We start from the raw sequence: 55,402 nt of genomic DNA on the forward strand, positions 1-55,402 counted from the left end.
GCATGTCGGAGTAGCGGGCGTCGATGCGCGCATCCGGCACGAGCACGGCGCCGCGCTCCCCCAGCGTGCGCCCGCAGAAGGTGTCCTGCAGCGGGATGACCGGTCCGAAGTAGCTGTCGCTCTGCTGGGACTTGATGGTCAGCGAGGTCTCGCCCGCCAGGTTCAGGAAGGAGCCGGAGACGCCGAGGGCTTCACGCGCGATGCGGGTGATCCGGTCGAAGCGTTCTTCGGCGCCACCCTCGACCACGTCGAGTGCGGCGAGCAGCGCTGCTCGGCGCACGGCGTCGGGCGCGCCGGTGACTGGGACGGTCGTCGCTGTCTCCGAGTGCATGCACCCACGCTAACGCGCCAACCGGACAGGTCCTGTCCCCACTACGGAGGACGCACCACCCCAGTCCGCGGGGCAGGCTCGCCGAGCGCTCGGCGGTCGACCCTGGATCGGCGCGACCCGGCGCGGCCCGGTGCCGGACTACCCTGGACGCGTGTCCCGCCGTGTCCTGCCCGCTGTCGCCCTCGCTGCGGCGGCTCTGGTGACGCTCGCGGGGTGCGGCGCCCATGACTCGACCGGCCAGGTCTCGGTCACCGTGTCGGACAACGCCGCCGACCACCCGTACGAGGTCAAGGTCTTCGCGTCGACGGGCAAGCTCTCCGAGCACCAGCGGGTGTTCCCCGGAGGCACCGCGGACTTCGCGGGCGTCCCGCTCGGCAAGGTGACGGTCCGCGCGGGCTCGCTGTGCCCGCAGACGACGACGGTGACGAACGACGCCGTCGCGACGGTCACGCTGACGACGACGGGCTGCTGAGCGCGGCTCGGTTCAGACCGCGCCGGGACCCCGCGCGATCGTCTCGTGCGGCTGCTCGCCGAAGCGTGCACGGTAGTGGGCGGCGAAGCGACCGAGGTGCGTGAACTGCCAGCGCCGGGCGACGTCGCTCACCAGCAGCCCGCCCGAACGCGATCGGCCGAGTTCGAGGTGGACCCGGTCGAGTCGGACCTCGCGCAGGTACTGCATCGGCGTCACCGCGAGCCGCCGGCGGAAGAGGTCCTGCACGCCGCGCTCGCTCAGGCCGCACGAGTCCGCGATGTCGGCCACCGAGAGCGGCTGGTCGGCCTGGTCGTGCACGAAGCGGATCGCACGACGCATCCGGTGCTCGACGTCGGACCGTGACGGCGAGAAGGTCGACAGCACGACCGTCGCGATGCGTCGGTTCAGGGCGGCTCGCTCGTCGACCGGCAGCGCGGGGTCGAGGACGCGACCGGAGACGTCGCGGAGCAGTGCTCGGAGGGGTTCGATCCGAGGGTCGGCGGCGTCCGGTTGCCGGAACTCGGCCGCTGGACCGCCGCCGCCCAGCAACGCCGGCGACAGGTGCAGCAGGGTCATCGCCGTGGCGTCGGTGTCGAAGCCGTACGCCACCGAGGCGGAGAGCATCATCGGGCGTTCGGCGCCGACGTCCCAGCTCGAGCCATCGTCCGCGGTCAGGCGGGCACGGCCGTCGGCGAGCCAGAAGACCACGTGGTCCGGTCGGGGGCCGATCGTGCCGGAGCGGTGTCCGTGCGTCCCGATGCGCCGGATCGACAGCTCCGCGTCACCCCCGGTCACGTAGTCCATGGGCGCAGCGTTGATGGGCACAGCATCGAAGGGCACAGCGTCCATCGGAACAGTGCCTCCGCTCACCCCGCTGCGGACGGTCCGGCACGGGAATCGGAACGCTACCGCACCGGACGACCGGGGCGGGCAACGACCGCCCCGGTCCGCCCCGGACCGCTCAGGACGGGTCCGGCACCTGGTCCCACTCGTCGGCGTACCGCGAGAGCACCGTCCACCGTGACACCGGCCACGTGGTGATGAACGCACGACCGACCACGTCGTCGACCGGCACCGTGCCGTGCACGCGGGAGTCCGCCGAGTTGTACCGGTTGTCGCCCATCACCCAGATGCGCCCCTTCGGCACGGTGATGTCGAAGTCGGTGCCGGAGACCCGGTCCGACCCGATCTCGGGCACCACGTAGGGTTCGTCGACCGGGTGGCCGTTCACCGACAGGTGTCCGCCGGTGCCGCAGCACGAGACGGTGTCGCCGGGCAGGCCGATCACGCGCTTGATCAGGTCGTCGCCCTGCCCGGTGCCGAGCCAGCCGCCCGGGTCCTGGAACACGACGACGTCACCACGCTGCAGCGGCACGGCGCCGGGGACGAGCTCGTTGACGAGCACGCGGTCGCCGATGAGCAGCGTGTTCTCCATCGACGCGGACGGGATGTAGAAGGACCGGACCAGGTAGGTCTTCACCAGGAACGACGCCAGCAGCGCCACGACGACGATGACGACGAGGTCGCGGAGGAACTTCCAGCCGGCCCGCTTCGGCTTCGGCTCGGACTCGGTGGCGCTCAATGCGTCAACACCACCTTCACGAGACCGATCACGAACGCCACGGCGGCCAGCACGATGCCGCCCCAGAGCCCGAGGAACGTGGGCCGCTTGCCGCTGAACCGCTGCATGAAGACGCCGACCATGCCGATGCGCACGACCAGGATGACCAGGGCGGCCGTCTGCGCCCACCCCGTCGGGATCCACCCGACCCACGCCACCGCGTACAGCACTGCAGGGATGAGCCCGGACGTCGCGATCGGGTTCGCGTTCCGCATGATCGTCAGGACCGATTCGCGCCGGGCGTCGTCCGTCTGGGAGTCGTCGCCGCCGAGGCCGTGCGCCACCAGGTGCGCGAGCACGTGCGCCAGGTAGGTCAGGACCGCGGTCGCCAGGACGGCCCAGATCGCCGACCCGTGGTGGATGGCGGCCGGGTCGACGGCGATCGCGGCAGCGAGCACCGTGATGTTGCCGTAGATGTAGGACGACATCCGGTCGCGGACGTGCTCGATCGGCAGGTCGCGCGGGTCCGGACGACCGCCGCGGGGTCCGCGTCCGCGTCCGAGCGGTGGTCGTGTGCGTGGCATCCGTCCATCTTGGCCCTCGCGTGCCGGTCCTCGCCGACAGGACACCGAGTGCGATGGCCACGCGCGTGGCCGGTTCCGGCAGACTGGGTGGCGATCGGTGCGACGGCGCACCGGACAGGAGGCCCGTATGACGTCCGCACGACCACTCGCCCTGGTGACCGGCGTGGGCCGCAGAGCCGGCATCGGCGCGGCGCTCGCCACCCGTCTGGCGACCGACGGCTGGGACCTGGCCATCTCGTGGTGGGGCCCGTACGACGACCGCGTGAGCGGTGGGGCGGATCCCGACGGGGTCGAGTCCGTCGTGCAGGAGTGCGAGTCGGTGGGTGCACGCGTGACGCGCCTCCCGGTCGACCTGGAGGACCCGGACCAGGCGGCCGCCCTGGTCGGCCGCGCCGAGACCGAGGCGGGCGCCCCCGTCACCGCGCTGGTGATGTCGCACTGCGAATCGGTCGACTCGGACGTCCGGACCACGACGGTCGAGTCGTGGGACCGGCACTTCGCGGTCAACGCCCGCGCGCCGTTCCTGCTCGTGCAGGCGTACGCGGCCGCACTCGAACGTGCTGGCGACGCCGCACCGCGGGACCGCCGGCGGATCATCGCGCTGACGAGCGACCACATCGCGTACAACCTGCCCTACGGGGCGTCGAAGGGGGCGCTCGACCGACTCGTGTTCGGTGCCGCGAAGGAGCTCGGCAACCTCGGCGTCAGCGCGAACGTCGTGAACCCCGGCCCGAACGACACCGGGTGGATGTCCGACGACGTCAAGCGCTGGGCGGTCGAGGGCACGCCGCTCGGCCGACTCGGACGACCGTCGGACACCGCTGCGCTCGTCGGGTTCCTCTGCTCGGAGCAGGGGCGCTGGGTGAACGGGCAGCTGCTGACGTCGGACGGCGGGATCTCGAACCGCGCGTGACCCGGGCGGCGGCAGCCGGACGGCCGGGCGGCCGGGCGGCCGGCAGTCGGCGGCCGACGGCCGGCGCCGAGTCTCGGGGTCAGCGACACATCTCGTGCTTGCGGGCGCGAGAAGTGTCGCGCAGCCCGAGTCTCGGCTGCCCTGCGGCGAACCGCGTCAGCCGCGACCGGGCGCGGTCACCTCGATGCGGTTCGCCCACGGGTCCTCGAACGCGACCGTCCGGCCGTCGTCGGCGGTCTGCACCCCGGTGTCGTGCATGCGTGCGACGAGGGCACCGAGGTCGTCCGACCCAGGCACTTCGATCCGCACGAGGCCCAGCCCGAGCGCGAGCTGGCGGCGCCCGGCCCCGCGGGAGTTCCAGGTGTTCATCGCCATGTGGTGGTGGTAGCCGCCAGCGCTGACGAACAGGGCCTCGCCCCACCCGGCCGTCGTCGCGAAGCCGAGCTTGTCGACGTAGAAGTCCTTCGCGCTGGCGACGTCGCCGACCGACAGGTGCACGTGGCCGACCCGACCCGGCGCGTTCGGCGCGGACTCCACCGCGTCGGCCGTCAGGTGCTCCTGCAGGAACGCGTTCGGGTCGACGTACTTCGTGTCCATGTCGACCATGCCGTGCGTCCACGACCACTCCGTGCGGTCGCGGTCCCAGTACAGCTCGACGCCGTTGCCCTCGGGATCGGTGAAGTAGAACGCGTTGCTCACCAGGTGATCGGCGCTGCCGGTGAAGGTCTGCGGGAACTTCGTCGCGACCGAGTAGAGCGCGGCAGCCAGGTCGGCCCTCGTGTCGAACAGGATCGCGGTGTGGAACAGGCCGGCGTCGTGCGGGCCGGCGTGCTGCATCGACGGCGCGTGCTCGAGGATCACGATCGGGACCGCCAGGCCACCGGCGCCCGGTCGCCCCAGCACGGCGACGCCGCCCTCGTTCGAGAGCAGCGCGAGCTGGACGCCATCGCGGTAGTAACCGATCATCCGGTCGAGGTTCGCGACGCGGAGGGTGACGGCACCCATCCCGGTGTCGGCGGCGAGGAGGTCCTGCGTGTGCATGGCACCAGTGTGCGCCCATTTGGTTGACGCGTCAACCAAATGGGTTCATCGGTGGTCGCGGCGAGTTTCGTGGTGGGCGACACTTCTCGCGTCCCGGCGCCCGAGATGTGTCGCTCAGCGCGAACTGAAGTGGCGCAGCACCCGGCTGCGGTCAGCGGGAGCGGAAGTAGCGGTGCAGCGCGCGCTCGCGGATCGCGGCCGCGGCGAGCGCCCCACCGAGCAGCGCACCCACGAGCCCGAGGGACGCGATCGCGATCGCCTCGCGCACGATCGGCAGTGCGTCGTCGACGTCGAGGCCACGCACCGACGCCACCGCGACGCTCGTCGCGACCAGGGCCCCGACCGATCCCCAGACCAGGTGCTGCAGGACGATCCCGAGGACCTGCGCGCTCCGCGGCACCCCGACGTGCCGGTCGGAGGCCAGGGCGAGCCGGCGCCGTGCGACCGCTGCCGCGCCGATCGTCAGCCCCACGAGGGCCGCTGCACCGAACGGGACGAGCACTGGCTGCCGCGCCCCGGGGGTGAAGACCGCGCCCAGCGTCGGGTTGAGCTGCCCGGCGGTGGGTCGGACTTCGCCCTCGGCCCCGCTCGCTGTCAGGACGGTGCGCCGGAGCATCGAGACCGTGTCGTCGCCCTGCGGCCACACCGTCGCCCAGCAGGCGTCGAACGGCGACCCGTCGTCCACCGTCGGCGCGAGGACCGCGTACTCCAGGTCGGGGTCTCGGCCGTCGTCGGGGTGGTCGTACACACCGGCGACTCCGGTGCCCGCGCCGCCCACCCTCACGAGGCGATCGCCGGCAGCAAGCCCCAGGGTCTCGTGCACCGTGGGCGAGATGATCACTCCCGCGGCCCCGTCGGCAGCGGAGCCGCCGAGCAGGCCACGCACCCCGGCGGTCACCTCGTAGGTCGGGATCGCCGAGCCCGGCAGCGCGGCGGGGACGACCCCGGCATCGAGGCGACGGAACGCGCCAGACGCGATGACCCCTTCGGTATCCGCGAGGGCATCGCACACGCGGCCGTCGATCCGGCCCTCGGCCCGCTGGACGGTCGTCGCCGCACCGCTCGCGACGAACACCGCAGCCGCCCGGACGTCATCGGCGACCGCACCTGCGCGCAGGCCCACGACACCGCTGAGCAGCACCGCGAGGACGACAGCGGTCACGGCTGCCCACGAGGCTCCGGAGGCGATGTCGCGCCACGCCTCCCGCCAGACCTCGGTCACCTGCATCCGGCGGGGGCTCATCGGTACCGCCCGAGGTCGAGCACTCCGTCGCAGGCGTCACGGGTCGCGTCGTCGTGCGTGGCGACGACGACGACCGTCCCCGACGCGGCGAGCGCACCGATCCCACGGTTCACCTCGATCGCGGTCGCCCGGTCGAGTTGCGCCGTCGGCTCGTCGACCAGCATCAGACCCGGCGCACTCGCGATGGCGCGCGCGAGCATCAGGCGTTGCGCCTCGCCACCGGACAGTTCGGCGAACCGCGCGTGCGCCCGCGAACCGAGCCCGAAGCGCTCGAGGACCTCGAGCGCCCGGACGTCCGCGGTCCGACGATCCGCACCCTGGGCGACGAACGGCAGCGCGACGTGGTCGAGCACGCGGCGGCGGGCCACCCCGTACGGGTTCTGGAAGACCCAGAGCGGCCGACAGCCCGGCGGACGGACGGCGGCACCGCGCGTCGGACGGAGCATCCCGGCGAGGATCGCGAGCAGCGTGGACTTACCGGAGCCACTCGGCCCGACGACCGCGGTCACGCTCCCCTCGGCGAAGGTGCGGTCGACGCGGTCGAACAGCACGGTGCCGTTCGGCCAGACGTGCCCGACGCCCTCGAGCGTCACCGACACGAGCTGGACCGGTCCGGCGCGGCACGGATCCGGTCGAGCGTTCGTCCGCCGGGCACCCGGACGAACGACTGCCCGAGTTCCGACCCGAGGACCTCGACCCGGAGCGGCCGCCCCGTCGTCGGTTGCACGCACGCCCGGTCGCCCTCGAGGTCCCAAAGAGCCGTCGGTGGCACCACCTGGACGGTCCGCGGGCGACTGAGCGTCCACGTCACGGCCACCGTCGGTACGCCGTCCGCCGAAGCGACCGTCGCCGCGTACTCCGGCAGGGCGGTGATCGCGGCGAGGGACGTCGGCGACGAGACCACCCCGGCGGCGTCGATCGGGACGTCGGCGTTCCCGATCCGCAGCACGCGCTCCCCCGGCGCCGGATCAACCGGGAGCGCCTCGATGCGCGCACCGCGGAGTTCGGCCGGGAGTTCGACGAGGACACCGTCGGCGTCGACCGCCGCCCCGACGACGGCCACGCACGCCAGGACGGCGTTCTCGGCGGCTGGCACCCATGCGAACGGGTCACGCGGCACGACGTCGTCGGGCAGGTCGTCGCGGTCGACACCTCGGTCGACCAGGAACTGGTGCGCAGCTCGGAGCGTGCCCGGGCCGAGGACGCCGTCGATGCTCAGTCCGGCACCGAGGCGCGTGAGCTCCCGCTGCAGCCCCGTGACGTCGGCCCCGCGGTCGCCGAGCTCGAGGTCGCGCCACAGCGGCTCGTCACTGGCGAGCGCGATCACCGGCCGCCCGTCGACCCGCGCGAGGACGTCCCCGCTCCGCACGGGTGCCCCGGTCGAGCACGTCGACGTCGTCACCGTGCCGGTCCGCGACGTCACGACCGCCCGTGGGGCACCGGTGTCGAGTGCGAGCTGCACCTGTCGTTCATCGGCATCGGTGCGCTCGGTCACCCGGACGGTGCTCGTGGGGGCCGCCGTCCGGAGTGCAGCCGGGACCTCGGCCGGCACAGCGACCACGATGGCGGCGGCCGTCGCCGCCGCGACCACCATCGCCCCGAGCGCCAGGAGCGCGGCAGACGGGAAGCGCATCACTGCCGCCAGAGCCCGAGCGGGTCCAGTCGACACTGTACGGCTGCGGGGTCCCACGGCGAGAAGGAGAAGTTCCCGTCGTCGTTCTGGGTGCGCCATTCACGTTCGGTGTACGTGTCGTCGACGAGTCTCACGGCACGGAGGCACGCGACGGTGATCTCTGCCTCGTCCTGCTTCTCCGGGTTCCGCCGGACTTCGTTGAAGAGGTACGTCACGTCGCTGTCGAAGTCCTTCGCGCACTTCGACTTCGAATCGTTGATGGCCGTTGCGTCTTCAGCCTTCCGCCCCGGGAGCGGTGACGCTTCGGACGTGCCGTCCTCTGCTGTCGTGTAGTCGTAGCCGAGATCCCGCATGCATGCGCTCATGCGGGACTGGGCATCTGCGACCTCCCGCGCCGAGATCGTTCCGTCCGAGAGGATCTGCCGCTGGTACGGGCTGGTGTCGGCGGCTGATTCCGCGAACTCATCCGCCCACGGCCCGGCCGCGGAGAAGCCTGACGGATCGACGACCCGGGGCGCAGCATCTGCGGAGGCGCAGCCAGCGAGTGCCGTGGCGCCGATCACCACGACGACCGTAGCTCCCCGAGCACGGTTCCGAACCACCGCGTCAGGCCCGGACCATGCCGTACTGGGCGATGTTGGTCCAGCAGGCAGCCTCGTAGGACCACTTGTTGCCACCGACCACGTTCCCCCACTTCATCGTCCCGCTCTTCAGCCGGTTGAAGTGCTGAGCGCGACCACACCCCGACTCGTTGAAGCCCATGCTCTGCGTCACCTTCCGCCAGCACTCGCCTCCGGCGCCGTCACGGTGTCGACTGCGATCCCGCCGCCCACGACGCTCCCCAGCACGACCGCACCCAGTACGACGTTCTTGATCGACATCGATCTCCCCTTTCATCGCGACATCGCCCTGATGTCACCGTTAACGTATTACCGGTCAGTACGAGAACGCAACGGCCACCAGCACATCCGTGCAGGATGGACGCGTGACTGATGACATCCGGTGGGAGGTGGTCGAGGAGAGCTCCCTCTCGCTCCCGGACCACGAAGCGATCGCAGCACTGCTCGCGCAGGCGTTCCCGGACTGGTCCCACTGGTACGTGGGCGGCCGCAGCTGGTCCGGCATGCAGCCCGAACGCCGGGTCCTCGCCCGCGACCAGGACGGCGTCGTCCTGGCGCACGTCGGGATCCGCCGCATGTTCATCACGGTCGGCGGGCGCGACGTCCTGGTCGGAGACACCGGCCTCGTCGCCGTGTCGCCACGGCTGCAGGGATCGGGCAAGGGCCGGGAACTCATGGAGCGCACGCACGCCGTGCTCGACGGGCTCGCGGTGCCGTACGGCTTCCTCGGCGCGGGCGAGAACCGCATCCCCTTCTACGCGAAGCTCGGCTGGCACGAGTTCCCCGAGGTCGTCGGCACCTTCTCGGCGTTCACCGCCGAGGGCGCTGGCATCACGAACACCGAGCAGGGCGGCTGGATGGTGCGGCCGGTGGCCGCAGCCCTGGAGGACTGGCCGGCCGGCCCGATCTGGCTGAACGGGCAAGAGGTCTAGAACGCAACGACAGACGGACGGGAGGCACGGTGCCAGCTGGCACCGTGCCTCCCGTCAGTCAGGTGGTGGACCGGGGCTCACGCCCCCGCGTCCACCGGACTACGCCTCGACCGCCACCGTCTCCGGGTCCTCGTTCGAACCCGGCGCGCTCGGCACGACCGCGGCGCGCACGCGCGCACCCAGGTCGGCGTCGACGTTCGTCCAGTACGCGAACACGCGCTCGCGCAGGTCGTCGCGCGTCACCTTCGAGACGTGCCCGGCGATGTTGCCGACCAGGCGCTCACGGGCGGCGTCGTCGAGGACCTCTCGGACCATCGTGCCGGCCTGGCCGAAGTCGTCGTCCTCCGGGTGCAGGGTCGCGGCGGAACGCTGCAGCGCGCCGTCCGACTCCCAGCCGGGCACGTCGTCGGTCGCGGTCGGGTCGGCGTGTGCACCACCGAGCGAGTTCGGCGCGTACACGGGCACCTCGGACTTCTGGAAGTCGAAACGCATCGCGCCGTCCTTCGAGTACGAGTGCACCTCGTTCTTCGGGGCGTTCACCGGCAGCTGCGCGTGGTTGGTGCCGACGCGGTAGCGGTGTGCGTCCGCGTAGCTGAAGATGCGCGCCAGGAGCATCTTGTCGGGGCTCGCCGCGATGCCGGGCACGAAGTTCGACGGGGCGAAGGTCGCCTGCTCGATCTCGGCGAAGTAGTTCGCCGGGTTGCGGTTGAGCTCCATCGTGCCGACCTCGATGAGCGGGTAGTCCGCGTGCGGCCACACCTTCGTCAGGTCGAACGGGTTGAAGCGGTAGGTCGCGGCGTCCTCGTAGGGCATGACCTGCACCTTGAGGGTCCAGCGTGGGAAGTCGCCACGCTCGATCGCGGCGCGCAGATCACGGATGTGGAAGTCCGCGTCTTCACCGGCGATGCGGTCGGCGTCCTCCTGCGTCAGGGTCTTGTGGCCCTGCTCGGTGATGAAGTGGTACTTCACCCAGAAGCGCTCGCCCTCGGCGTTGATCCACTGGTACGTGTGCGAGCCGAAGCCGTCCATCTCACGCCACGACGCGGGCAAGCCGCGGTCGCCCATCAGCCAGGTGACCTGGTGCGCGGACTCGGGCGACAGGGTCCAGAAGTCCCACTGCATGTCGTGGTCGCGCAGGTGCGAGCCGGGCAGGCGCTTCTGCGAGCGGATGAAGTCGGGGAACTTGATGCCGTCGCGGATGAAGAAGACGGGGGTGTTGTTGCCGACGAGGTCGTAGTTGCCCTCGGACGTGTAGAACTTCAGCGCGAAGCCGCGGGGGTCGCGCCACGTGTCGGGCGAACCCTGCTCACCGGCGACGGACGAGAAGCGCGTGAGCATCTCGGTCTGCTGGCCCGGCTGCAGGAATGCGGCGCGGGTGTACTTGCTGACGTCCTGCGTGACGGTGAAGGTACCGAAGGCGCCGCCGCCCTTCGCGTGGACGACGCGCTCCGGCACGCGCTCGCGGTTGAACTGGGCGAGCTTCTCGACCAGGTAGTGGTCGTGCAGCGCGAGGGGGCCGTCGGCCCCGACGCCCATCGAGTGCTCGTCGCTCGAGACGGGAGCGCCGGAGTTGGTGGTCGTCGTGGGGGTGCCGGCCGGCTGGCCGGGCGTCGTGTTCTGGTCGGACACGGTTCCTCCTTGGGTGGAACGGTTGGTTCGGTCAGGGGTGCTCGGGTGGTTCAGGGGACGCGCGGGGCGTCGGGCGCGGCTGCGTCGGGCACGTCTGCGCTTGCGCTTGCGCCTGCGCCTGCGTCGATTGCGCCTGCGCCTGCGTCGATTGCGCTTGCGCCTGCGTCGCTGGCTGCGTCATCGCCCGCGTCGTCGCGCTCGGCCGCGGCGCACCGCTCGCAGATGCCCCAGTAGGTGACCTCGGCGGTGGTGACGGCGAAGCCGTGCGCGTCCGACGGGGTCAGGCAGGGCGAGTGCCCGACAGCGCAGTCGACGTCTTCGATCGCGCCGCACAGCGTGCAGACGATGTGGTGGTGGTTGTCCCCGGTCCGTCGCTCGTACCGCGCGGGGCTGCCGGCCGGCTCGATGCGTCGAACGAGTCCGACGCCGGTCAGCGCCGCGAGCACGCCGTACACGGCCTGGTGACTGGTCGTCGGGAGCTCTGCCGTGAGCGCCGTGACGATGTCGTCGGCGGTGGCGTGCGGCATCGATTCGGTGGCCCGCAGCACCGCGAGGCGCGGCGTCGTGACCCGGAGGCCCGAGGTGCGGAGCAGATCGGCGTCGGCGTCCATGCTGAGCCTTTCTTTTGCAGGAATCAAGACAACACGTTCACTGTACACGAGCCGTCGTGGCGCGTACCCGTCGGAACACATTCCGCGACCGGTATGCGACGTGTCACGATCTGGCGGCGATCACCTGGAGGGACGCTGGAACGATCGGTCTGCACGCTAACGTCCCGACATGTCCACGAGCCACGGCCTGTCTGAACAGGCGAACAGCGCACCGGACGTCCGGGGGATCATCGCGAAGCGGGACCTGGTCGTCGACCTCATCCGGACGGCCTGCGTCGTCCTCGTCGTCATCGTGCACGTCACGATGGTCGGCGTCGCGTCCGACGACCAGGGAGTGCGGGTGACGAGCCCCCTGCAGGAACTCCCGTGGTACGTCGCCGCCACCTGGGTCGGGCAGGTGATGCCCCTCTTCTTCGTGGTCGGCGGCTTCGCGAGCGCAGTCGGCTGGCGCAGCACCGTCGCGCGCGGTGCGCCGAGCCCTGCTCGCGACTACCTGGCCACCCGCCTCGTGCGCCTGTTCCGGCCCGCGGTCCCGCTGTTCGTGTTCCTCGCGCTCGGGCTCGGTGTGGCCACGGCCGTCGGCACCCCGCCGGACCTCCTCGCCGAGGTCGCGTTCGGCATCGGCTCACCGCTCTGGTTCCTCGCCGCGTACGGCATCACGCAGTGCTGCGTGCCGCTGATGATGCACCTGCACGAGCGGGCACCATGGGCCGCCCTCGGCGTCCTGCTGCTGCTCGCCGGAGCGGTCGACGCGATCCGCCTGGCCACCGGGGTCGCCGAGGTCGGACTGCTCAACCTCGGGCCGGTGTGGCTCTTCGCGCAGCAGCTCGGGTTCCTCTGGGCCGACGGGTGGTTCGCACGGCGGTCGAAGGCGCTCCTGCTCGCGGTGGCGGTCGTCGCCTACGCCCTGCTCGTCCCGATGACCTCGATCGGCTTGTGGGCACCGGACATGCTGCAGGACCTCAACCCGCCGATGCTCCCGCTGGCGTTCCTCGCGATCGCGCAGGCCTGCCTGGTCCAGCTCGTGCACGCCCCGCTCAGTCGCCTGATGCGCACCAGGGCCGCGCTCGGAGCCGTGTTCGTGCTCGGTCGGGACGGCATGACCATCTACCTGTGGCACCTGCCGCTGTTCATCGCGCTGAACGGGGTCGCCCTGTTGGTCGGGGTGCCGTTCCCGTCGCCGGGCTCGGGTGGGTGGTGGGCGTCCCGGCTGATCGCGCTGGTCGCGGTGCTCGTCGTCGCGCTCGGGGTTGCTCGCGCGCTCCGTTGGTTCGACCGCCCGCTCCCCCGGCTGCTGCCCTCGGCGGACCGCCCGTCCTGGCCGGTCGTCGCTGTCGCTGCGCTCTGCACGATCGGTCCGGCGTTCCTGGTGATGCAGCTGCACCTGTCGTTCGGGATCGCGGTCATCGGCGCCGTGGCCGTGCCGATCGGGGTGTGGTTGCTCTCGCGGACCACGCCGGCCCGGGGCGTCACCCGGATCTGAAACGGTTCTCACCGTTCGGGGCCACTCCGACCTGCACCGCCACACGCGCCGGGCAGAGGATGGCGGCAGGCCGATCCCCTGGAGGCACCCGACGCCGTCGACACCCGAGTTCTGGAGCACCTGGCGGTTCGATCCCCTGTCCGCGGTGATGATCGCCATCGCCGCGGTCGCCTACGGCTGGTGGGTCGTCGCCGCCGCACGTCGCGGCGCACGCTGGCCCTGGTGGCGCACCCTCGCGTTCGTCGCCGCACTGGTGCTGTTCGGGATCCTGCAGTTCGGCATCGTCGGCGTGTACGACCAGCAGCTGCGGTGGGCGTTCGTGCTGCGGTCCGCCCTGCTCTTCTTCGCGGTCCCCACCTTCGCCGCGCTCGGTGCGCCCGTCTCGTTGCTCCGGACAGGAGGCCCGGATCACCTCGCGCACGCCGCCGACGCCGCCATGCGGTCGCGTCCAGTGCGCCTGCTCGGCAACGCGATCGTCGCGCCGCTCGTCGCCCTCGTCCTGTTCGGCCTGTTGCTGACACCGTTCGCGGCGACCCTGCGCGAATCGTCCGTCTGGGCCGTCGTGATCACGGTGACGGTCCCGATGCTCGGGTTCGGGTTGCTCGCTCCGCTGTCGGAACCCGGGGTGCTGCGGTCGTCGACGTTCGTCACCGCGGAGTTCCTGCTCGCCTTCGTGGAGCTGATGATCGACGCGGTACCGGGCATCGTGCTCCGGATCACGAACCACGTGCTCGACGGGTCGGTGGTGCAGGCCGTGGGGCAGCCGTGGTTCCCGTCCCCGCTGCGCGATCAGCACCTGGCGGGCGACCTGCTGTGGTTCATCGCCGAGGTGGCGGACATCCCCGTGCTCATCTCGCTGTTCATCCGGTGGCAGCGGACCGATCGCCGCGAGGCCCGCGCCGTCGACGCCCTGACCGACGAGCAGATCGACGAGTTGACGCGGGAGCACCTGCAGCGCCGGGGTTGAGCGCGCGGGCGGGGCGGGCGGGCGGCACATGGTGAGCAGAAATGGTCGGGTGCCCGCAGGCGACCCGACCATTTCTGCTCACGAACTGTGCGCGTTCCTACTTCGACGGGGCTCCGGCGGCCTCGGGCTGGGCGGTCACGCCGCCGGTCTGCTGCCAGGCGACGGTCTGCTTCGGCTTCGCCAGGAACAGCGCCGCCACGATCGCCGCGATGAGCACGATCGCCGGAAGGAACAGCGACTCACCCATGGCCCGCGAGAACGGCTCGAGCAGGAACCCGGGCAGCCCGCCGACCTGCTGCTCGGCACCACCGGCGGAGGTCCCACCGGTCGAGGCCGGGAAGTTCGCGGTGATCCGGGCCTCCATCAGCGCCGCGATGCCGGCCGAACCGAGCACGGCACCGATCTGGCGCGTGGTGTTGTAGACGCCCGAGCCGGCACCGGCCAGCTTCGGCGGCAGGTTGCGCGTCGCCGAGACGGACAGCGGACCCCACATGCAGGCGTTGGCGATGCCGAGGAGCGCGCTCGGCAGGAGCACCCATCCCCAGTCGGCACTCGACGACAGCAGGGCTCCGAACCAGAACAGCCCGGCCGAGAAGCACGCGAGACCGAACGCGGCGACCCAGCGCGGGTTCCACCGGTTGAGGTTCTTGCCGACGAGTGGGGCGAGGCCGGCGGACAGCACGGCCTGCGGCACGAGGAGCAGTGCAGCCTGGGTCGGCGAGAACCGCAGGACGTCCTGCGCCCAGAGCATGATCGGCAGCGCGAACGAGGCGATCGCGACACCGACGGCCGTGATGGCGACGTTGGCCAGGGTGAAGTTGCGGTCCTTGAACAGGCCGAGGGGCAGCAGCGGCTCACCCTTCTGTACGCCCTGCCAGACGACGAACCCGGCGAGCACCACGAGCCCGACGATGATGAGCGACCACACCGAGATCGGTCCGGCGATGACGCCCCAGTCGTAGGTCTCGCCTTCCTGGATGCCGAAGACGAGCAGGAACAGGCCGGCCGCCGACAGGAAGATGCCGAGGTAGTCGAAGCGGTGCCCGTGGCGGTCGAACGACGGCACGAAGCGCTGCGCGAGGACGAACGCCACGACACCGACGGGGACGTTCACGAAGAAGATCCACTCCCAGCCGAAGCCGTCGACGAGCAGACCGCCGACGATCGGGCCGACGAGCGAGGCGACACCGGCGACGGCGCCCCAGAGACCCATCGCGGCACCGCGGTTCTGCGGCGGGAAGATGCGCGTGATGACGGACATCGTCTGCGGGCTCATCATCGCGGCACCGAGGCCCTGCACGACGCGGGCCACGATGAGCATCTCGATCGAGCCGGCCAGACCGCACCAGAGGCTGGCGAGCGTGAAGACCACGAGGCCGATCTGGTACATGACCTTCGGGCCGAAGCGGTCACCGAGGCGGCCGGTGATGAGCAGCGGTACCGCGTAGGCGAGCAGGTACGCGCTCGTCACCCAGATCACGGAGTTGATGTCCGCGTCGAGCTTCTGGGCGATGGTGGGGGTGGCGACCGACACGATGGTCGAGTCGACGAGGATCATGAAGAAGCCGACGACGAGCGCCCAGAGGGCGGGCCACGGCTTCTTCTCGGTCGTCCGCGGAGGCGTGACGGTGGTCATCGAGTGGTGTCCTTGCTGTTCGTGGGGAAGTCAGTGTCTGTGGGGACGGCCGGGCCGTCCCAGGGGAGGTCGCCGCTGGCGATGCGGTCGACGGTGGTGCTGAGCCACTCGATCTGCGCGGCGAGCATCGCACGGACGTACGACACGTCGAGCCAGTACCGCTCGGTCAGCTGCTTGGCCTGCACGCGCTGGAGCGCCTGGTCGTAGTCGTCGCGCTCCTGTTCGAGTGCGACGATCCGGGCCCGGACGGCATCGACCGCCTCGGTGTGCGGCAGGTTCTCGAGCACGGAGAGGGCCAGGTGGAACTCCGGGTACTCGTCCGCGGGCTCCGCCACCATGCGGCGGAGGCCGTCCGCGAGTGCTGCGCGGCCGGCGTCGGTGATCGTGTAGGTGGTGCGTTCCGGCCGGTTGCCGTCGCGGTCGGTGCCCACGACCTCGGCGAACCCGAGCTCGGCGAGGCGGCCGACCTGGTGGTACAGGGTGCCCGGGCGGACCTTGACGTTCCGCTCCTCCTGCCGGTGGACCATCGTCTGGAACATCTCGTACGGGTGCATCGGTGCCTCGTTCAGCAGGTCGAGCGCGGCGAACGCGAGGGGCGTGAGCGACGCCATGCGGGCCTCCTGGCGGATCGACGCGGCAGTCTTCCGACTGGACTATTCGACTTCGAATATACGGAGTCGAACACAGGTGAGCAAACGCACAGCACGTTCTCCACAGGAGGCCCGGATCCGTCCCGGCGTGTCGCGCGCGCCCCGTAGACTGGTCGCGTCCCCCACCCCTGAAGCGCTGGAGAGAACACGTGCCAACGATCGTCGTCGAGGTCATGCCCAAGGCTGAGATCCTCGACCCCCAGGGCAAGGCGGTGGGCAACGCCCTCGCCCGTCTGGGCAAGGCCGACCTGACCAACGTCCGCATCGGCAAGCGCTTCGAGGTGACCGTCGACGGCCCCGTCGACGACGCCAAGCTGGCCGAGGTCCGCGACATCGCCGCCGACGTCTTCTCGAACGCGGTCATCGAGGACGTCGTCTCCGTGACCGTCGAAGGTCAGTGACCCGGATGCGCATCGGCGTCATCACCTTCCCCGGCTCCCTCGACGACCGTGACGCCCAGCGCGCGGTCCGTCTCGCCGGTGCCGACCCCGTCGCCCTCTGGCACGGCGACCACGACCTGCAGGGCGTCGACGCCATCGTGCTGCCCGGCGGGTTCTCGTACGGCGACTACCTGCGCGCCGGAGCGATCGCCGCGAAGGCGCCGATCATGGCCGAGGTCATCGACGCCGCCGGCAAGGGCATGCCCGTGCTCGGCATCTGCAACGGTTTCCAGATGCTGGCCGAGGCCCGCCTGGTCCCCGGGGCCCACACCCGCAACGCGCACCAGCAGTTCATCCGCCGCGACCAGAAGCTCCGCGTCGAGACCACCTCGACCGCCTGGACCTCCGGGTTCACCGCGCAGCAGGAGATCACGATCCCGCTCAAGAACGCCGACGGCCGGTTCGTCGCCGACGCCGACGAGATCAAGCGCATCGAGGACAACGGCCAGGTCGTGTTCCGCTACGTCGGCGTGAACCCGAACGGGTCGATCGACGACATCGCGGGCGTCTCGAACGAGCGCGGCAACGTCGTGGGCCTGATGCCGCACCCCGAGCACGCGACCGAGCCCGGCTTCGGCCCGGACACCGCCGCTGCCATGGCCTCCGGCACGGACGGCCTCACCTTCTTCACCTCCGTGATCGAGTCGACGCTCGTCAAGTGACGGCCGCGACTCCAGTGACAGGGAACGACAACACCGTGACGACTTACGTGCGCCCGAAGCCCGACACCGTGCAGGATGCCGCGGCGACTCCCGACAAGGACCAGCCGTACGACGCGCTCGGCCTGAAGCCGGACGAGTACGCCCGCATCAAGGAGATCCTCGGCCGCCGCCCCACCTCGGGCGAGCTGGCGATGTACTCCGTCATGTGGTCCGAGCACTGCTCCTACAAGTCCTCGAAGAACTACCTCCGTCAGTTCGGCAAGAAGGTCACGCCGGAGATGACGAAGAACCTGATGGTCGGCATGGGCGAGAACGCCGGTGTCGTCGACGTCGGCAACGGCTGGGCGGTGACCTTCAAGGTCGAGTCGCACAACCACCCGTCCTACGTCGAGCCGTACCAGGGCGCCGCGACCGGCGTCGGCGGCATCGTCCGCGACATCATCTCGATGGGTGCCCGCCCGGTCGCCGTGATGGACCAGCTCCGCTTCGGCGCGATCGACCACGAGGACACCGCACGCGTCGTGCACGGCGTCGTCGGTGGCATCTCGTTCTACGGCAACTGCCTCGGCCTGCCGAACATCGGCGGCGAGACCTACTTCGACCCGGTGTACCAGGGCAACCCGCTGGTCAACGCCCTGGCGGTCGGCGTCCTGCGGCACGAGGACCTGCACCTGGCGAACGCGTCCGGAGCCGGCAACAAGGTCGTGCTGTTCGGTGCCCGCACCGGTGGCGACGGCATCGGCGGCGCGTCGATCCTGGCATCCGACACCTTCACCGAGGGCGGCCCGACCAAGCGTCCCGCCGTCCAGGTCGGTGACCCCTTCGCCGAGAAGGTCCTGATCGAGTGCTGCCTCGAGCTGTTCCAGAAGGAACTGGTCGAGGGCATCCAGGACCTCGGCGCCGCGGGCATCTCCTGCGCCACGTCCGAGCTCGCGAGCAACGGCGACGGCGGCATGCACATCTCGCTCGACGACGTCCTGCTGCGCGACCCCACGCTCACGGCCGAAGAGATCCTGATGTCGGAGAGCCAGGAGCGCATGATGGCGGTCGTCCGCCCCGACAAGCTCGACGAGTTCCTCGCCGTGGTCGGCAAGTGGGAGGTCGAGACCAGCGTCCTGGGCGAGGTCACCGGCACCGGCCGTCTCGTCATCGACTGGCAGGGCCAGGAGATCGTCAACGTCGACCCGCGCACCGTCGCCGTCGATGGCCCGGTCTACGACCGCCCGGTCGCCTACCCGACCTGGATCGACGCGCTGCAGGCCGACACCGCCGCCTCGCTCGACCGTCCGGCCGACGGCCCCGCGCTCAAGGCGCAGTTCCTCAGCCTGCTCGGTTCGCCGAACCTGGCGTCGAAGAACTGGGTCACGAACCAGTACGACACCTACGTGCTCGGCAACACGGCCCTGTCCTTCCCCGACGACGGTGGCATGATCCGCGTCGACGAGGAAACGGGGCTCGGTGTCGCCATCGCCACCGACGCCAACGGCCGCTACTGCCAGCTCGACCCGAAGCAGGGCGCGCGTCTGGCCCTGGCCGAGGCGTACCGGAACGTCGCCGTCACCGGCGCCGTCCCAGCCGCGGTCACCGACTGCCTGAACTTCGGCTCCCCCGAGAACCCCGAGGTCATGTGGCAGTTCTCCGAGGCGGTCGAGGGACTGGCCGACGGCTGCATGGAGCTCGGTATCCCGGTCACCGGCGGCAACGTGTCGTTCTACAACCAGACCGGCTCGACCCCGATCCACCCGACCCCGGTCGTCGGTGTGCTCGGTGTCATCGACGACGTCGCCAAGCGCGTCCCGTCGGGCTGGCAGGACGACGGCCACAACATCTACCTGCTCGGCACCACGAGCCTCGAGCTCGACGGTTCGGCCTGGGCCGGCACGGTGCACGGACACCTCGGCGGTCGTCCGCCGGCGGTGGACCTCGGTCGCGAGAAGGAGCTCGCCGAGCTGCTCTTCGCAGCGAGTGGCGAGCAGCTGCTGACGAGTGCGCACGACCTGGCGGACGGTGGCCTCGGCCAGTCGCTCGCCGAGTCGGTGCTCCGCTTCGGCCTCGGCGCCCGCGTGGTCCTCGACGAGCTCGAGTCCCGCGACGGCGTCGACACGGCGACCGCGCTGTTCTCCGAGTCGACCGGTCGCGTCATCGTGACCGTCCGGCGCGAGGACGACGTCCGCTTCCAGGGCCTGTGCGACGGTCGGGGCTTCCCGGTCCTGCGCATCGGCGTGACCGACGCCACGTCGAACGCGCTCGAGGTCCAGGGTGCGTTCACTGCGACGCTCGACGAGCTCCGCGGCACGCACAACGCGACGCTGCCGGCCCGCTTCGGCGACGTGATCGTCGAGGACGTCACCGAGGGGTACGTCGGCCGTGGGCCGCTCGACTCCGACGGTGCGTTCTCGCCGCGCACGGACTCCTAGGCCCGGCGGACACCGCGTGCCCATCGTCACCCTGCCCTTCGCGGAGCTCGTCGACCGGTTCGGCCCCGTGCCGGACGGCATCGAGCTGGACGTGTGGGACGTCGAGGCGCCGTACGGCCGCCCGGACGACGTCGCCATCACGTTCCTGCCGTTCTACTTCGGTGGACGGCACCGCTGGCAGTTCGTGCACGACCTGCCGGCGCTCGAGCTCCTGCAGCTGCCGAGCGCCGGCTACGAGCACGCGGTGCCGCACGTGCCCGGTCATGCCCAGCTGGCGAACGGTCGGGGGATCCACGACGACGAGACCGCCGAGCTCGCCGTCGGCCTGGCGCTGACCTCGCTGCGCGAGCTCGGGGCGTTCCAGGCCGATCGCGCCAACGGTGTCTGGGACGCCCGGAAGACCCGTTCCCTGGCCGACCGCCGGGTCACGGTCGTCGGCTACGGCGCGATCGGGTCGGCGATCGCCACCCGGTTCGAGGCGTTCCGCACCGACGTCACCGTGGTGGCCCGTACGGCTCGCGACCAGGACGGTCGCCACGTGCACGCGTTCGGCGAGCTGCCGGAGCTGGCACCGACGACGGACGTCCTCGTGCTCATCGCGCCGCTGACGGACGAGACCGAGCGGCTGGTCGACGCCGAGCTGCTGGCCGCGCTGCCCGACGGCGCCCTGGTGGTGAACGTCGCCCGCGGCAAGGTCGTCGACACCGATGCACTGGTGGCGGAGCTACAGTCCGAGCGGCTGTTCGCGGCGCTCGACGTCACCGACCCCGAGCCTCTGCCCGACGGCCACCCGATGTGGACGACGCCGAACACGGTCCTCACGCCGCACGTCGGGGGCAACACCGACCTGAGCGTCCCGCGGTCGATCGAACTGATGCGTCGGCAGGTCGCCGCGCTGGCCGAGGGTCGCCCGTTCGAGAACCTGATCGAGCGCTAGCGACCAGTCGGAACACGCCGTCGTCTGCGCGCGACGGCGTCAGGCGCGCACCAGCAAAACGGTGGTCAGAGCGGGACGATGCATGTCGGGGTCCCGACGGCGATCTGCTCGACGGCCTCGCCCGGCACACCGTCGGCACCGATCGGCAGCACGGCGATGGCGTCCGACCGCTCGTTGGCGACGAGCACGTACCCCGGCACCCGGGCGAAGTGCCGCGGCCAGGCACCCCCGCACGACGCGGACCCGACGAGCGCGAGCCCACCGTCCGCAGCGTCGAGCACCACGATCAGGTCGCGGCCACGAACGGCGACGATCACACGTCCGGCGTCGTCGACCTCGATGTGGCTGAGGAGCGACTCCCCCACCGCACCCTCGAACGTCGGGGTCGAGGCGATCGTCACGAGCGAGCCGGACTCGTCGCGGCGGAGTCGGTGGACCGCGCCGTCGAGCTCACCGGCGACGAACAGGTCGCCTGCGTACCAGGCCAGGTGCCGCGGGCCGACGCCGGGCGCCACGTGGTGCACGCGCAGCGGCTCGAACGTGGGGACGCCGTCGGCCGACACGGTCACGCGGAACTCGTGCAGCGCGTCGCCACCGAGGTCGGCGACGAGCACCGTGCCGTCCGGCGTCGCGACGGACTGGTGCGCGTGCGGCGCATCCTGCCGGTCCTGCACCGGGCCGGTGGCGGCGGGCAGGGTCGCGACGGCGATGGCCGAGGCGGGGACGGCGAGCCGGTCGGTTCGGCCGTGCACGCCGTCTGCGGGCAGGACGACGCCGTCGCTCGCGAGCACCGAGGCAGAGAACGACTCGGCAGCCGCCAGGGAGACGGCGGTGACGGTGCCGGAGACGTAGTTGGTGACGATGAGCGCCCCGGACGGGTCGACCCGCAGGTGGCACGGGGCGTCACCGCCGGCGGAGGCGTCCCACAGGTGTTCGAGCGCGCCGTTCTGCATCCGGAAGGCGGAGACCCCGCCGTCGTTCGTCTCGGACACGGCGTAGACACGGTCGCCCGACACAGCGAGGAACGAGGGATCGTCGAGCACCGCGACGGTACGAGCGACCGCGACCGTACGAGCGCCCGCGCCCGCGCGGGCAGCCCCGCCGTCGACCAGGGAGATGCCGGTCGCGTTCCCGCCGCCGGTGGCGGTGTAGGAACCGACGAGCAGGGTCGGCAGGTCGACGCTCATTCGTCGCGTCCGGCGATGCGCTCGTGGTGGTGGATGACCTCGGCGACGATGAAGTTGAGGAACTTCTCGGCGAAGGCGGGGTCGAGGTGCGCCTCGGCGGCGAGGCTCCGGAGCCGTGCGACCTGGATCTGTTCGCGGTCCGGGTCGGCGGCGGGCATGCCCGATTCGGCCTTCAGGTGCCCCACTCGCTGGGTGTACTTGAAGCGCTCGGCGAGCATGTGGATGACGGCGGCGTCGATGTTGTCGATGCTCTGCCGGATGCTCCGGAGTTCGGCGACAGCCGTCGCTTCGGGCTCGGGCGGGGTGACGTCGTCGCTCATGCCCCGAGCCTACTGGCGGACGCGCAGCCGAACCCCGCCGACGCCTGCGAGAATGAGCACATGTCGGTCTTGCTCGTGATCTCGGGCGTGTGTGCGGTCCTCGCTGGCCTCGTCCACGTGTACATCTGGTTCCTCGAATCCATCATCTGGACGAGTCCACGCGCCCGCAAGGTGTTCGGCATCGCGACCGAGACCGAGGCCGACGCGACCCGCTCCCTCGCGTTCAACCAGGGGTTCTACAACCTGTTCCTGGCGATCGGCGCGATCCTCGGTGTCGTGCTGGTGCTGGCGGGCAACACCGCGACCGGCTGGACCCTCGTCGTGTTCTCGACCGCGAGCATGCTCGGCGCCGCGGTGATCCTGGTCGGCTCCGGCCGCAAGTACGTCAACTCCGCGTTCAAGCAGGGCACGCTCCCGCTGATCGCCCTGCTCTTCGCGCTGCTCGGCTCGAGCTTCCCCGTCTGAGCCGTCCCGACCACACCGTCAGCCCCGAACACCCCGCAAAAGCGACAGGGTGCCGCCGAACATCGGCGGCACCCTGTCGCTTTCGCGGGTGAAGACCGGCCAGGTCAGCCGAGCTTGTCCTCGAACTGGGCCGGCAGCTTGTCGAGCGCCCACTCGATCGCAGCGGTGGTGCCCATCGAGAACGCCGACGACACGTCCTTGTCGTCGAAGACGATGTAGTGGCCAGCCTCGACCGACGGCACCTTCTGGAACAGCGGGTCAGCCTCGGCCTTCGACGCGTCGACGTAGATCGGCAGGATCAGCGTCAGGTCGGCGTCGAGCAGGTCGAGGTTCTCGTCGGACAGCGTGACGGAGAACGCCTTGCCGGCTTCCTTGTCGATGGCCGACGGGATCGTGAACCCGAGGTTCTTCATGAACGACGAGCGACTGTCGGTGGAGGCGTACGCCCCGAAGCCCTCGGAGCTGTACGCACCGACGACGGCGGTCTTGCCCTCGAAGTCCGGGTGGGCCTTGCGCGCTTCGGCGTAGGCGTCGTCGAGGCCGGAGAGCAGCTTCTTGCCCTCGGACTCCTTGCCGAGCGCCTTCGCGATCATCGTGGTCTGCTGCTCGGTCGAGGCGAGGTAGTTCTCGCCGCCCTTCGGGATCGCGACGGTCGGCGCGATCGCGGACAGCTTGTCGTACCGGTCCTTGTCACCAGACGACTTCACGTCGAGGATCAGGTCGGGGTTGAGCTTGAGGATGTCCTCGTAGCTCGGCTCGAGCGTCTGGATGATCTTCGGCGACTTCGTGTAAGCGTCCTTGAGCCACGGTCCGACGCCGTCGCCACCGAAGGCGAGCCAGTCGCTCGCGCCGACCGGCTGCACGCCGAGCTCGAGCGCGGTCTCGGCGTCACCCCAGCCGAGTGCGACGACGCGCTTGGGCTGCGAGTCGATCGTCGTGGTGCCGAGGCCGGTCGTGATGGACACCGGGAAGGCGCCGTCGGACGAGCCGGACGAAGCCGTGTCGGTGGACGAGCCGGAGCCCGAGGCACAGCCGGCGAGGACGAGGGAGGCTGCGGCGACGGCACCCGCAGCGGCGAGGACACGTCGGAGACGAAGGGATGAGCGGATCACGAAGGGTAGCCTAACCTAACGGGGCGTACAGGAAATCAGCTGGATAGGCTGGGTGATCGTGGCCGTCCCAGATCCAGACCGCACGCGCCTCGCGGTGCTCGGCTCCCCCATCGCGCATTCGCTCTCCCCCACGCTCCACGAAGCGGCCTACGACGCGCTCGGGTTGGGGTGGTCGTACGGGAGGCACGAGGTCGCGTCCGGCGGGCTCGACGCGTTCGTCGCGGGGCTGGGTCCCGGATGGCGCGGGCTGAGTCTCACGATGCCGCTCAAGCGCGAGGTGCTGCCGCTCCTGGACCGCACGACCCCGTTGGTCGATGAGCTCGGGGTCGCCAACACGGTCGCGTTCCGCCACGAGGGCGACAGCATCGTCCGCGCGGGCGCCAACACCGACGTCCAGGGGCTCGTCCGACCGGTCGAGGCCCTCGGGCACCTGCCTGGGGAGGCCACGATCCTGGGCGGTGGCGCGACCGCGGCGAGCGCCCTGACCGCGGCCGTGCGGCTCGGGGCGTCGCTCGTGCGGGTGTTCCTGCGCGACACCGCGAAGGCCGGGCCGCTCGTGGAGCTGGCCGTGCGGCTCGGCGTCTCGCTCGAGGTCCTGCCACTCACCGACCTGCCCGGCACCCACCACGGGTTCGTCCTGTCGACGCTGCCCGGCGGCGCGGCCGACCCGCTCGAGCTGGTGCCGTCGGGGTCGGACGCCGTGCTGTTCGACGTCGCCTACGAACCGTGGCCGACCGCCGTCGCGTCACGTTGGGCCGGTGCGGGCGGCCGGGTGCTGAACGGCCTCGACATGCTCACCGAGCAGGCCATCGGCCAGATCCGCTTCTTCCTGACCGGCGACGAGGACGAGCTGCTGCCCGACGAGGCCGCCGTCCGTCGTGCGATGCGCGCGGCTGTCGGCCTGCCCGCCGTCATCAGCAGCTAGGCGACGACGACGACACCGGCGACCCGCGGTCAGCCGCGGGACCGCGCCTCGGCGTCGAGCAGGGCGACGGACACGTCCCACAACCGGTCGGCCTGGTCCGGATCGAGCGCCCAGGGCAGCACGCCGTGCAGGCCGTCCTCGATCCGCTCCACCACCGCGGCTTCGTGGCAGTCCTCGAAGTAGCGGCCCGTGACGCCGTCGAGTTCCGGTGCGGTGGCGAGCAGGACCGAGGTCGCGGCTCCCTGCTCCGGTGTCTTCACGGCGTCGGCGGCGGCGATCTTCGTGGCGGCGAGGACCTCCGGGTCCCAGTGCTTCTGCAGCCCGGTCCAGATCCCGCCGGGCATCAGGGCGTTCGCGGTGATGCCGTCGGCGGCCCACCGCCGGCCGGCAGCGACGGCGAACAGCACGTTGGCGGTCTTCGACTGGCCGTAGGCGAGGCCGGGCTCGTAGGGACGCCGGCGGAAGAACAGGTCGTCGAACACGACGGGCGAACCGCCGTGACCGCTCGACGACACCGAGACGATGCGGGCCGAACCCGAAGCGGCCAGGGCGTCGTGCAGCCCGAGCGCGAGGGCGAAGTGCCCGAGGTGGTTCGTCGCGAACTGCGACTCCCACCCGGCGGGCGTGTACGACTCGGGCGCGTCCATGATGCCGGCGTTGGCGACGAGCACGTCGAGCGGCCCAGACCACACTGCGGTGAACGCCTCGACGGAGCCCGGGCGGTCCAGGTGCAGTTCGACGACGGTCGGTGCGTCCGTCCCCGTCGACCGGGCGATGTCGTCCGCGACCCGGCGCCCGGCGTCGACGTCCCGCACGGCGAGCGTCACGCGTGCCCCGGCTCCGGCGAGTGCTCGGGCGGTCTCCACCCCGATGCCGGAGGCGGCACCGGTGACGATCGCCGTGCGTCCCGTCAGGTCGAGGCCGTCGACGACCTCAACGGCCGTGGTCCGGCCGCCGAAGCGGGTGAGGTCGCGTGCGGGCATGTCGACTCCTGTCAGCTGGCGCGGTGCGGACCCGTCAGGTGACGACCCCGTCCACGTAGAACCATCGTCCCTGCTCGCGGACGAACTCGCTCGTCTCCTCGAGCGTGCCGCGGTCGTCGTCGGAACGCCACCACGCGCAGAACGCGACCGTGCCCTGGGAGTCGAACGGGCCTCCCGAGGTCGTCGTCAGGACGTCCAACCGGGTCCAGCGCTGGGACGCGTCCAACTCGAGGGCTGCCGGACGGGTGCGCGGGTGCCAGGTGAGCAACAGGTACTCCGGCAGTCCCAGCGCGAACGCGCTGAAGCGTGAGCGCATCAGGCGCTCCGCGGTCGGCGCGGCCGCACCGCGGTGCAGGGGGCCGCAGCACTCGCCGTAGGGGTTGCCGCTCAGACAGGGGCAGCGCGTCTCGTCGATGACCACGCCGGAACGCTAGTCGACGATCGACAGCGCGACGGTGATGTTGCCGCGGGTGGCGTTCGAGTACGGGCAGATCTCGTGCGCGCGCTCGGCCAGGCGCTGGCGCTGCTCCTGCGGGGCGGCCGGTGCGTAGACGTCGAGCTCGACCGCCAGGCCGAAGGTGCCGTTGCCGGCGCCGCCGATGCCGACCTCGGCGGAGACCTCGGCGCCGGTGGTGTCGAGGTCGAGTTCCTTGCCCGCGGCGTGCAGTGCGCCGAGGAAGCACGCGGCGTACCCGGCGGCGAACAGCTGCTCGGGGTTGGTGCCCTCGCCGCTGCCGCCCATCTCCTTCGGCGGGCGGGTGTCCAGGTCGAGCCGGTCGTCCTCGCTGCGGACGTGCCCGTCGCGGCCGCCTCCGGTGGCGTGGGCGGCTGCGGTGTAGACGATGTCGAGACTCATGGAGCTGAGGTCATCGCGCCCACCTGGACGTGTGCTGCGCGTGCCCGGGGTGCCGGGGCCGGGCGCCCGCGCGTGCCCGGCCCGCCGGGCGTGTCCGCGGCGCGCGTGCCGCGGGGGCCCCCGCGGCGCACTTCGTGAACTTCGTGAGCAGAAATGGTCGGGCCTCACGAGCGCACTCGACCATTTCTGCTCACGAAGTACCGAGCGCCCGAGCGCCCGCGCCACAATGCCCCGCGCCCGGGTAGACATGACACGTGTTCAAGATCGGGTGGCAGGTGTACCGGGAGCGACTGCCCGCTCTCGTCAGCGTGCAGCGCCGCCGCCGCATCGTGGTCGTCGGCGTGATCGTGGCCGTCGTCGCGCTGGCGGGACTCGTCGTACTCGGACTGTTCTTCGACGACGGCTCCGTCCCCGTCGCCGCTGCGATCGTCGTGGCGGTGCTGTTCGCCTCCGGCATCGGACTCATCGGCACGTGCTTCGTACCGGTCGGGCCGAAGGGCTGGAACGTCCCGCCGATCCCTGGCATCGGCTGGCGTACCCAAGAGGCGATCGCCCGTTACTACCGCCGCAACCCTCCCGCGGTCGACCCGAAGCACCGTGACGCCGTCCTGCACGGCATGCCCGAGACCCGCGACCTGCTGGTCCGGGCAGCGTTCCGCGGGTACCTGCTGCTGGGAGGGTGGGGACTCGCGTTCCTCGCGACCGTGCTGCTCAACGTCTTCACGATCTCGACGAACGACGACATCGTCGGTCTCTCCGCGGTCTGGATCCTCATCCCGGCGACCGGTGCCGTCACCGCCATCGGGGGCATCCGCACCCTCGGCCGCCAGGAGCAGCTGCGCGTCGAGGCCGAGGCCCTCCCGCCCGTCCCGCCGGCGCCGCCCGCCCGCGGCCGGCCCGGCACCCCGAAGGGCAGCAAGCTCTCGCTGCCGGGCGACTGATCCGTGTTCGCACTCGGTTGGCGGATCTTCTTCCAGCACGTCGACGAGGTGTTGGACCCGCGTCGTGTCCGCCGCGCGGCAGCGTGGTCCGGCGGCGCGGCTGTGGTCGCGTTGGTCGGCATGCTCGTCCTGGAGGCCCTGCTCGGCTGGACGGCGCAGCCTCCGCTCCGCAGCGTGGCGGCCATCGTGCTGCTGGCGGCCGGCGTGGGTCTGCTCACGTTCGCGTGCTTCCCGACGCGGCGCCCGCCGGACCCTTCGGCGACGATCAACGGGCGGCAGGTGCGGGCCTCGTGGCAGAACTCGGTGCGGTGGTCGGTGCAGCCCTACCTGCTGCGACGGCCACGCCCCGTCCGTCCAGACGACCGCGAGGCGGTCCGCACCGACACGGTCCTGCTCCGCCGCGGCCTGATCGGCACGCTCGCCCGCGTCACCCCGCTGCTGGGGGCAGGGGTAGCCGCCGTCGGTGCTGGCCCGTTGCTCGACGTCGCGCCCTGGTGGCCCGTGGTGTCCGTCGCGCTCTACGTCCTCGTGCTGCCCGAGTACGTCGTCCGCCTCGGCCGCTCCGAACGCGCGCGGGTCGCCGCCGAGGCCGCCGAGCCGTTCGAGGTCCCGGCCGGCCCGACTTCGTGAGCAGAAATGGTCGGGTGGCGTGACGGGACCCGACCATTTCTGCTCACGAAGCGGGATACGGGGCACGGGAACGACCCCAGCCGCGCGACTGTCGGCGGCACGGGGCACACTGGGCGCATGTGTGGAAGGTTCGTCGTCTCCGACACCACGGCTGATCTGTTGCCCGAGCTCCTCGGTGAGCTCGCCGACCGGACCGAGCACGTCGACCAGGACACCGGCGTCGTGGGGACCGGCCTGGTGCCGAGCTGGAACGTCGCCCCGACCGATCCCGTGTCCGCGGTGCGCCAGCGGCACGGGGAGCGCGAGCTGCCGCAGATCAGCTGGGGCTTCGTGCCGAGTTGGGCGAAGGACTTCCTGAAGCAGCGCCCGAAGCCGATCAACGCCCGCATCGAGACGGTCGCGACGAGCGGCATGTTCAAGCGGGCCTTCGCGACGAACCGGTGCATCGTGCCGGCGCAGGGCTACTACGAGTGGGTGGTGCGCGAGGACGGCAAGGAGCCGCACTTCGTGCACGAGCCCGGCGGTGCCCTGGCGATGGCCGGGGTCGTGAGTGCCTGGCCGGACCCGACCAAGCCCGAGGGCGACCCGGACAAGTGGCGGCTGTCGCTGGCGATCATCACCCGCGACGCCCACGTTGCCCCGGGCGAGGTGCACGACCGGATGCCGGCGTTCTTGACGCCCGACGGCTACGACGACTGGCTGGGGGGCGAGTTGCCGACCGACGACCTGCTGGCCCTGCTCGACCACGAGTCGCTGACGGTCGCGGCCGGCCTGGAGCAGTACGAGGTCGCCCGCACCGTGAACAGCGTGAAGAACGACGGCCCGCAGCTCATCGAACCGGTGGCGTAGCCAGCGAGACGCCGCCCTACTCGACGCTCGGGCGCACCCACAGTTCGGCGATCTGGGAGTCCCGCGGGGCGTCGATCACGAACCGCACGGCCGAGGCGACGGTCGACGGGTCGCTCCGCACCACGTCGGGGTCGGCCGGACCGTACCGATCGCCGGTGTGCGCGAGCGGGGTGTCGGTCGGTCCCGGCGCGACGGTGCTCACCCGGATCCCGTCGGCGCTGACCTGCTGGCGGAGTCCGTCGGTGACGGCCTGCAGCGCGTGCTTCGACGCGGAGTACACGGTGCTGTTCGGCACGGCCCGTCGCGCGGCACCCGAGCTGATCACGACGACCGACCCGGCGGCCCGGCGCAGGTGTGGCAGGAACACCCGGCTGAGCTCGGCCGGCGCGATGACGTTGGTGGCGAAGGCGCGCTGCCAGTCCTCGGCGCGGGCGTCCTCGACACGCAGGCGTTCGACGATCGCTGCGTTGTGCACCAGGACGTCGAGCTCCGGTACCGAGTCGGCGAAGGCCGGGAACCCGGCGGCGTCGGTCAGGTCGAGCTGCACGGCGGTGACGTGGTCGAGCGCCCCGACCTCGTCGAGCCGCACGCGGTCACGCCCGACGGCGATCACTTCGTGGGTCCGGCGGAGCTCCTCGACGACGGCGCGTCCGATGCCGCTGGTCCCACCGGTCACGATCGCGGTGGGTCGGCCGGGTGCGGTGGGTCGGTCGCTCATCCTCCGAGGCTAGCGAGCGGCGGAGCCGCACCGCCCCGCGTGACGGCGTGCGTCGGACGCGACCACGGCAGGAAGACGGGAGGCCCGGGTCACGTGCGCCTGTCGGCTGACGTGATCCGGGCCTCCCGGTCGACCGCGGTGGTTACGGACGCGCGCTGCGTCGGATCCCCGGGGCGGCTGCGATGCCCGCCGCGATGCGGCGACGCGTCACGAGCAGCACGCCGGCCAGGAGCAGTGCGATCGCAGCGAGGCCGAGGCCGACGAGGCCGGTCGCACCGGTGAAGGCGAGCTCCGCGGTGTGGACCGCTGCCGCGATGCCGGTCGGGTAGGTGACCGTGATGGTCGCCGTCACCGTCTGGCCGTTGCTGTCCGTCACCGTGTACCCGATGAAGGTGGTGCCGGTGTGGCCCTTCGCCGGGGTGAAGACGACCTTGCCGTCGCGGACGGTCCAGGCGCCCTCGTGGCTGACGACGACGCGGTCGGACTGCTTGCCCGTCTCCGGGTCGATCAGGTGCAGGGTGCCCGTCTCGAAGGTGGCACCGCCCGAGGCGGAGTCGTTGTCGAGCGGGTCGATCGTGACCTGGTGCCCGACGGTCCCGGTGGCGGAGTCGTCCTTCGCGACCGCGGCGGCGACGACCGTCATCGTGGCGGTGGCGGTGGTGGTCTGCCCCGAGGCGTCCGTCACCGTGTAGGTGAAGGTGTCCGTGCCGGTGAAGCCGGCGGCCGGGGTGTAGACGTACGCGCCGGTGGGCTGGACCGTCACCGTGCCGTGGGCCGGCTTGCGGTCCAGCGCTGCGGTGAGGCGGGTGCCCTGGTCGTTGGTGAGCAGACCGTGGGCGGCGTCGCGGGAGATCGGGGTGCCGGCGATGGTGTGGCCGGCGTCCTTCGTCGCGTCGATGCCGACGGTGACGGTGACGGTGGCGTCGACCTGCTGACCCGAGCCGTCCTGTGCCCGGTAGGTCACGGTGTCGGTGCCGGAGAAGCCCTTCGCCGGGGTGTAGACGAACGTGCCGTCCGCGGCGATCGAGACCGTGCCGTGCCCCGCCTTGCCGGAGGTCACGACCGTCAGGTCACTGCCGTGGTCGTTGCCGAGCACGCCGGGGCCGGCGACGGTGATCGACTTGCCGGCCTTCGTGGCTGCCTTGTCGTTCGTCGCCGTCGGGGTGACGGTGATCGTCACGAGGCCGGTCGCGGTGTTGCCGTCGTGGTCGACCGCCGTGTAGGTGAAGGTGTCGATGCCGGACCAGTCGTGCTCCGGCGTGTAGACGTACGAGCCGTCCTTCGCCAGCGCCACGGAGCCGTGTGCCGGCTTGCGGTCGAGCTTCGCCCACAGGTCGGTGCCCTCGTCGTCGGCGAGGACGCCCGTGCCGACGGTCGCGGTCACGGTGCCGTTGGTGGCGGTGCGGCCGGTGTCGGGGGTCGCCATGGTGCCGACCAGGACGGTGACGGTCGCCGTCGTGGTCTGGCCGGAGCCGTCCGTGACGGTGTACGTGAACGTGTCCGTGCCGGAGAAGCCCTTCTTCGGCAGGTAGACGAGCGAGCCGGGCTCGGTGCCCTTGGTCACGGTGCCGTGCGCGGCGTCGCCGTGGCCGGTGACCGTGAGCGTCGTGCCGTGGTCGTTGGCGGTCAGCGTCGTGCCGGCGATGGCCAGCGCGGTGCCGGCGCTGGTGCGCACGGTGTCCGCGACGGCGACGGGCTTGACCGTCACCGTGACGGTCGCCTTCGCCATGCCGCCGGTCGGGTCGGTCACCGTGTAGGTGAACGTGTCCGTGCCGGAGAAGCCGTCGGCCGGCGTGTACGTGACGGTGCCGGTGCCGGTGTTGCCGGTTCCGGCTCCGCCTCCGGTGATCGCGGCCTCGCCGTGACCGGGCTTGGTGACCGCGGTGACGGTGAGCTTCGTGCCGGAGTCGTTGCCCGTGACCACGACGTCGACCGGGGTCGAGGCGGTGGTGGTCGCGGTGTCGGCGACGGCCTTCGGGGCGACGACGATCGTCACGGTGCCGGTGGTCGTGCCGCCGGAGCCGTCGGTGACGGTGTAGTCGAACGAGTCCGGGCCGGAGTAGCCGGGCTTCGGCGTGTAGGTGTACCCGCCGTCCTCGTCGACGACGACGTCACCGTGCGACGGGTCGGTGTTGTCCGTGACGTGCAGGTCGGTGCCGGTGGCGCCGTCGAGCACGCCCTTGTCGGCCGGCACGGTGATGGATCCGTCGGCGTCGGTGGACGTGGAGCCACCCGCCGTGACGGGGGTGACCCGGACGGAGACCGTGCCGGTGTTCGTGAGGCCGTTGCGGTCGGTGACCGTGTACGTGAACTCGTCGGTGCCGGAGAAGCCGGGCTTCGGCGTGTAGGTGACGGTGCCGTCGTCGTTCCGGACTGCGGTGCCGTTCGTGCCGCTCTTGCCGACGGGGATGTCGAGGACGGACAGGCCGGTGCCGTGGTCGTTGCCGGTCAGTTCGGCCGAGGTGACCGTCTTGCTGCCGCCTGCCTTGACCGTGATCTCGTCCGGCTCGGTGCCGGGCTCGACCGTGATGGTCACGACACCCGTGGCCGTCCCGCCGGAGGGGTCCTTCGCCGTGTAGGTGAAGGTGTCCGTGCCCGAGAAGCCGTCCTTCGGGGTGTACGTGTACGACCCGTCCTCCGCCAGCTCGAGGTCGCCGTTCGCGGGCTCGAGGTCGACCGTGGCGGTGAGCTTCGTGCCCTCGTCGTTCGCGAGCACGCCCGTGCGGTCGTCGCCGTCTCCGCCCACGCTCAGCGTGGTGCCGGCGGTGGCGGTCGCGGTGTCCGGGGTGGCCATCGGGCCGACGACGACGGTGATCGTGCCGGTCGTGGTCTGGCCGGAGTCGTCCCGCACCGTGTAGGTGACGGTGTCGGTGCCCGAGAAGCCGGGCTTCGGCGTGTACGTGATCACGCCGGTGGTCGGGTCGATCGTGACGTCGCCGTGCGTCGTGCCGTCGGCGTCCGGCACGGCGGCCGCGTCGGTGACGGTCAGCTTCGTTCCCTTGTCGTTGCCGGTGAGCGTCTCCGGCGCGATGGTCAGCGTCTCGCCGGACTTCGTCGACACGGTGTCGCCGTTCGCGACCGGCTGGACGGTGACGGTGACCGTCGCCGGGCTGGTGGTGACCTTCGAGCCGTCGGTCACGGTGTAGGTGAACGAGTCGGTGCCGGAGAAGTCACCCGTCGGCGTGTACTCGATGGTGCCGTCCTCGGCCACCACGGCGGTGCCGTTCGCCGGACCGGTGACGATCGTGGTGACCAGGTCCGAGCCGCGGTCGTTGTGCTGCACGTCGACGTTCACCGGGGTGCCGGCGCTCGTCGTCGTGGTGTCGTTCGCGATCGTCGGGTTGACCGTGATGGTCACCGTGGCGGTCGTCGGCGCACCGGCGGTGTCCGTCGCGGTGTACCGGAACGAGTCCGTGCCCGAGAAGCCGTCGGCCGGCGTGTAGGTGATCGCACCGGTCGCCTTGTCGAGGGTGAGCTCGCCGTGCGCGGGCTTCGTGTTCGACGAGATCGTCAGGCCGGTGCCGAGGTCGTTGCCCAGGACGCCGGTGGCGCGGGTGTCGGCGGTGTAGGTGGTGCCGGCGGCGACGCGGACGGTGTCGTCCTTCGCCAGCGGGGCGACGTTCACGGTCACGGTCACGGTGTCGGTCCCCCCGGTGCCGTCGGTGACGGTGTACGTGAAGGAGTCGGGGCCGGAGTAGCCGGTCGTGGGCGTGTAGGTGTAGCTGCCGTCCTTCGCGACGACGACGTCACCGTGAGCGGGCTTGGTGTTGCCGGTGACCGTCAGGTCCGAGCCGAGGTCGTTGGCGAGCAGGCCGGGGGCGGTGCCGGGGGTGCCGGTGCCGGGGGTGCCGGTGCCGGGGGTGCCGCTTCCGGGGGTGCCGCTTCCGCTGATCGGCGAGCCGGCCGTCGCCGTGACGGTGTCGGCGACCGCGGTCGGCAGCACCGTGATGGTGACCGTGCCGCTGATCGGCGCGCCGTCGCCGTCCTTCGCCGTGTAGGTGAAGGAGTCCGGGCCGGAGTAACCGGCGGTCGGGGTGTACGAGTACGAGCCGTCCTTCTCGACGGTCAGGTCACCGTGGGCGGGCTTCGTGTTGCCCGTGACCGTCAGGCCGGTGCCGTGGTCGTTCGCGAGCAGACCCGTCTTGGCGTCCGCAGTCGCGGTCTGGCCGGCGTGCACACTGAACGCGTCGTCGGTGCCCGCCGGGGCGACGGTGATCGTCACCGTGCTGGTCGACGTCTGGCCGGAGGAGTCCTTCGCCGTGTACTGGAAGGTGTCCGTGCCCGAGAAGCCGTCGGCCGGCGTGTACGTGTACGAGCCGTCGGAGGCCACGGTCGCGGTGCCGTGGGCGGGCGTGGTGTTCGACACGACGGACAGGCCGGTGCCGCTGTCGTTCGCCAAGACGCCCTTCGCGGGCACGGTGAGCTTCGTGCCGTTCGGCGTGTTGCCGGTGTCCGAGGTCGTGGTGACGTGCACGGCCTTGAGCGTGTTGGTGAACGTCACCATGACGTCGGTGCCGTCGGCGGTCGTGGCTGCGGGGAACGTGAAGGTGCCGGTGTTCCCGGCGCCCTTCGCGATGAACGCGCTGGTGGTCTGGTTGAGCGCCACCCACGACGTGTCGTAGTTCGCCAGGTCGGTGGTACCCGAGGCGGTCTGCGTGACCGTGTAGTCCTTGTTCGGCGTGCTCAGGACGGCGCCGGCGCGCTGCGACTGGGTGCCGGTGCTCTGGCCGGTCGTCGTGGCCGAGGTGCCGCTCTTGGTGGGGTCGATGCCGCCGCCGGTGATGGCGAGGCCGAACTGGTCGCCCGTGTTCCAGCGCTTGTCGACGCTCGACTCACCGGTGACGGTGTCGGCGTAGTTGCAGCTGGCCAGGTCGCTGGCGGCGTAGTTGCCGACGATCGGGAAGCTGCGGACCTGCGCACCCGAGGTGGGGTCGAGCTGGTAGATCGTGGTCGTCGAGACGCTGTTCGCGGTCACGGTGTTCGAGACGTACAGGTAGCCGTCGGACGAGAACGCGATGCCCGGGCTGCTGGTGCCTGCCGGCAGGGTCGCGATCGCGGACGTGGTCATGACCGTGCTGCCCGAGGTGCTCGGGACCTCGTCGGTGTTGACGCGGTAGACCGTGTCGGCCGCGACGACGAAGAACAGGCCGCGCGAGCTGAACGCGAAGTCACCGTTGCCGGCCTTCAGCCCGTTGATCTGTCCGACCTGACCGAGGTACGTCTTGGTCGCGGGGTCGTAGGCACCGAGCCAGCCGGTGTTGTCGCCGTAGTAGTAGATGCCGTTCTTCGGGTTGACCGCACCGCGGATCACGGTCCGTGTCTTGTCCGTGGCGATCGGATCCGACGCGGTCCCGGTCTTCGGGTCGTACTGCCGGAGCGTGGCGCTGACGTTGTTCGACGCGGCGAACATCGACAGGCCCTCACGCGAGATGCCGAGGCCGTTGTTCGCGCCGGTGCCGAGGTTCGTGACGTCGGCGGTCGTGCCCTTGGAGTCGCCCGTGGTGATGTCCACCGCGACGACCTTGCCCGTGCCGTCGATGGCGTAGAGCGTGTTCTGGTCGCACACCAGTGCACCGTTCGAGATCGCGGTGACGGCCGAGGCGGACTCAGCGGCGATGACCGCCGTGGTCGTCGAGAGACCGGCGCCGACGAGCAGCGCAGCGCCGAACATGGCGACGGTACGGACGCCGAAGCGGCGTCGAGGCACAGCGGTGCCCTGGTTTCCAGGCAGCATGATCACTTTCGGGTCGAGACGATGCGGGCGCTGATCAACGGCCGTCGGTTCAGGGAGAACGGTCGTTGGCGCCGGGTCGATACTGGCAGGTCTCGATACCGATGTGGGGACGGAACGGGTCCCCAATAGGGGGGACCACTCGTTGTGGGGGTAGGCGCGTCACAGGCCCACGTCACCCGCTCGGGGCACAGCAAAACCCCACCGGGATCCGGTGGGGTTTCAGGGGTTCGAGCGTGGTCCGGATCAGGCGGTGGCGCGGATCACGTCGGGCAGCAGCACGTGCAGCCGTTCGGCCAGACGCCCCTTGGCCTCGTCGAGGGAGCGGAAGTCCCCCACGTACTCGCCGAACGTGTCGGCGACGAAGAAGTGCGTGCCCTGCCGGTCGACGGTGCCGCCGTAGTACCCGCCGTAGTTGGCGACCCAGAGCCCGGTGTCGGGCTGCGCCCAGCTGATGCGGACGCGAGCCGGCGCGGTGTCGGCGACGACCTGTGCCTCGATCTCGGCAATGACCTCGATCGTCCGGGTGTCCAGCGTCACTTCGGTCTGCTGGTGGTGATCGGCGGTCATGCTCATGGTCGTGCTCCTTCGGGCTGTGCTGCGTACTGGTGCTGCGGGCGTCGCGGACGCCGATGGTGCGTGGTGGGACGGGCGCCGACGGCGCCGCTGGTGCCTACTCGACCGGTCGGATGACCGACGGGAGCATGACGTGGAGCTGGTCCTCGAGCTTGGTCTGCGCTTCTTCCAGCGATGCGAACTCACCGACGACCAGGCCGAAGGTGTCCGAGGCGACGAAGCGGCCGTCGCGCTTGTCGACGCTGCCACCGAAGTACCCGCCGTAGCCGGCGATCCACTCGCCCTGGTCTTCCTGCACCCAGGTGACCTTGGCGCGGGTCGGACGCGTCGAGGTCGCCGCGTCGGCTTCGAGGATCGCGATGGTGTCGACCGTGTCGGTGTCGAGGGTGACCTCGGCCTGCGTCGCGTTGTTGACGGTGATGCTCATGTCGCTCTCCTTCACGATCCGGGGTACATCTGCTGACACCAGAACGCTACGAGAACCGCGGCCCGAACCGCCAGCGATGCCCGTTGATTCACGGGTTCCGTCAATGCGACCCATCGGCGTCCCCCGGGTTTCCGGGGTGGTGTGACGTCTTTCCGGGGTACACGGGTCAGATCGGGGTACTCGTTTTCCGGACCTCCGAGATGCGTCACGGAATGACGGAGACACTCATCCGGGAGGCCCGACTCACTACCGTCGGTCGGGTGACCTCCGACAGTCCCCGCGATCCAGGGCGCGCCCCGGCCACCGGACGCAGCCGTCGGGTGGCGACGTGGCTCGCCGCCGCCTACGGCGTTGCGGTGGTGCTCGTCGGGTTCTGGGGTTCACCCGTCGACGCGGCGGCCGGTCCGACGCTCGACCGGGTGATCGAGGTCGCTCATCGCCACGGGGCCCCCGGCTGGTTCGGCTACGGCACGATCGAGTCGCTGTCGAACGTGGTCTTCTTCGTCCCGCTGGGCCTGCTCGTGGTCCTGCTCGCGGGCGCTCGGTGGTGGTGGGCGGCTGCGGCTGCGGGCGTGGTCGTCAGCGTCGGCATCGAGACCGGCCAGGCGCTCTTCCTGCCCGCGCGCACCGCGTCACTGGCCGATGTCCTGGCGAACGGCCTGGGTGCGGTCCTGGGCTCGCTGCTCGGGGTGCTGGTGCTGTCGTGGGCGGCGCACCGACGGCGTCGCTGACACCCGGACACGACGAAGCCCCCGGAGCGATGCGCTCCGGGGGCTTCGTTCAGTCGCTCGAGACTCAGACGGACTCGCGCTGACGACGGACCGAGGTGCGGACCAGCAGCAGGCCACCACCGAGGACGACGGCGCCGCCGGCGACCCAGATCGCGAGCATCGAGATCGTGGAACCGGTGAAGGCGAGCTCGCCGTTGCCGTTGGTGCCGGCAGCAGCGGCCGGGACGACGGCGGTGCCGTCGGCCGGGACGACCGTCAGGGCCGAGGTGGCCACGTTGCCCGAGGTGGCGCCGGTCGCGGTGAGCGAGTAGGTGCCCGACGCGCCCTGCGGCAGCGTGACGGAGACCGCAGCGGCACCGGTCGACGACGCCGTGTAGGTCTTGGAGACGGTGGTGATGGGCAGCGCGCCCAGCGTGACGGCGCCAGCACCGGTCACGGAGACGGAGACCGTCTCGTTGGCGACGAACGAACCGGCGGCGAAGCCGACGGTCGCGGTGCCACCGGAAACGGCTGAACCCGAGACGCTGACGTTCGACGCGGGCACGTAGCCGGCGGCGTTGGCAGCGGACGGAACGACAACGAACGCAGCAGCGGCCAGGACGACCGCAGCGATGATCTTCTTCATGGATGTGTCCCCTAGACCCTGATGGCTTCGCGCGGATGGAAGTGCGACCAGCCCCGAGTACTTGCAGGCGCGATTGCGAAGTCGGCTCAATCTACCGGGGATTCACAGCTGGTGGCCAGGGGCTTTGTAACCGACTGGTGAACACCGGGGGTCGACACCGCGTCGACCGGCGTTCGCCCCTGGTCCGGTCCACCGAGGTACTGAACCCGGATCGTCGTGCTTTTCCCTGGTGAGAGGGTGGTTTGGAACTGCGCGACGGGATGGTCGCCGTCCGTCGCCGTCTGCGGGGACGCGGTCTTGCCATCCTGAGTGGATGTGACGTACACCCCTGAAGAGGGGGCGTAGACGGCGACGTTTGTCCGAACTGCGCCGGGCGCTACGCCGAATGCTCCGGCCCCGGTGACGTACTCCGGCAGGCTCGTCGCCGCGTCCGCCGGGGCGGTGCTCGTCAACGTGACCTCGACCGTCCACGTCGGTCGACCGTCCTTCCGGCACACCTCGCTGCCGACCGAGACGGTCTTCTCGAGGTAGTAGTCCATCTTCGCGCCGGTGGCGTCGTTCAGGTAGACGCCGAACCGCTGCGAGCTCGCGTCGCTCGTCGGCAGTCCCCCTGCGATGGCCGTCCCGGTGAGCTCCGACTGCTCGCTCTTGTCGGCGCTCCAGAGCTTGACCCGTCCTTCGTCGACACCGGTCGTCAGCGCCGCGATGAACTCCTTCGGGTCGAAGCCGCCCTCGGACACCTTCGTGAACACCGCGCTTGCCGCGGACGCGAAGAACAGGTCCTGCACCGCCGGGTCCGGGTACTTGGCGTACGCATCGCTGAGCAGCAGCTGCACCGCGTTGTCCGACGTCAGCTCGTCACCGGTGGCGAGCTTCACCGGTCCGGTGGCCTTCAGGATGTAGCCGAGCGTCACGGGGTCGATCGACAGCACGCCGTCGACCCGCTGCCCGAACTGCCGCCTCCACATCTCCCGGGCGAGCTTCGCCGAGGTGTCGAACCGTGGCGTCAGAGTCACGTCCTGGATGAACTCCCCGGTGATCGAGCCGTACAGGCCCTGCGTCTCCGTGGTCAGCGGCAGCACTGGCTTGTCGGCCTGCGGGAAGTCCGACGTCGACGCTTGCTGCCCGAGCGAGATCGCGCCGTCCTTGACGTCCAGCAGCGCCACCGCTCCGGGGATCCCCCCGCCGGCACGCAGCTCCGCGTTGTTCTGGAAGAGCACGAGGTACTGCTTCGCGCCACCGTCGCCGAGCATCGCCGGCGCCAGCTGGACCACCTTGTCCGCGACGACCGCCTGTTCCGAAACAGACGCCAAGGAGGCCCGGAGCTGGTTCACGGCGTCCGTCACCGCCGACACGGTGTCACCGGTGTCGATCCGGTCGGCCGCGCTGGTCGCCCTGCTGAGCGCGGTGGTCGCCTTGGCGACCGCCGGCTGCGCCGCCACGAGCGGCTGCAGGTCGATCTTTCCGTCCTTGGGTTTGAACGCGTCGACGTCCACGTCGCCCAGGACCCCGGCGACCGGACGGACGGCGTCACTCGCCACGTCGTCCACGATCGCGGACACCTGGCGGACGGCGCGGAGATTGCCCCCGATGAACGGCGTGTGCTCGAAGACGGCCCACACCGGGTCACTCGTCTTCGCCCGGGCGTCGGCGGCACTCGACTCGAGCTGCACCGCCGTGCGCTGTGCAGCTGCAGTGTCGCCCTTGGCCAACTGCGACCGCAGGGTGTCGACGTGTGCGACGGACGACTCGAGGTCCTGCTTCGCCAGCGCCCCGCGGATCGTCACCCAGGCGACCGCGGCGATCACGAGCAGGACGATGAAGAGGACGCCCCACAGGAGCCAGCGACGTCGAGGCCCCCGGGTCCGAGCAGCACGTCGAGACTCGGGTGCGTCCGACATGGCCTCAGCTTAGGAGGCCGGGTCGACGTCCTCCGGAGACGTGGCCGCGTTCCGGGATATCAGCGCGCGTGAAAGCAAAGAGAGGTGCTCGCGTTTGCTATGTTCGACCCGCCGACTGCTCCGGAGAGCGACCGAGCGGACTTCGGTCGTGATGAGGGGCAAGTTGACTGGCACAGGTCTTCCATCGGTGGCGATCATCGGCACGCGTGGCTACCCCAGCTTCTACGGCGGCTTCGAGACCGCTGTTCGCCACATCGCGCCGCACCTCGCGGCCAGCGGTTGGGACGTCACCGTCTACGGCCGGCCTGGCACGACCGACGACGAGTTCGAGGCCGACCCCCGAGTCCGCTCGATCGTCACGCGAGGCCTGCAGAGCAAGTCCCTCAGCACCTTGACCTTCGGACTCACCTCCTCGCTGCACGCGTTGTGGACACGACCCGACGTCGCGCTCGTGATGAACGTCGCCAACGGGTTCTGGCTCCCCCTGCTCCGCGCCCGAGGGATCGCCACCGTCGTGAACGTCGACGGGATCGAGTGGGAACGGGCGAAGTGGGGACGTCTCGCGCGGACGATGTTCCGGACGGGCGCCCGGATGACTGCTCGTTGGGCGACCGAGATCATCGTCGACGCCAAGGCCATCGGCTCGCACTGGTCCGAGCACCTGGGTCGGCGCGGTCACTTCATCCCGTACGGCGGTGATCCGCACCCGACCGCGGCCGTCACACCGTTCGAGCAAGGGGCGTATGTCCTCGTCGTCGCCAGGTTCGTCCCGGAGAACACGATCGCTGAGTTCTTCGCGGCAGCGCCCGAGCTCGCCCGGACCCACGACGTCGTCATCGTCGGGTCGTCGGGGTTCGGCGGTGAACTCGACGAGCAGGCGGAGCGACTCGCGGGAGCGCACGAGCGGGTGCACTGGCTCGGTCACGTGAACGACGACGAGCTCTTGCACACGCTCTGGGCACAGTCCGGCGCATACTTCCACGGGCACAGCGTCGGCGGCACGAACCCGGCCCTGGTGCAGGCCATGGCGCTCGGCGCTCCGGTGGTTGCACGGGACACTGTCTACAACCGTGAGGTGCTCGGCGACAGCGGGGCGTTCACCGCACCCGAACCCGATGCGATCGTCTCCGCGCTGCGCACGGTCCTGCACGACTCGGTGCGACAGCGGGAGCTGTCGGAGCTCGGCCGGCAGCGCGCCGCCGATGTCTACTCCTGGGACAAGGTCTGCGCAGCCTACGAGGCGCTCCTGCGCCGGCAGCTTCCTTCCGGGGACTCGCCGTGAGGGTCCTGTTCGACGGCTACTGGTGGATGAACGGGCCGCCGTCCGGCCACATGGTGCTCCGCGAGGTCGTCGGGGCGTGGCGGCAGTCCTTCCCGGCGGACGAGTTGCACCTCGTCGTGCCCGCAGCGGAGCTCTCCCACGCTCGCGCAGAGTCGCCGGATCTCGTCTTCACCGGTACGTCGCTCAGATTCCATCCGTTCATCAACCGCGTGGCTCTCCGGCACACCGATCGGCGCCTCGGGCCGTTCGACGCGACGCTCGCGCAGAACTTCGCCGCCGGCACACGGAACAGCGGCGTCTTCGTGCACGACGTGCTGTTCCAGTCGAACCCGGAGTGGTTCACGAGAGCGGAGCGGATCTACCTCAGCTTGATCCCTCGGTTCGCTCGCCGAGCCGACATCGTCTTCACCTCCTCGCGCACCGAGGTGGAACGCATCAAGGCGTGGAACCCCGAACTGCAGCGCGTCGAGTCGACGGGCCTCGGCGTCCCGACTGCCATCACACGAGAGCACGCGAGCACGGAAGCGGACCCGGAGCTGCACCCTGGCCGCTTCCTCCTCACCGTCGGCCGGCTCAACGTCCGCAAGAACGTCGGGACCGTGATCGACGCAGTGGTGCGGGCAGGGCGCGTTTCGTCTGATCTCCCACTCGTGGTGGTGGGCAGTCCAGACGGACGCACCGAGACCCTCTCCGCCGCCGCGCGCACGGCGGTGGCGGACGGCTCCGTTCTGTTCACCGGGGCGGTGGACGACGCACGGCTCGCGTGGCTGTACCGCGAGTGCCGCATGATGCTGTTCATGTCGCTCGACGAGGGCTACGGGTTGCCACCGATCGAAGCGCTCGCGAGCGGTGCCCCGGTCATCGCATCCGACCGTCCTGTGCTGCACGAGGTCCTCGGCGACGCGGTGACCTACGTCGACCCGCGTGACACCGTGGCCATCGCCGACGCCGTCACCGCGGAGATCGACCGCCCGTGGCGTCGCGACGTCACCCAGGCGCCAGGAAACCGGCCGTGGGCCGACGTGGTCGCTGTGATCCGAGCCGGCTACCAGAGGGAGAACGCCCGCCGATGAGCATCTTGGACACCCTCTACGCACGACTCCGCGGTCGGCCCATGAGCGCCGACGTCCCGCCACGCGTCCTGCGCCAGTTCGCAGCCGTGAAGGGGCTCCAGGCAATCGGCGGCCTCACGCTGCCCCGACGGTTCGCCGACATCGGACCGCGCTTCCGAGCGCGTGGCGTCGTCATCCGCCACCCTCAGTACGTCCGGATCGGGCGAGGCACCTCACTCAACCGTGACGTCACGATCGACGGCTTCGCGAAGCGCGGCGTGTGGCTCGGCGAGAACGTCACCGTCGGCGCCGGTGCCGAGATCCGCGGCAGCGGTGTCGTCGCAGAGCCCGGAATCGGCGTACGCATCGGCGATCGGACATCGGTCGGACGCGGGAACGTCATCTGGGGGCAGGGCGGCATCACGATCGGCGAGGACTGCCTGCTCGGACCGAACGTGACCGTCGTCAGCGAGAACCACCGGTTCGACTCCCTCGTCGCCCCGATCCGTGAGCAGGGCCACGACCGCACTCCCGTCGTCATCGGCGATGATTGCTGGATCGGAGCCGGCGCGATCATCCTCAAGGGCGTCACCGTCGGTTCCGGGGCCGTCGTGGCCGCCGGCGCGGTGGTCACCCGGGATGTCCCCGCGTTCGCCGTCGTGGCAGGGGTCCCAGCGCAGGTGCGCACGAGCCGGAAGGACGACCGTGACGACTGATGACCGCGTCCAGTCGACCCTGTCGGTGGTCATCGTGACCTTCAACAGCGCCGGTGTCGTCCTCGACGCACTCGATGCACTGACCGGGATCGACGACCTCGAACTCGTGGTCATCGACAACGCATCGGCCGACGACACCGTCGACGTCGTCCGGAGCGCCTGGCCGTCGGCCACCGTGATCGAGAACCACGAGAACGTCGGATTCGCACGAGCGGTGAACGAGGGGGTCCGCCGATCGAACGGCGATCTCGTCATGCTGCTCAACCCCGACGCACAGATCGGGGCGCACGGCATCCGTGTTCTCCGTGACGCGCTGGGGTCCTACCCCGGCGATGTGGTCGCGCCGTTCGTCGAACAGCCCGCTCCGCAGCGGATCGTGTCCGCCGGCCGGATGCCGACCGTCTGGCGGATGTTCACGCACTACTTCGGGCTGTCCCGCCTGAGCGCGCGACTCCCGCTCCTTGAGGGGCACTACCTCCTGCCTCGCCAGGTCCACGGCACGATGCCCGTGGAGTGGGTGACCGGTGCGTGCTTCGTCGTCGCTCGACGCACGTGGGACGAAGTCGGTGGGCTCTCCGAGCGCTGGTTCATGTACGCCGAGGACATCGAGTTCTGCCACCGGGTCCGACGCGCGGGGCGCCGGGTCTGGTTGGCCCCGGAGGCGCGCGCCACGCACCTGGTCGGCCAGAGCGATTCGTCGGCGTCGACGACGGTCAATGCCGCCTGGGTCCTGAACCTGCGCGACTTCTACGCCACCCACCTCGCTCCCTCGAGCCGCTCCGTGGGGCTCTGGACCGCCGTCGTCGCTTCCGGCCTCGGTCTCCGCGGGCTCGTCGCCGCCGTGCGGCACGGAACGGGAAGCCCCGCGGCCCGTCGGTTCAGCGGGTACAGCAGGGCACTCGTCCGGAGCACGCGGTGAGTGCCGATCGCCCCGTGGTCGTCCTGACCGCATTCGCTTGCGATCCGCGGCTCCCCAGCGAACCGACGATCGGGTGGGAGTACGTGACGACCTGGCTCCAGATTGCCGAGGAGCGAGATCTGGACGTCGTCGCGGTGATGAACGAGCGCTCCCGGATCGCGACCGCCGATCGGTTGCGCGCCGATGGCGTCGACATCGCACGACTGCAGCTGATCAGCCCTCCGGAGCCGCTGTGGTCCCGGCCCCTCCGCCACCACCGGCTGACGCGTATCGAACACATCGTGTGGGGATGGCGGACTCCCACCGCCGTTCGCGGGGTCGTGGACGTCGATCGGATCGTCCTCGCGCGGCACGTCACGTTTGCCAGCGAGCTCCTCCCGGCCCCGATCACCTGGCTCCGCCGACGAGCCCACACCGTCTGGGGTCCCGTCGGCTCGACAGGTCGCGCCGACGCCTACCTGTACGAACCACGGCCGACGGACTGGCGCAGCCGGTACCTCGTGCAGCGGCTGCGCGACGTCCTGAGCGCGATCGCCGCCAGTCGCACGGGCCGTCGTGTCGGACTCACGCTCGTCACGTCTTCGGCTCTGGCCGACCGGCTGCGGTCGGTGGGAGCAGCAGCGCGCGTGTTCCCCAACACCCGCCCGCTCACCACCGAGCCGGACAACGCTGCCCTTGGCGATGGCCATCGCGACGGCATCCGAATCCTGTCGGTGGGGAACCTGGTTCCGCTCAAGCGCGTCGAGCTGAGCATCGCGGCCCTGGCGACGCCGGAGCTCTCGACGGCCAGCCTCCGAATCGCCGGCAAGCCGGCCCCCGGCCAGACGAACGAGCTTCCGGACCTCGCTCGTCGCCTCGGAGTCGAGTCCCGTGTCGAGTTCCTCGGCCAGATCCCCCGCGACGACGTCGTCCGTGAAATGCACGCAGCGGATGTGCTCGTGCACCTGTCCGCGCGTGAGGGCGGCTCCGGCGTCGTCGGCGAAGCCACATCGGTCGGCCTGCCCGTCGTGGCCTTCGCCGGAACCGGCGCCGCGGCCGTCCTCGACTACGCCGACGCCTCGGGCGTGGCCGTCCCCCGGTCGGCACCCCGCTCGATCGGGACGATCGCCGATGCCGTCCTGCGTGCTGCGTCCCTTCCTCGCCGTCCGAGCACCGTCTGGACGACGGACCGGCTGCTCGAAGCCGAACGGGGCCTCCTTCGTGAAGCCCTCGATCGGACGTCCTGACGATGACGACGCTCGCACGGATCCGGGCACTCCCGCAGCACCCCGTCGTCCTCCGGCTCGTCGACCAGGGTTCGTGGTCGGCCGCTTTCTTCCTCTTCACCATCACCGCGAGCGCGTCCCTCGGCACGCGGGATTTCGCCGCGCTCACCGTCGTGACGGCGATCGGCGTGATCGCTGCGGCCTGCGCTCGGTCGTTCGCGATGGACGGTCGGATCGTGGCAGGCTCGCGCGCGGGCCTGCCCGTCGACCAGGTGTTGTCCGGTCGAGCGGTTGCGCTCACGTCGGTGACCTTCGCACTGATCGCCACCGCGGCGAGCGCGGTGTGGATCGCGAGCGGTTCGACACCCGCTTCCCTGGCGCCGACAGTGCTCGCGGGGCTGATCGTCCTCGCTGACGGCCCGCACTACCTGCTCACACTGCAGCGCCGGTTCAGCGCGGCGATCGTGGGCGCCCTTCCCTACGCCGCCTTCGCCGTCGTCGCGGTGGTCTTGCTCCTGGTCGGCACCGACGTTCCCGTTCTCGTCTTGTGGTTGACCGGCCTCGCCGTGGCGTGCGGAGCATCGTGGCTCGCCGTCCTCCGCGCGCGCCCGCACTCTGCCCCGATCCCGGGGCTGCTCGGGACTGCATCGCGCATCTCCGCAGAGGCGCTCTACTCGGCGCTCGGATCACAGCTGGGCATCCTGATCATCTACCTCGTCGCGGTCCCCTCCGCGACCACCGGGATCCGGCTCGCCTACTCGGTCGTCTTCGCCCCGGTCTTCAGCCTGATCCAAGCCCTCACACCGCTGCTCCTCGTGCACATGAGCGATCTCGGCCAGAACGCCGGGGCAGCTCGTAGACGCGCAGGGATGAGGTGGCTCACCGCGGGGCTCGCCGGTGTCATCGTCTCCGGCCTCATCGGCTGGGCGGTCGCGGCGTCCGGTGTCGCGGGTGAGAACTACAGCCACACCGCTGCGTTCCTCGTGCCCGCGGGCGCGGCACTCGCGGGCAACCTCGTACTCGACACGGCGCTGCTCGTCGTCCGGTTCGGTGCGCGCCCGAGTGTCCCGCACAGGATCCGCTTGATCGTCGTCAGCATCGACCTGGCGACGCAGCTCGCCCTGACCCTCACGCTCGGTCTCGACGGACTCGTGATCGCCCTCGTCGGCATGGCCGTCCTCAAGGCCATCGCGGCGGCGGTTGCCGTTCGGCTCTGGAACAAGTCGACCCCCGATGCAGAACGGATCCACGCATGATCGGCCTCGTGTCCAGCCTCCGCCGTGAACTGCGCCGAGCAGCGCGGGATCTCGTCCTCAACACCGTGATCGCCAGCGCAGCAGTTGTTCCCCGTGCTCGCTGGCGGCTGCTCCGCGCCGTCGGTCTCGACGTGCACCGCTCCTACGTGCAGGCGCGGTGCTTCTTCGGCGCGCGGAATGTGTCGATCGGCGCAGGTACCTTCATCAACTACGACTGCTTCTTCGACGGCTCGGCACCGATCACGATCGGCCGGAGAGTCCGCATCGGAATGCGGTGCCTCTTCGTGACCGGTTCGCACGAGATCGGAACCCCCGACCAACGAGCCGGTGTCGAGACCGCTGCACCGATCATGATCGAGGACGGCGCGTGGATCGGTGCAGGAGCTACGATCCTGCCCGGCGTCACGATCGGCCGCGGAGCCGTCGTCGCCGCAGGTGCCGTCGTGACGAGCTCGGTGGAGCCCATGCAGACTGTGGCGGGTGTGCCCGCACGGCCGATCCGGTCGAGCTGAGGCATAGTGGACGCACGACTGGGGGTCAGCAGGAAATGAACAAGGCCATCGAGTCGAGCGGTGCGTCCACGCTGCAACGCTCCTTGCAGTACCTGGTGCTCTTCGTTGCAGTCGTGAAGATCCCCGGCTTGTCGTTGTTCCCCGCCCCAGGTCTCCTGCTCGGGCTTGTCCTCGCGCCGGTCGTCGCGCGCACACTGTTGAACGAGCGCATCGTCGCGGTCCTGTTCGCCGCAGCCACCGTGGCCGCAGCGAGTGGTCTGATCACCGGTGCCTACACTCCCGTGACTTCCGGCTCGCCAGGCGATCTGTTCGTCCAGGCCACCCTCATCGCGTGGATCTACTCGATCCCCGTCACCCTGGCGCTCGTGATCTGGGCCAGCACCGGCGTGAGCACGCGGACCGCACTGACGCTGGTGCTCGCGGGCGGACTGGTGAGTGCGCTCGTCAACGAGCCTCTGGCATGGAAGGGGAGCATCGGCATCTTCGCCACGATGCTCGCGCTCGCGCTCGCATGGGGACACTCGCTGCTCCTGGCTCGCACGATCCTGGTCGTCTCAGCGGCCCTCAGCGCGGTGGGCGACGCGCGCTTCATGACCCTGATCGCCCTGCTGGCAATGGCAGCGACGTTCATCGGCCCGAAGACCCGTGCACGATTCGCTCAGCACCCGGTCCGCTGGAGCGTCGCCATCATCGCCGCGGCGCTGATCGCTGCCCGCTTGGCGATCGTCGCGATGCAGTCCGGTCTGCTCGGAGCAGCTATCGCGCTGCGGACGCAGCACCAGTTCATCGCAGGCCGTTCGTGGGTCGAAGCGGCTCGGACCGAGTGGGCAGCCACGCTCCACCTGTTCTCGGTTCAACCGTGGGGCTTCGGGATCGGTGAGGTCACGAACGGTGGCATCGCGCGAGAGGCGATCGCGCGGGTCCAAGCGGTCGGCGGTGACTACACCTCCGACTACTTCCTCGTCGACGTGTTCGGGAGCCGGGTCGACCTCCACTCGATGACTGCCGACCTCTGGTACCACTTCGGGGTCGGGGGAATCGTGGTGGTCGCCATCATCGGCGCGTACCTGCTCTTCGCACTCCCCTCGGCGATCGGACTCACTCGCACGGGAGGCGTCCTCGCGACCTTCGGGTGCTTGGCCGGGGCCTGGGACCTGCTGTTCAGCCCGATGGGAAACGTGGATCGACTCATCGTCGCACTGGCGCTCGCTGCCTACGTCCTCCGCCGAGAACCGCATCCGGGTGTCAGCGGCGTCCTCCCTGCGCGGGAGACGGACAGGGTTCGGCGCAGTCGACTGGCCGCCTCCTAGAATCCGAGGGTGAAGCGCTCCAACCGACGAACGATCGTCATCGGAAGTGCCGTGGTCGCAGTTGCAGGGCTGGTTGCCGGAGCACAGAAGCTCCATGCGTCGTACGTCACTCACCAGGCGTGCGCGTCGGTCCGCGCGGACGGAAGGTCAGCCGGCACCGTGGACGTGATCGGTTCCGGCCCGCTCCGGATCGCCGTCATCGGCGACTCCTACGCCGCTGGTGACACCTTGGCCGACCGCACCGACGCGTGGGTCAACGGCTTCGCGGCCGAAACGGACGCGACGGTGACGGTCCTCGCCGAGGGCGGCACCGGGTTCACGAACCCTGGGTTCTGCGGAGACAACACGTTCGGGTCGAGGGTTGATCGGGTTGCCGAGACGAAGCCCGACCTCGTGATCATCGAAGGTGGGTTGAACGACACCGGAGCATCTGCCGATGACGAACAGACCGCAGTGCGCTCGGTGCTCCGCGGGCTCGGCGCTTTCGATGTCGTCATGGTCGGACCGGTGGCCGTCCCCGCGGTGACGGGCGAAGCGAAGGTCGATGCGTGGCTCGAGAAAGCCGCCGGCTCCGCTAACGTGCGCTACGTCTCGGCCCTGCGATGGGACATCGACCTCGGCCCAGACGACAAACACCCGTCCGCCGAGGGCCACGCAGAGTTCGCCAGACGGTTGAGCGCAGCGATCGCGGGCTGAAGACGCGGTCAGTACGCGCCTGCGGAACTCATCACAGCACGCGCAGTGCGCCAGAGGATGATGACGTCGCCGACGAGTGACCAGTTCTCCACGTAGTAGAGGTCGAGGCGCACGGAGTCCTCCCAGCCGAGATCAGATCGGCCGCTCACCTGCCAGAGCCCCGTGACACCCGGCTTCACGAGGAAGCGGCGGTGCACCCGCGCCTCGTAGCGCTCCACCTCCCGCTGCAAGGGAGGCCGCGGTCCGACGAGCGACATGCTGCCTGACAAGACGTTGAACAGCTGCGTCAGTTCATCGAGGCTGAATCGCCGCATGAATCGTCCGACCGGTGTCACTCGCGGGTCATCGCGCATCTTGAACAACACGTCATTGCCCGCAGCGCGATCGAGGTTGCTGAGCTCTTGGAGCCGGTCTTCCGCATCGATCGCCATGGACCGGAACTTGACCATGCGGAACGGTCGGCCGTTGAGTCCGACACGCTCCTGCAGGAAGAGCACCGGGCCCGCCGAACTGACCCGGACGGTGATCGCGAGGAGCGCCAGGACCGGCGACAACAAGACGATGAGCAGCAGCGACCCGACGATGTCGAACGCGCGCTTCGTCCACAGCTTCCGGCCCTCGTACGTCGGCGTCTCGACGTGGATCAGGGGCAGCCCCTGCACCGGCCGCGTGTGGATGCGCGGGCCACCGATGTCAGTCAGGCTCGGGGCAACGACGAGGTGCTGCTTGCCGGGTTCCAGGGACCAGCTGAGTTCGCGGACCCGTTCCGGGGGCAGGTCGTCGGCGCTCGTGATGACGACGGTGTCAGCGCCGCTCTGCTCGAGCGCCACAAGGATGTCGTCGAAGCCGCCGTAACTCTGCACGCCGGATCCGGGAAGAGCACCGACGTGTCCGCCCGACACCGTGGCACCCAGAACTCGGTAGCCGGCCTCGGGCGTGCGGGCGAGCTCCTGGGCGATGTGCTGCACGCTCGCCGGGGAACCGACCAGCAGGACCTTGGCGGAGTAGCGCCCGGACCGACGTTGCGCGACCAACCACTGTCGCCACATCCATCGCGAGAGCAGCAGGAACAGGATCCCGACGGGGAACGCGATGAGGACGTACCCGCGGGCGAGCTCGATGTGGAATAGGAACGCCGCGATGGCGAGGATCCCGAACACGCGGACGCTCGAGTCAGCCACGAGCCGGTACTCGGTGCTGCCGACCCCGAGCACACGAGCACCGCGTGTGTCGAACACGGCCAGAGCGCCGAGCCAGAGCAGGATCACGATGATCGAGATCCCCGTGTAGTTGAGGCGGAGGTCGTTCGCGTTCGTCGCCAGGTTCGAGTCGAATCCGAGCCAGGCGATCTGCACCCCGAACACCACCCAGATCAGGACGAGCAGGTCGGTGAAGAGCACGCGGCGCCCGTAGGCCCGGCTCCAGTCAGCAGTCGACGACTGCGCGGCGCGGGACGGCGCAGAGGTGCCCTGCGCGTCGCTCACCACGTGACCCCGTCGTCCGTCGACACCAGCGCATCACTCCCGGACCACAGCCACACGGCGTTCCCAGCCCGTGCGACGGCGAGCGCCCCGTCCGGGTCAGCCTCAGCCGCGCACCCGACGACGGTGGACTTCGTCGCCGGGGTCACACCGACGGCGGGCAGGGACCGGATCTCCGCACCGGCGCACGCGGCAGCACCGACGCGCGCGACGAGGTACGAGTCACCGTCGTCCGCCAGCGATCGAGCGCCGACGAGCGGCACACCGACCCAGTCTCCGTCGCCGGAGCGCCACTGCACCTCATCGGCGCAGACGACCGCGGTGGTGAACTCGCCCTCGTAGGCCTCGATGGGGTCCGCACACGGAGAGTCGACGGTGCCCGTCGACAGGATCAGCCCGTCGGGTCCGACGCCGGCTCCGGCTGCGCTGGCGGCGCCGTCTTTCCAGGACCGACCGTCGTCGACGGACGTCCGGACCGTCGGTTCGCAGTCGTCGCCCGTGCCGATGACGACCGCGACGCTGTCCGTGCCGGCGCGGAGCGCCAGCACGGCGCCTGCTCCGGCCCCGAGACCGACGGGAGTCCACGTCGTTCCGCCGTCCACGGTGTGTTCCAGGACCCCGTCGGTTCCGTCACACACCCCACTGGAGGCGCGCCATGCCTCCTGACCGTCGACTGCGGACAGCAGACGGCGGCCGGGCGCGACCATGCCTGCGGGATCCGCCGTGGCGGCGCCGGACGGCTCGGCGGTGCCGGTGCCCGGCGACCGGGGAGAACTCGAGAAGGTCGGCACCGGACCCGGGGAACCGTTCGACGAAGGCGCCGTGCGTGCCAGTGCGAGTGCGACGAGCACCACGTCGACGACCACCAGGACGACGACGATGACGGCGACCCAGACGAGCGTGCGGCGCGAGAAGACGCTGCCGAGGGTGCGGGACCCTCGGCGCGGACTCACGTGCGGACCGCCGTCATCGAGCGGCTCCGCGGGTGGCTGCGACACGGCCGCGCTTCGGGGGCTTCGGCATGGGGGTGTCCTCGTCCTGCAGGCCGTAGCCGTACGCGTAGCCGTAGCGGCCGTAGCCGTAGGCACCCGGTCCCTTGGTCGGCATCATCGTCATGACGAAGCCGGCGATCGGGGCACCGACGTTCTCGAGCGCACTGACCGCGCCGGCGAGCTGGCCCTTGTGGGTGCGGCCGGAGGCGACGGCGACGATCGCGCCGGAGGCCTTCTTCGACAGGATCGCGGCGTCCGTGACGGGCAGCAGGGGCGGGGCGTCGAACAGGACGTAGTCGAACTGCTGCTCCAGGCCGGCGATCAGGTCCTGCATCGCGCGGGAACCGAGCAGCTCGGACGGGTTCGGCGGGATCGGCCCGGCCGGGAGCACGACGAGGTTGCCGCGGCCCCACGGCACCGCGACGTCCTCGATCGTGGCGCGTCCGATGAGCACGTCGGTGAGCCCGGCGCCGCCCTCGAGGTCCATGTACGTCGCGATCTTCGGGCGGCGCAGGTCGGCGTCGATCAGGATCACGCGGAACCCGGCGCTGTCGAGCGCGATGGCGAGGTTCGCGACGGTGGTGCTCTTGCCCTCGGACTCGACCGACGACGTCATCACGAAGGTGCGCGAACCGGTGCCGAGGTCGAGGAACTGCAAGTTGGTGCGGAGCGTGCGGAACGACTCGGCGCGCGGGCTGCGCGGGTCGACCTGCACGATGAGCGGGCGCTCCGAGGCCTTGCTGTCGTAGGCGATCCCGCCGACGACCGGCTTCTCGCTGATCTTCTCGACGTCCGACTCGGTGCGGACACGGTTGTCGAGCGTCGAGCGCAGGACCGCGACGCCGACGCCGAGCGCGAGGCCGACGAGCAGACCCAGCACGACGTTGACCGGCACGTTCGGGCTGACCGGTGCGCTCGGCACCTGGGCTTCCTTGACTCGGGTGAGCTTGACCGTGCTCGTACCGTCGGCGTCGGTGGCCTCGATGTTCTGCACGACGTTCGTCAGACTCTCGGACGTCGCGTTGGCGATGTCGGCGGCCTGCTTGGCGCTCGTGTCGTTCACGGTGATGGAGATGAGCGTCGTGTTGAGCGGCGCGTCCGAAGTGACGAGCTCCGCGAGCTGGTCGGACGTCATGTCGAGCTTCAGGCTGGAGATCACCGGCAGGAGCACGATCGGCGTCTCGACGAGGTTCGAGTAGGTCAGCACACGCTGCTGCGTGAAGGTGTTGCCCTGTGCCAGGTCGCTCGCGCTGCCACTCGTCTGCGTCGAGACGAAGACCTGCGCCGAGGCGGAGTAGACCGGCTGCTTCAGCAGCGAGAAGCCCGCCGCGGCGGCGACGCCGACCAGTGCCAGCACCAGGATGAAGACCCACCCCTTGCGCAAGACCGCGATGTAGTCGCGTAGCTCCACGCGGCACCCTTCCCCGAATGTCGCCGCGTCCTGCAAGTCCCGTCACAGGTCGGCCAGGATCGTCCCAGCGTTCGGCAGGGAAATACTGCCACACCGATGAGACGCGCTCGGGGTCGTGCGACGTCGAGTCTCGTTCTGCGTCCCGTACGGTGGCGGCATGCAGCCCGAACCGGACGCGCCGACCGCCGCCCGCCCCTCCTCGGCGGTGCGGGACCTGCAGGTCATCGTAATCGCGCTCCTGGTCGCCGTGCTGCTGTCCCGCATCGTCGGTGGCGTCGCCCGGACTGGGGGTCTGCCTGCGCCGATCACGCAGGTGCTCGCTGCGGACCTGGCCGTGTGGGTGCCGCTCGTGCTCGGTGTCGGGTGGGTACTCCGGAAGTCCAGCCCGGCCGTCCTCGTGCGGCGGCTCGGACTCGGGTGGGCCGACGTCGTCGCGGCGATCGGCATCGTCGTCGTGTGCCGCGGGCTCGACGCCGTGCTGTCCGTCGCGTTCTTCGGCGCGACCGGGCTGACGCCGCAGCCGACCCTCGGCACCCCGGACGTGCTGCTGCTCGTGGTCTCGGCGATCGGGGTGTGCCTGGTCAGTCCGGTGCTCGAGGAGATCGTGTTCCGGGGTGTCATGCAGCGTCGGCTGTCGGCCGAGCTGACGCCACGCACGCGGTTCCTCGCGGTGTTGGTGACCGCGTTCGCGTTCGCGCTGATGCACCTGGCGATCAGCACGACCACGTCGTCGGTCGCGGGCTTCGAGGTCTTCGTGACGACGTTCGTGCTCGGTCTGCTGACGGGGACGCTCGTCGCCATGACCGGACGCATCGGCGGGGCGATCCTGGCGCACGTCCTGTTCAACACCGTGGCGGTCGTCCTCACCTGGCCGCGCTGACACCGACCGCACGATGAGCCGCCCCGACCGGTAACGTCCTTCTCGAATGTCTCGCCCAACCAGCATCCTCGAGAGCCCCCTCGCCCGGCAGGCTCCCCTGAGTGCGCTGTTGGCGCTCGGAGCCGTCCTGAGCATCACGGTGCCGTCGCTCCAGGTGACGGACGACGGCCTGTTCGTCGCGAGCCTCGCGGTCACCGGCGTCGCGACGGTCGTGGCTGCGGTGGCACTGGCGTTGCCGCACTCCGTCGGGCTCGTGCCGGCGTTGCTGGTGCTCGACTTCGTGGCGATCGCGCTGTTCCGGACCAGCACGGGCGCAAGTGCTTCCGTCTTCACCTCGCTCACCGTCCTGCCGGTCGTCTGGTGCGGGTCCCTGCGAGGGCGCCTGACCGTCGTGTACGCGGCGCTGGGCGTGACGCTCGTGATCATGGCGCCCTACTTCCTGACGCCGACGAACGTGCCCGGTGCGAGCGAGCTGGTCCGTCTCGGCGTCACCGTGATCGTGTTCGGGACGGTCGCGGCAGTCGTGCAGGAGCTCTCACGGCGAGCGCGGCGCAACGTGCGCGCTGCCCGGCTGGGCGAGGAACGCGTGCGCGCGGAGATCGAGCGGGCCGCCGCCGTCCAGCGGTCGCTGCTGCCGACGTCGACCGACCACCTGGGCGTTGACGTCGCGGTGGCGGGCGCCTGCTTGCCGGCGAAGTCGGTCGGTGGCGACTTCTTCGACTGGTACGAGACGAACACCGGGATCGCCGTCAGCCTCGGTGACGTGATGGGCAAGGGCGTGGGGGCGGGGCTCATCGCAGCGGCCGTGCGGGCCACGGTCCGCAGTGCCCGCACCGTCGACGACCCGTCCGAGGCGCTCCTGCGGGCGGCCGACGGACTCGCCGCCGAGGGCAGCGCGACCGACGTGACCTTCACCACGCTGTTCCACGCGCGCATCTCCACCGACGGGACCTTCCGTTGGGCGGACGCCGGCCACGGGTTGAGCCTGGTGCTCCGGTCGGACGGCGCCGTCGATCGGCTCCGGTCGAGCGACCTCCCGCTCGGGATGGGGCTCCGCGACGAGTGGGCGACGACCGAGGGGTTCCTCGACACCGGCGACCTGCTCATCTCGTTCAGTGACGGCGTGCTCGACCTGTTCGGCGGGCGCGAGGACACCGTCGACGCCGTGGCCGATCTCGCACGGGCCTACGGCTCCGAGCCCACGGCGCTGGTGGCGGCGCTGTCCGCGCGGGCGGACGAGGTCGCGCACGACGACGACGTGACCGTGATCGCGATCCGACGAGCACCGGTGGCGATCGGGGCCTCCGCACTGCCCGCGCAACCGGCGCGTCAGGAGCGCACGTGACGAGGTCAGTCGTCGGTCGGTGACGCCTGCTCGCGCCGGAACCGCTCGATCTCGGCATCGACCTGCCGCCGCGAGAACCGCTTCGCCACGACGATCCCCCACGTCACACCGACCGCGGTGAGCACGGCCCCGAGGACGATCCCCTCGATGCGAAGGTCACCGTCGCCCCGGTTCGGCACGATGGCACCGACCAGCAAGCCCACCCCGATGACCGTGATCGTCGACAGCACGAACGTGGCGACGGGGCTGCCCAGGCGCGGACGGCCAGTCGGCAGTGACCAGGCCGAGGTCGCGAGCACGAACCAGCCGACGAGGACCCCGGCGCTCACCGGGAACCACTGCCCCAGCAGGAGCAGCAGCCCGAGCGACAGCACGAACCCGCCGACGCACCAGAGCCACCACCGGTTCCGGTCCCGCCGCTGCTGCCCGGCCACGTCGTCGTTCCCCATGCCTCGACCGTAGCCCAGCCGCGCAGCTGCGTGGCCGCAGCGCCCAGCGGCCGCCCCTCAGAGCGCCCGCGAGAAGCAGACCGACTCGGGGTCCTCGCGGTACGGCCCGAACGGCTGGATCCGCACGAACCCGTTCCGGACGAGCAGTGCGGCCGCG

At 70.6% G+C, this 55,402-nt stretch carries 56 protein-coding genes and 1 pseudogene (2 of these 57 running past the window's edge); 26 read left to right on the plus strand and 31 right to left on the minus strand.

Annotated features, from left to right (window positions below; all coding sequences use genetic code 11):
* Positions 1–331, minus strand: partial view of a GAF domain-containing SpoIIE family protein phosphatase gene (locus HQQ88_RS13650; protein WP_173169733.1) — the 5' portion only. The gene continues 875 nt to the left of window position 1, outside the view; 331 of the gene's 1,206 nt are visible here — the first part of the coding sequence; the start codon lies at positions 329–331; its stop codon lies beyond the left edge, outside the window.
* 151 nt (positions 332–482) lie between these two features.
* Between HQQ88_RS13650 and HQQ88_RS13655 the strand changes: the two genes are divergently transcribed.
* Positions 483–803, plus strand: coding sequence for a hypothetical protein (locus HQQ88_RS13655; protein WP_123340134.1), 321 nt, complete (start codon positions 483–485; stop codon positions 801–803).
* 12 nt (positions 804–815) lie between these two features.
* Here the strand turns inward: HQQ88_RS13655 and HQQ88_RS13660 are convergent, their stop codons facing one another.
* The 3 genes from HQQ88_RS13660 to HQQ88_RS13670 all read right to left on the minus strand — a co-directional run bounded on the left by HQQ88_RS13660 (position 816) and on the right by HQQ88_RS13670 (position 2,948).
* On the minus strand, positions 816–1,607 hold the full coding sequence (locus HQQ88_RS13660) for an AraC family transcriptional regulator (RefSeq protein ID WP_173169734.1): 792 nt from the start codon (positions 1,605–1,607) through the stop codon (positions 816–818).
* Positions 1,608–1,764: 157 nt separating this feature from the next.
* Positions 1,765–2,385 carry a signal peptidase I gene (gene lepB, locus HQQ88_RS13665; RefSeq protein ID WP_123293649.1) on the minus strand — a complete coding sequence of 207 codons (621 nt, stop codon included), beginning with the start codon at positions 2,383–2,385 and terminating at the stop codon, positions 1,765–1,767.
* Positions 2,382–2,948, minus strand: a complete 567-nt coding sequence (locus HQQ88_RS13670) for a hypothetical protein (RefSeq protein WP_173169735.1) — start codon at positions 2,946–2,948, stop codon at positions 2,382–2,384. Before HQQ88_RS13670 ends, lepB begins: the two co-directional genes overlap by 4 nt.
* A gap of 127 nt (positions 2,949–3,075) precedes the next feature.
* Between HQQ88_RS13670 and HQQ88_RS13675 the strand changes: the two genes are divergently transcribed.
* Positions 3,076–3,861: an SDR family oxidoreductase gene (locus HQQ88_RS13675; protein ID WP_173169736.1), complete on the plus strand. Its 786-nt coding sequence runs from the start codon at positions 3,076–3,078 to the stop codon at positions 3,859–3,861.
* A 156-nt stretch (positions 3,862–4,017) separates the two neighbouring features.
* Here the strand turns inward: HQQ88_RS13675 and HQQ88_RS13680 are convergent, their stop codons facing one another.
* The 6 genes from HQQ88_RS13680 to HQQ88_RS13705 all read right to left on the minus strand — a co-directional run bounded on the left by HQQ88_RS13680 (position 4,018) and on the right by HQQ88_RS13705 (position 8,552).
* Positions 4,018–4,902, minus strand: coding sequence for a VOC family protein (locus HQQ88_RS13680; RefSeq protein WP_216834807.1), 885 nt, complete (start codon positions 4,900–4,902; stop codon positions 4,018–4,020).
* Positions 4,903–5,053: 151 nt separating this feature from the next.
* Positions 5,054–6,145 (minus strand): hypothetical protein, encoded by a 1,092-nt coding sequence (locus HQQ88_RS13685; protein WP_173169737.1) that lies wholly within the window; start codon positions 6,143–6,145, stop codon positions 5,054–5,056.
* Positions 6,142–6,744: an ATP-binding cassette domain-containing protein gene (locus HQQ88_RS13690; RefSeq protein ID WP_173169738.1), complete on the minus strand. Its 603-nt coding sequence runs from the start codon at positions 6,742–6,744 to the stop codon at positions 6,142–6,144. The genes HQQ88_RS13685 and HQQ88_RS13690 overlap by 4 nt, the downstream gene beginning before the upstream one ends.
* Positions 6,735–7,778, minus strand: a complete 1,044-nt coding sequence (locus HQQ88_RS13695) for a hypothetical protein (protein ID WP_173169739.1) — start codon at positions 7,776–7,778, stop codon at positions 6,735–6,737. Before HQQ88_RS13695 ends, HQQ88_RS13690 begins: the two co-directional genes overlap by 10 nt.
* The gene (locus HQQ88_RS13700; RefSeq protein ID WP_173169740.1) at positions 7,778–8,341 is read right to left on the minus strand and encodes a hypothetical protein; all 564 of its coding nucleotides are present in this window, start codon (positions 8,339–8,341) and stop codon (positions 7,778–7,780) included. The genes HQQ88_RS13695 and HQQ88_RS13700 overlap by 1 nt, the downstream gene beginning before the upstream one ends.
* A 43-nt stretch (positions 8,342–8,384) precedes the next feature.
* Entirely contained in the window at positions 8,385–8,552 is a 168-nt protein-coding gene (locus HQQ88_RS13705; protein WP_173169741.1) for a hypothetical protein, read from the minus strand.
* Positions 8,553–8,763: 211 nt separating this feature from the next.
* Here HQQ88_RS13705 and HQQ88_RS13710 point away from each other — a divergent pair, with 211 nt between their 5' ends.
* Positions 8,764–9,330, plus strand: a complete 567-nt coding sequence (locus tag HQQ88_RS13710; RefSeq protein ID WP_159573594.1) for a GNAT family N-acetyltransferase — start codon at positions 8,764–8,766, stop codon at positions 9,328–9,330.
* 99 nt (positions 9,331–9,429) lie between these two features.
* Here the strand turns inward: HQQ88_RS13710 and HQQ88_RS13715 are convergent, their stop codons facing one another.
* Together HQQ88_RS13715 and HQQ88_RS13720 are read right to left on the minus strand one after the other, a co-directional pair.
* Complete coding sequence (locus HQQ88_RS13715; RefSeq protein WP_173169742.1) at positions 9,430–10,959, minus strand: catalase; 1,530 nt, start codon at positions 10,957–10,959, stop codon at positions 9,430–9,432.
* A 218-nt stretch (positions 10,960–11,177) separates the two neighbouring features.
* Positions 11,178–11,570, minus strand: a pseudogene (locus tag HQQ88_RS13720) (Fur family transcriptional regulator); the annotation flags it as partial.
* 169 nt (positions 11,571–11,739) lie between these two features.
* On the opposite strand from HQQ88_RS13720, the gene HQQ88_RS13725 reads away from it, so the two are divergent.
* Positions 11,740–13,053, plus strand: a complete 1,314-nt coding sequence (locus HQQ88_RS13725; protein WP_173169743.1) for an acyltransferase — start codon at positions 11,740–11,742, stop codon at positions 13,051–13,053.
* A 148-nt stretch (positions 13,054–13,201) separates the two neighbouring features.
* Complete coding sequence (locus HQQ88_RS13730) at positions 13,202–14,020, plus strand: cytochrome c oxidase assembly protein (RefSeq protein ID WP_173169986.1); 819 nt, start codon at positions 13,202–13,204, stop codon at positions 14,018–14,020.
* Between the two features lie 97 nt (positions 14,021–14,117).
* Here the strand turns inward: HQQ88_RS13730 and HQQ88_RS13735 are convergent, their stop codons facing one another.
* Both HQQ88_RS13735 and HQQ88_RS13740 read right to left on the minus strand, forming a co-directional pair.
* Positions 14,118–15,656: a DHA2 family efflux MFS transporter permease subunit gene (locus HQQ88_RS13735; RefSeq protein WP_131921275.1), complete on the minus strand. Its 1,539-nt coding sequence runs from the start codon at positions 15,654–15,656 to the stop codon at positions 14,118–14,120.
* The gene (locus HQQ88_RS13740) at positions 15,653–16,267 is read right to left on the minus strand and encodes a PadR family transcriptional regulator (protein WP_111085590.1); all 615 of its coding nucleotides are present in this window, start codon (positions 16,265–16,267) and stop codon (positions 15,653–15,655) included. Before HQQ88_RS13740 ends, HQQ88_RS13735 begins: the two co-directional genes overlap by 4 nt.
* 188 nt (positions 16,268–16,455) lie before the next feature.
* Between HQQ88_RS13740 and purS the strand changes: the two genes are divergently transcribed.
* Genes purS through HQQ88_RS19605 form a run of 4 tightly spaced genes read left to right on the plus strand, consistent with a single transcriptional unit; the run spans position 16,456 to position 20,762 of the window.
* Complete coding sequence (gene purS, locus HQQ88_RS13745; RefSeq protein ID WP_017886272.1) at positions 16,456–16,707, plus strand: phosphoribosylformylglycinamidine synthase subunit PurS; 252 nt, start codon at positions 16,456–16,458, stop codon at positions 16,705–16,707.
* Positions 16,708–16,712: 5 nt separating this feature from the next.
* Complete coding sequence (purQ, locus tag HQQ88_RS13750) at positions 16,713–17,408, plus strand: phosphoribosylformylglycinamidine synthase subunit PurQ (RefSeq protein ID WP_111085606.1); 696 nt, start codon at positions 16,713–16,715, stop codon at positions 17,406–17,408.
* 35 nt (positions 17,409–17,443) lie between these two features.
* Positions 17,444–19,825: a phosphoribosylformylglycinamidine synthase subunit PurL gene (gene purL / locus HQQ88_RS13755; protein ID WP_367917022.1), complete on the plus strand. Its 2,382-nt coding sequence runs from the start codon at positions 17,444–17,446 to the stop codon at positions 19,823–19,825.
* A gap of 16 nt (positions 19,826–19,841) precedes the next feature.
* Positions 19,842–20,762 (plus strand): 2-hydroxyacid dehydrogenase, encoded by a 921-nt coding sequence (locus tag HQQ88_RS19605; RefSeq protein ID WP_173169744.1) that lies wholly within the window; start codon positions 19,842–19,844, stop codon positions 20,760–20,762.
* 65 nt (positions 20,763–20,827) lie between these two features.
* On the opposite strand, the gene HQQ88_RS13765 is transcribed toward HQQ88_RS19605, so the two are convergent.
* Both HQQ88_RS13765 and HQQ88_RS13770 read right to left on the minus strand, forming a co-directional pair.
* Positions 20,828–21,949, minus strand: a complete 1,122-nt coding sequence (locus tag HQQ88_RS13765; protein WP_173169745.1) for a beta-propeller fold lactonase family protein — start codon at positions 21,947–21,949, stop codon at positions 20,828–20,830.
* Positions 21,946–22,269, minus strand: coding sequence for a chorismate mutase (locus HQQ88_RS13770; protein WP_123671988.1), 324 nt, complete (start codon positions 22,267–22,269; stop codon positions 21,946–21,948). The genes HQQ88_RS13765 and HQQ88_RS13770 overlap by 4 nt, the downstream gene beginning before the upstream one ends.
* A gap of 60 nt (positions 22,270–22,329) precedes the next feature.
* Here HQQ88_RS13770 and HQQ88_RS13775 point away from each other — a divergent pair, with 60 nt between their 5' ends.
* Positions 22,330–22,734, plus strand: coding sequence for a DUF1304 domain-containing protein (locus tag HQQ88_RS13775; protein ID WP_123293628.1), 405 nt, complete (start codon positions 22,330–22,332; stop codon positions 22,732–22,734).
* 104 nt (positions 22,735–22,838) lie between these two features.
* Here the strand turns inward: HQQ88_RS13775 and HQQ88_RS13780 are convergent, their stop codons facing one another.
* Positions 22,839–23,846 carry an iron-siderophore ABC transporter substrate-binding protein gene (locus HQQ88_RS13780; RefSeq protein ID WP_173169746.1) on the minus strand — a complete coding sequence of 336 codons (1,008 nt, stop codon included), beginning with the start codon at positions 23,844–23,846 and terminating at the stop codon, positions 22,839–22,841.
* A 58-nt stretch (positions 23,847–23,904) separates the two neighbouring features.
* On the opposite strand from HQQ88_RS13780, the gene HQQ88_RS13785 reads away from it, so the two are divergent.
* Positions 23,905–24,771, plus strand: a complete 867-nt coding sequence (locus HQQ88_RS13785) for a shikimate dehydrogenase (RefSeq protein WP_173169747.1) — start codon at positions 23,905–23,907, stop codon at positions 24,769–24,771.
* Positions 24,772–24,800: 29 nt separating this feature from the next.
* On the opposite strand, the gene HQQ88_RS13790 is transcribed toward HQQ88_RS13785, so the two are convergent.
* The 3 genes from HQQ88_RS13790 to HQQ88_RS13800 are packed head-to-tail and all read right to left on the minus strand — an operon-like array spanning position 24,801 to position 26,610.
* A complete protein-coding gene (locus HQQ88_RS13790; RefSeq protein ID WP_173169748.1) occupies positions 24,801–25,754 on the minus strand; it encodes an SDR family NAD(P)-dependent oxidoreductase in 954 nt (317 codons plus the stop codon).
* Between the two features lie 34 nt (positions 25,755–25,788).
* A complete protein-coding gene (locus HQQ88_RS13795) occupies positions 25,789–26,175 on the minus strand; it encodes a YchJ family metal-binding protein (RefSeq protein WP_173169749.1) in 387 nt (128 codons plus the stop codon).
* A gap of 9 nt (positions 26,176–26,184) precedes the next feature.
* The gene (locus HQQ88_RS13800; protein WP_123293624.1) at positions 26,185–26,610 is read right to left on the minus strand and encodes an organic hydroperoxide resistance protein; all 426 of its coding nucleotides are present in this window, start codon (positions 26,608–26,610) and stop codon (positions 26,185–26,187) included.
* A 254-nt stretch (positions 26,611–26,864) separates the two neighbouring features.
* On the opposite strand from HQQ88_RS13800, the gene HQQ88_RS13805 reads away from it, so the two are divergent.
* The 3 genes from HQQ88_RS13805 to HQQ88_RS13815 all read left to right on the plus strand — a co-directional run bounded on the left by HQQ88_RS13805 (position 26,865) and on the right by HQQ88_RS13815 (position 29,030).
* Positions 26,865–27,551: a hypothetical protein gene (locus tag HQQ88_RS13805; RefSeq protein WP_173169750.1), complete on the plus strand. Its 687-nt coding sequence runs from the start codon at positions 26,865–26,867 to the stop codon at positions 27,549–27,551.
* Positions 27,552–27,554: 3 nt separating this feature from the next.
* Positions 27,555–28,181 (plus strand): hypothetical protein, encoded by a 627-nt coding sequence (locus HQQ88_RS13810; RefSeq protein WP_173169751.1) that lies wholly within the window; start codon positions 27,555–27,557, stop codon positions 28,179–28,181.
* A 117-nt stretch (positions 28,182–28,298) separates the two neighbouring features.
* A complete protein-coding gene (locus HQQ88_RS13815; protein ID WP_173169752.1) occupies positions 28,299–29,030 on the plus strand; it encodes an SOS response-associated peptidase in 732 nt (243 codons plus the stop codon).
* Positions 29,031–29,046: 16 nt separating this feature from the next.
* Here the strand turns inward: HQQ88_RS13815 and HQQ88_RS13820 are convergent, their stop codons facing one another.
* The 4 genes from HQQ88_RS13820 to HQQ88_RS13835 all read right to left on the minus strand — a co-directional run bounded on the left by HQQ88_RS13820 (position 29,047) and on the right by HQQ88_RS13835 (position 36,482).
* Positions 29,047–29,748, minus strand: coding sequence for an SDR family oxidoreductase (locus HQQ88_RS13820; protein ID WP_173169753.1), 702 nt, complete (start codon positions 29,746–29,748; stop codon positions 29,047–29,049).
* A 142-nt stretch (positions 29,749–29,890) separates the two neighbouring features.
* On the minus strand, positions 29,891–35,419 hold the full coding sequence (locus tag HQQ88_RS13825; protein WP_173169754.1) for an Ig-like domain-containing protein: 5,529 nt from the start codon (positions 35,417–35,419) through the stop codon (positions 29,891–29,893).
* A gap of 306 nt (positions 35,420–35,725) precedes the next feature.
* The gene (locus tag HQQ88_RS13830) at positions 35,726–36,055 is read right to left on the minus strand and encodes a hypothetical protein (RefSeq protein ID WP_181437589.1); all 330 of its coding nucleotides are present in this window, start codon (positions 36,053–36,055) and stop codon (positions 35,726–35,728) included.
* A 97-nt stretch (positions 36,056–36,152) separates the two neighbouring features.
* A complete protein-coding gene (locus HQQ88_RS13835) occupies positions 36,153–36,482 on the minus strand; it encodes a hypothetical protein (protein WP_111086112.1) in 330 nt (109 codons plus the stop codon).
* Between the two features lie 260 nt (positions 36,483–36,742).
* Here HQQ88_RS13835 and HQQ88_RS13840 point away from each other — a divergent pair, with 260 nt between their 5' ends.
* Positions 36,743–37,213 carry a VanZ family protein gene (locus HQQ88_RS13840; RefSeq protein ID WP_173169755.1) on the plus strand — a complete coding sequence of 157 codons (471 nt, stop codon included), beginning with the start codon at positions 36,743–36,745 and terminating at the stop codon, positions 37,211–37,213.
* Positions 37,214–37,277: 64 nt separating this feature from the next.
* Here HQQ88_RS13840 and HQQ88_RS13845 read toward each other — a convergent pair whose 3' ends face one another.
* Complete coding sequence (locus HQQ88_RS13845; RefSeq protein WP_173169756.1) at positions 37,278–37,838, minus strand: sortase; 561 nt, start codon at positions 37,836–37,838, stop codon at positions 37,278–37,280.
* An 86-nt stretch (positions 37,839–37,924) separates the two neighbouring features.
* The gene (locus HQQ88_RS13850) at positions 37,925–39,739 is read right to left on the minus strand and encodes a DUF4012 domain-containing protein (RefSeq protein ID WP_173169757.1); all 1,815 of its coding nucleotides are present in this window, start codon (positions 39,737–39,739) and stop codon (positions 37,925–37,927) included.
* Between the two features lie 163 nt (positions 39,740–39,902).
* Between HQQ88_RS13850 and HQQ88_RS13855 the strand changes: the two genes are divergently transcribed.
* The 9 genes from HQQ88_RS13855 to HQQ88_RS13895 all read left to right on the plus strand — a co-directional run bounded on the left by HQQ88_RS13855 (position 39,903) and on the right by HQQ88_RS13895 (position 48,687).
* Entirely contained in the window at positions 39,903–41,021 is a 1,119-nt protein-coding gene (locus tag HQQ88_RS13855) for a glycosyltransferase (protein WP_254067115.1), read from the plus strand.
* Positions 41,018–42,094, plus strand: a complete 1,077-nt coding sequence (locus HQQ88_RS13860) for a glycosyltransferase family 1 protein (RefSeq protein WP_173169758.1) — start codon at positions 41,018–41,020, stop codon at positions 42,092–42,094. The genes HQQ88_RS13855 and HQQ88_RS13860 overlap by 4 nt, the downstream gene beginning before the upstream one ends.
* Positions 42,091–42,789 carry an acyltransferase gene (locus HQQ88_RS13865; protein ID WP_173169759.1) on the plus strand — a complete coding sequence of 233 codons (699 nt, stop codon included), beginning with the start codon at positions 42,091–42,093 and terminating at the stop codon, positions 42,787–42,789. The genes HQQ88_RS13860 and HQQ88_RS13865 overlap by 4 nt, the downstream gene beginning before the upstream one ends.
* Entirely contained in the window at positions 42,779–43,708 is a 930-nt protein-coding gene (locus HQQ88_RS13870) for a glycosyltransferase family 2 protein (RefSeq protein WP_173169760.1), read from the plus strand. Before HQQ88_RS13865 ends, HQQ88_RS13870 begins: the two co-directional genes overlap by 11 nt.
* An 83-nt stretch (positions 43,709–43,791) precedes the next feature.
* A complete protein-coding gene (locus HQQ88_RS13875; RefSeq protein ID WP_173169761.1) occupies positions 43,792–44,934 on the plus strand; it encodes a glycosyltransferase in 1,143 nt (380 codons plus the stop codon).
* Between the two features lie 2 nt (positions 44,935–44,936).
* On the plus strand, positions 44,937–46,169 hold the full coding sequence (locus tag HQQ88_RS13880) for a hypothetical protein (RefSeq protein WP_173169762.1): 1,233 nt from the start codon (positions 44,937–44,939) through the stop codon (positions 46,167–46,169).
* On the plus strand, positions 46,166–46,681 hold the full coding sequence (locus HQQ88_RS19935) for a DapH/DapD/GlmU-related protein (RefSeq protein ID WP_173169763.1): 516 nt from the start codon (positions 46,166–46,168) through the stop codon (positions 46,679–46,681). The genes HQQ88_RS13880 and HQQ88_RS19935 overlap by 4 nt, the downstream gene beginning before the upstream one ends.
* A 35-nt stretch (positions 46,682–46,716) precedes the next feature.
* Entirely contained in the window at positions 46,717–47,991 is a 1,275-nt protein-coding gene (locus HQQ88_RS13890; RefSeq protein WP_173169764.1) for a hypothetical protein, read from the plus strand.
* Positions 47,992–48,156: 165 nt separating this feature from the next.
* Entirely contained in the window at positions 48,157–48,687 is a 531-nt protein-coding gene (locus tag HQQ88_RS13895) for an SGNH/GDSL hydrolase family protein (RefSeq protein ID WP_367917030.1), read from the plus strand.
* Positions 48,688–48,695: 8 nt separating this feature from the next.
* Here the strand turns inward: HQQ88_RS13895 and HQQ88_RS13900 are convergent, their stop codons facing one another.
* The 3 genes from HQQ88_RS13900 to HQQ88_RS13910 are packed head-to-tail and all read right to left on the minus strand — an operon-like array spanning position 48,696 to position 52,571.
* The gene (locus HQQ88_RS13900; protein ID WP_367917023.1) at positions 48,696–50,171 is read right to left on the minus strand and encodes a sugar transferase; all 1,476 of its coding nucleotides are present in this window, start codon (positions 50,169–50,171) and stop codon (positions 48,696–48,698) included.
* Complete coding sequence (locus tag HQQ88_RS13905; RefSeq protein WP_173169767.1) at positions 50,168–51,121, minus strand: hypothetical protein; 954 nt, start codon at positions 51,119–51,121, stop codon at positions 50,168–50,170. The genes HQQ88_RS13900 and HQQ88_RS13905 overlap by 4 nt, the downstream gene beginning before the upstream one ends.
* Before the next feature lie 13 nt (positions 51,122–51,134).
* A complete protein-coding gene (locus HQQ88_RS13910) occupies positions 51,135–52,571 on the minus strand; it encodes a polysaccharide biosynthesis tyrosine autokinase (protein ID WP_173169768.1) in 1,437 nt (478 codons plus the stop codon).
* Between the two features lie 157 nt (positions 52,572–52,728).
* On the opposite strand from HQQ88_RS13910, the gene HQQ88_RS13915 reads away from it, so the two are divergent.
* Together HQQ88_RS13915 and HQQ88_RS13920 are read left to right on the plus strand one after the other, a co-directional pair.
* Entirely contained in the window at positions 52,729–53,451 is a 723-nt protein-coding gene (locus tag HQQ88_RS13915; RefSeq protein WP_173169769.1) for a type II CAAX endopeptidase family protein, read from the plus strand.
* Positions 53,452–53,497: 46 nt separating this feature from the next.
* The gene (locus tag HQQ88_RS13920) at positions 53,498–54,796 is read left to right on the plus strand and encodes a SpoIIE family protein phosphatase (RefSeq protein WP_173169770.1); all 1,299 of its coding nucleotides are present in this window, start codon (positions 53,498–53,500) and stop codon (positions 54,794–54,796) included.
* A gap of 5 nt (positions 54,797–54,801) precedes the next feature.
* Here HQQ88_RS13920 and HQQ88_RS13925 read toward each other — a convergent pair whose 3' ends face one another.
* Together HQQ88_RS13925 and HQQ88_RS13930 are read right to left on the minus strand one after the other, a co-directional pair.
* On the minus strand, positions 54,802–55,245 hold the full coding sequence (locus tag HQQ88_RS13925; RefSeq protein ID WP_173169771.1) for a hypothetical protein: 444 nt from the start codon (positions 55,243–55,245) through the stop codon (positions 54,802–54,804).
* A 57-nt stretch (positions 55,246–55,302) separates the two neighbouring features.
* Positions 55,303–55,402, minus strand: partial view of a GNAT family N-acetyltransferase gene (locus HQQ88_RS13930; RefSeq protein WP_173169772.1) — the final stretch only. Its footprint extends 362 nt past the window's final position; 100 of the gene's 462 nt are visible here — the last part of the coding sequence; its start codon lies beyond the right edge, outside the window; the stop codon is at positions 55,303–55,305.

The organism is Curtobacterium sp. VKM Ac-2861 (assembly GCF_013204965.1).
Classification (GTDB): Bacteria; Actinomycetota; Actinomycetes; order Actinomycetales; family Microbacteriaceae; genus Curtobacterium.

Excerpts from the sequence above, each read along its gene's own strand:
- HQQ88_RS13660 (WP_173169734.1), bottom strand. The coding sequence starts at position 1,607 with ATGGACTACGTGACCGGGGGTGACGCGGAGCTGTCGATCCGGCGCATC.
- HQQ88_RS13670 (WP_173169735.1), bottom strand. The coding sequence starts at position 2,948 with ATGCCACGCACACGACCACCGCTCGGACGCGGACGCGGACCCCGCGGC.
- HQQ88_RS13675 (WP_173169736.1), top strand. The coding sequence starts at position 3,076 with ATGACGTCCGCACGACCACTCGCCCTGGTGACCGGCGTGGGCCGCAGA.
- HQQ88_RS13680 (WP_216834807.1), bottom strand. The coding sequence starts at position 4,902 with ATGCACACGCAGGACCTCCTCGCCGCCGACACCGGGATGGGTGCCGTC.
- HQQ88_RS13685 (WP_173169737.1), bottom strand. The coding sequence starts at position 6,145 with ATGAGCCCCCGCCGGATGCAGGTGACCGAGGTCTGGCGGGAGGCGTGG.
- HQQ88_RS13695 (WP_173169739.1), bottom strand. The coding sequence starts at position 7,778 with ATGCGCTTCCCGTCTGCCGCGCTCCTGGCGCTCGGGGCGATGGTGGTC.
- HQQ88_RS13725 (WP_173169743.1), top strand. The coding sequence starts at position 11,740 with ATGTCCACGAGCCACGGCCTGTCTGAACAGGCGAACAGCGCACCGGAC.
- HQQ88_RS13730 (WP_173169986.1), top strand. The coding sequence starts at position 13,202 with ATGATCGCCATCGCCGCGGTCGCCTACGGCTGGTGGGTCGTCGCCGCC.
- HQQ88_RS13735 (WP_131921275.1), bottom strand. The coding sequence starts at position 15,656 with ATGACCACCGTCACGCCTCCGCGGACGACCGAGAAGAAGCCGTGGCCC.
- HQQ88_RS13740 (WP_111085590.1), bottom strand. The coding sequence starts at position 16,267 with ATGGCGTCGCTCACGCCCCTCGCGTTCGCCGCGCTCGACCTGCTGAAC.
- purQ (WP_111085606.1), top strand. The coding sequence starts at position 16,713 with ATGCGCATCGGCGTCATCACCTTCCCCGGCTCCCTCGACGACCGTGAC.
- HQQ88_RS13765 (WP_173169745.1), bottom strand. The coding sequence starts at position 21,949 with ATGAGCGTCGACCTGCCGACCCTGCTCGTCGGTTCCTACACCGCCACC.
- HQQ88_RS13770 (WP_123671988.1), bottom strand. The coding sequence starts at position 22,269 with ATGAGCGACGACGTCACCCCGCCCGAGCCCGAAGCGACGGCTGTCGCC.
- HQQ88_RS13775 (WP_123293628.1), top strand. The coding sequence starts at position 22,330 with ATGTCGGTCTTGCTCGTGATCTCGGGCGTGTGTGCGGTCCTCGCTGGC.
- HQQ88_RS13790 (WP_173169748.1), bottom strand. The coding sequence starts at position 25,754 with ATGCCCGCACGCGACCTCACCCGCTTCGGCGGCCGGACCACGGCCGTT.
- HQQ88_RS13800 (WP_123293624.1), bottom strand. The coding sequence starts at position 26,610 with ATGAGTCTCGACATCGTCTACACCGCAGCCGCCCACGCCACCGGAGGC.
- HQQ88_RS13815 (WP_173169752.1), top strand. The coding sequence starts at position 28,299 with ATGTGTGGAAGGTTCGTCGTCTCCGACACCACGGCTGATCTGTTGCCC.
- HQQ88_RS13820 (WP_173169753.1), bottom strand. The coding sequence starts at position 29,748 with ATGAGCGACCGACCCACCGCACCCGGCCGACCCACCGCGATCGTGACC.
- HQQ88_RS13825 (WP_173169754.1), bottom strand. The coding sequence starts at position 35,419 with ATGTTCGGCGCTGCGCTGCTCGTCGGCGCCGGTCTCTCGACGACCACG.
- HQQ88_RS13830 (WP_181437589.1), bottom strand. The coding sequence starts at position 36,055 with ATGAGCATGACCGCCGATCACCACCAGCAGACCGAAGTGACGCTGGAC.
- HQQ88_RS13835 (WP_111086112.1), bottom strand. The coding sequence starts at position 36,482 with ATGAGCATCACCGTCAACAACGCGACGCAGGCCGAGGTCACCCTCGAC.
- HQQ88_RS13845 (WP_173169756.1), bottom strand. The coding sequence starts at position 37,838 with ATGAAGAAGATCATCGCTGCGGTCGTCCTGGCCGCTGCTGCGTTCGTT.
- HQQ88_RS13850 (WP_173169757.1), bottom strand. The coding sequence starts at position 39,739 with ATGTCGGACGCACCCGAGTCTCGACGTGCTGCTCGGACCCGGGGGCCT.
- HQQ88_RS13865 (WP_173169759.1), top strand. The coding sequence starts at position 42,091 with ATGAGCATCTTGGACACCCTCTACGCACGACTCCGCGGTCGGCCCATG.
- HQQ88_RS13880 (WP_173169762.1), top strand. The coding sequence starts at position 44,937 with ATGACGACGCTCGCACGGATCCGGGCACTCCCGCAGCACCCCGTCGTC.
- HQQ88_RS19935 (WP_173169763.1), top strand. The coding sequence starts at position 46,166 with ATGATCGGCCTCGTGTCCAGCCTCCGCCGTGAACTGCGCCGAGCAGCG.
- HQQ88_RS13890 (WP_173169764.1), top strand. The coding sequence starts at position 46,717 with ATGAACAAGGCCATCGAGTCGAGCGGTGCGTCCACGCTGCAACGCTCC.
- HQQ88_RS13915 (WP_173169769.1), top strand. The coding sequence starts at position 52,729 with ATGCAGCCCGAACCGGACGCGCCGACCGCCGCCCGCCCCTCCTCGGCG.
- HQQ88_RS13920 (WP_173169770.1), top strand. The coding sequence starts at position 53,498 with ATGTCTCGCCCAACCAGCATCCTCGAGAGCCCCCTCGCCCGGCAGGCT.
- HQQ88_RS13925 (WP_173169771.1), bottom strand. The coding sequence starts at position 55,245 with ATGGGGAACGACGACGTGGCCGGGCAGCAGCGGCGGGACCGGAACCGG.